Below are 57,671 nucleotides of genomic sequence, written 5' to 3'. Positions count from 1 at the left end.
TCCATTGCGAATCGACTGGCAGGCGACGCGCCAGCAGAATATTACGGTACAGGATATACGTGGTGTCGATTATTTCATCAGTGATTTTTATGCTGAAAACGTTTCATCCCGCTTCGTTCTTGATGCACTGGAACGCGCCACCGTTGAAAATGAACAAACTGTGGAATTGATGTGCCACCCTGGTTTCGTCGATAAGATTGTTATGCAAAGTCGCTATTGTCATCCGCGACTGGATGAACTGGAGGTGTTAACGTCACCCACACTTAAGCAGCACATACTTGAACAGGGTTTCCTGCTGGGCAATTATACCGATCTGTGATGTTATGCCCGGCATGCTCATGCTGCCGGGCAATTGATTTTAATCAGGCCGGAATAAACCGGTATTCCGTCACGCTGGCGTACTCTTCGCCCGGGCGCAGGAAGCAGTCCGGTTGCGGCCATTCCGGATGGTTCGGGCTGTCTGGCAAAAACTCGCTTTCCAGCGCCAGACCTTGCCAGTCGGCGTAAACCTCTGGGCCACGGGATGGCGTACCGCCGAGGAAATTCCCGGAGTAGAACTGCAATGCCGGGGCCGAGGTGTAAACCTCCATCTGCAGTTTTTCATCCTGCGACCACAGCAGCGCGACCGGTTTACGGGCATCGCCTTGCGCCTGTAGCAGGAAGGCGTGATCGTAACCTTTTACGTGGCGCTGATCGTCATCGGCCAGAAATTCGCTGGCGATAACTTTTGGCGTACGGAAGTCAAAAGAAGTGCCCGCCACCGGCTTTAAGCCCTCGTGTGGGATACCCATCGCATCAACCGGCAGATACGTATCGGCGAGGATCTGCAGCTTATGCTGGCGGATATCGGTTTTATCACCGTCGAGGTTGAAATAAACGTGATTGGTCAGATTCACCGGGCAGGGTTTATCCACCGTCGCGCGATAGGTGATTGAAATACGATTGTCATCGGTCAGGCGATACTGCGCCGTGGCGCAAAGGTTGCCAGGGAAACCCTGGTCGCCATCGTCAGAGGTCAGTGCGAACAGCACCTGACGATCATTCTGATTCACTATCTGCCAGCGACGTTTATCAAAACCATCCGGCCCGCCGTGCAGCTGGTTTTCACCCTGGCTTGGCAGTAATTCAATGGTTTCACCGGCGAAGGTATAACGGCTGTTGGCGATACGGTTCGCGTAACGGCCAATCGATGCCCCCAGAAACGCCGCCTGGTCAGGATATTGTTCCGGGCTGGCGCAGCCAAGCAATGCTTCGCGCACGCTACCATCGCTCAGAGGAATGCGGGCCGACAGTAGCGTCGCCCCCCAGTCCATCAGTGAGACCACCATCCCTGCGTCATTGCGCAGGGTCAGCAGACGAAACGGCTGGCCATCGGGGGCCATGACGGGAATTTCGTTTAGCACTGTCCGGCTCCTTGTGAAGGTTTACACACATAGAAGGTTTCTTTGATACCGGTTTTCGCTTCGTACTGCGCAGCGACAGCCTGCTGTACTGCAGGAACCAACGCTTCAGGGATCAGCGCCACAATGCAGCCGCCGAAGCCGCCGCCGGTCATGCGCACGCCGCCCTGGGAGCCGATGGTCGCTTTGACGATCTCCACCAGGGTATCAATTTGCGGCACGGTAATTTCAAAGTCATCGCGCATGGAGGCGTGAGATTCCGCCATCAACTGGCCCATGCGCAGCAGGTCACCTTTTGCCAGGGCATCAGCGGCTTCCACCGTGCGGGCATTTTCGGTGATCACGTGGCGGGCGCGTTTGGCGACGATCGGATCCAACTCATGGGCGACGGCGTTGAATGCCTCAAGGCTGACATCACGCAGCGCGGGCTGCTGGAAGAAGCGCGCGCCGGTTTCGCACTGCTCGCGACGGGTGTTGTACTCACTGCCGACCAGCGTACGCTTAAAGTTACTGTTAATGATCACCACGGCGACGCCCTCAGGCATGGAGACCGCTTTGGTACCCAGCGTACGGCAGTCGATCAGCAGCGCATGATCTTTCTTGCCCAGTGAGGAAATCAGCTGATCCATGATACCGCAGTTGCAGCCTACGAACTGGTTTTCGGCTTCCTGACCGTTGAGGGCAATCTGTGCGCCGTCGAGCGGCAGGTGATAAAGCTGCTGGAATACGGTGCCGACCGCCACTTCCAGCGAAGCTGAGGAGCTTAAGCCAGCGCCCTGCGGTACGTTGCCGCTGATCACCAGATCGGCACCGCCAAAGGCGTTATTACGCTTTTGCAGGTGTTTCACCACGCCGCGGACATAGTTCGACCACTGCTGGCTGTCATGGGCAATAATTGGCGCATCGAGAGAGAACTCATCAACCTGATTCTCGTAGTCAGCGGCAATCACGCGCACGATGCGATCGTCACGCGTCGCGCAGCTGATCACGGTTTGATAGTCGATGGCGCAGGGCAGAACGAAGCCGTCGTTATAATCGGTATGTTCGCCAATCAGGTTAACGCGACCGGGCGCCTGAATTGTGTGGGTGGCAGGGTAGCCAAATGTTTCAGCAAACAGAGATTGTGTTTTTTCTTTCAGACTCATTATTTAAACTCCGGATTCGCGAAAATGGATGTCACTGACCGCACGCAGACGTTCAGCGGCTTGTTCTGCCGTCAGGTCGCGCTGAGTTTCTGCCAGCATTTCATAACCGACCATAAATTTACGCACGGTCGCAGAACGCAGCAGAGGCGGATAAAAATGTGCGTGCAGTTGCCAGTGTTGATTCTCTTCACCATTAAACGGTGCGCCGTGCCAGCCCATGGAATAAGGGAAAGAGCACTGGAACAGATTGTCATAACGACTGGTCAGTTTCTTCAGCGCCAGCGCCAGGTCGGCACGCTGAGCATCGGTCAAATCGGTGATACGCAGAACATGTGCTTTAGGCAGTAGCAGCGTTTCGAACGGCCATGCCGCCCAGTAAGGCACGACCGCCAGCCAGTGCTCGGTTTCAACGACCGTACGGCTGCCGTCTGCTTGTTCACGCTGGGCGTAATCAACCAGCATCGGTGCGCCCTGTTCGGCGAAATATGTTTTCTGCAGGCGATCTTCACGCTCGGCTTCGTTGGGTAGGAAGCTGTTGGCCCAAATCTGACCGTGCGGATGCGGGTTCGAGCACCCCATCGCTGCACCTTTATTTTCAAATACTTGCACCCAGGGATAGGTTTTCCCCAGATCGGCCGTTTGCGTCTGCCACGTTTTCACAATCTCCGTCAGCGCAGGCACGCTGAGTTCCGGCAGCGTTTTGCTGTGATCGGGTGAGAAACAAATGACGCGGCTGGTCCCACGAGCGCTCTGACAACGCATCAACGGATCGTGACCGTCCGGCGCGTCCGGGGTGTCGGACATCAGCGCGGCAAAATCATTGGTAAAGACGTAGGTGCCGGTGTAATCCGGGTTTTTATCGCCGGTTACGCGCGTGTTACCTGCACACAGGAAGCAGTCCGGGTCATGCGTGGGCAGAACCTGCTTAGACGGTGTCTCCTGCGCCCCTTGCCAGGGGCGTTTGGCACGATGCGGTGATACGAGGATCCACTGCCCGGTAAGCGGGTTAAAGCGGCGGTGTGGATGATCGACTGGATTGAATTGCGTCATGACGTGTCCTTAATCCGAATATCCCTGTGGATGGCGTGACTGCCAGTGCCAGGTGTCTTGTGCCATTTCGTCCAACGTGCGGGTTACGCGCCAGTTTAATTCGCGGTCAGCCTTGCTGGCATCAGCCCAATAAGCGGGAAGATCGCCGTCACGGCGCGGTGCAAAATGGTAGTTGATCGGTTTGCCGCAGGCTTTGCTGAAAGCGTTGACTACGTCCAGCACGCTGCTGCCGACGCCCGCACCAAGGTTATAAATATGCACACCTTGTTTTCCCGCCAGTTTTTCCATGGCGACAACGTGCCCGTCGGCAAGATCCATCACGTGGATGTAATCGCGAACGCCGGTGCCATCTTCGGTAGGGTAGTCGTTGCCAAATACAGCAAGCGACTCGCGGCGCCCAACGGCAACCTGAGCAATGTAAGGCATCAGATTGTTAGGAATGCCTTGCGGATCTTCACCCATATCACCTGACGGATGTGCGCCGACCGGGTTGAAGTAGCGCAGCAGCGCGATGCTCCATTCTGGCTGGGCTTTTTGCAGATCGGTCAGGATCTGCTCAACCATCAGTTTGCTTTTGCCATACGGGCTTTGTGGGGTTCCGGTGGGGAAACTTTCAACGTAAGGAATTTGCGGCTGATCGCCATAGACCGTGGCTGAGGAGCTGAAGATGAAGTTCTTGACGTTGGCGGCGCGCATCGCGTTTACCAGACGCAGGGTACCGTTGACGTTGTTGTCGTAGTATTCCAGCGGTTTGGCAACAGACTCACCCACGGCCTTCAGACCGGCAAAGTGAATGACCGTATCAATGGCGTGATCGTGGAGAATTTCGGTGATCAGCGCTTCGTTGCGGATATCCCCTTCAATAAAGGTCGGATGCTTCGTGCCTAAACGCTCGATAACGGGCAGTACGCTGCGCTTACTGTTGCAGAGGTTATCAAGGATCACTACGTCATGACCATTTTTCAGTAACTGCACGCACGTGTGGCTTCCTATGTAACCGCTACCACCTGTAACCAATACTCTCATAATTCGCTCCGTTAAGCCTATGGTATGGAATAATCCTAGCATAACAAAGATGCGAAAAGTGTGACATGGAATAAATTAGTGGAATCGTTTACACTTCAGTGTTTTCACCGCTTACCACCATTTTTTTAATTGTAAATCATAGGCTTTGTTTGTGGCTGCGCCATTTATCCGAAAAAGCAGGTAAAAAATGGGCGTCCAATGCGTACAGCACGTCAGTTAACAGCATATGTCGCGACGAATGAGTACGCGCTGGTATGGAACAATAAACATGTAATCTCGGGGAAATCGTTCCGTTCACTTCATGTTCATTGCTTCTCTGATGCCACAATCCCCTGTGAACGGGTAAAGGGCGTTCTCCGCCACGCCCTTTACAATCCCGGCTCCCGGCAAGGAAAATTGCCACTTTGTGGTTCCCTCCGTTTATTCCTTCAGGCTACCGGGCCGGGCGCGAGGAAACGTCCCTGTAAAGCGCGCCCTGAACCCGCATCCCTGCGGGTTCTCCCGGCCTTACGGAAAAACGTCAGCAATTTTCAGCCGGACCAGTCCGCAGCTGACCACCTGAGTTTTTATTTGAACATGTTTAAACAGCGAAATGGATTTGGCTGAAAGTCAGTGTGTTGAAGCGACACCTTGGTCCGGCTGAAAATCGATGAGGTGTTGACGGCTGACAGGGACCGCCCGCAGGGAAGCGGGCGGAGGGGACGGCCTGCAGGGATGTAGGCTCGGCACCGACCCGACAGGCAGACGGCAAAAGCCGAATGAATCGCGTAGCGACGATTTTCCGTGCCGGGAGCCTGGGTTGCAAGGGAGGTGGCGGTGAGCCTCCCTTGCGCGTTCACAGGTATATCAGTATCAGGGGCGAGATGAACATGAAGTGAACGGAATCCTGCTCCAGACTAATACGTTCTCCGTACTTATTTAGCTGACTTTCATGACGTGCAAACGCACTCGTCAGCGAGAATTATTCCAGGGACGTTTGTCGATAGCCATAGATCTCGCCGTCAGGCACAAACTCCAGTCGATGCGTAATACAGGCTGGCGCATCCTCGGCGTGGTGAGAAACGAACAGCAACTGGGTGTCACCTTCGCCGATCAGCACATCAACAAAACGGCGGATCAGCTGGCGATTCAGCGGATCCAGCCCCTGCAAGGGTTCATCGAGGATTAACAGAGTAGGGTGCTTAACCAGCGCGCGAACAATCAGTGCCAGTCGCTGCTGGCCCCAGGAAAGGCTGTGAAACGGCGCGTCGGCAGTACGCTTATCGATGCCCAGAATGTCTAACCACTGCTGTACCAGCTTACGCTGTCGGTCAGAAACCGCCTGGTAGATACCGATCGAATCAAAATAACCGGAGAGGATCACGTTGCGTACCGTGGTACTGACGCGGTACTCCAGGTGCAGGCTGCTGCTGACATAACCAATGTGTTTTTTAATATCCCAGATGGTTTCACCGCTGCCGCGACGACGACCAAACAGCGTCAGTGCGTTGCTGTAACCCTGCGGATGATCGCCGGTGATTAAGCTGAGCAGGGTGGATTTCCCCGCACCATTTGGGCCGACAATTTGCCAGTGTTCGCCCGGATTCACCTGCCAGCTCAGATGATGCAGAATAGGGCGATCGTTATACGAGACCACGCCATCGTTGAGCACAATACGCGGCTCGTGATCGGCCAACGTACGGCGAACAGAGGGTTCATCGGGTTCGGGTAACGTGATCCCGGTCAGCTGTTCGCTATGCGCAAGCTGGGCTATCAATGCCTGTTGCAGTAAACCGGCTTTCTCGCCGGTTTCAGTCAGGGTGCAATCCGCGAGAACGCCGGCAAATTGTACGAACTCAGGAATTTCATCAAAGCGGTTGAGGACCAGCACCAGCGTAATACCTGCCTGATGCAATGTAGCGAGCAAATCCGCTAACTGATGACGTGATGCAACGTCCAGCCCGTCAAACGGTTCATCCAGGATCAATAATTCCGGTTCCGACATCAGCGCCTGACAAAGCAGGGTTTTACGTGTTTCACCGGTAGAGAGGTATTTGAAACGCCTGTCGAGCAGATGCGCAATGCCAAACTGCTGCGCCAGTTCTGTGCAGCGAGCTGGGTTTTTGATTTCATCCAGAATGATTTCTGCCGTCGTGCGTCCGGTGTCGTCTTCGCCAGGGCTGAGGAGATCGGTGTTATTACGCTGCCATTCGTCGCTGACCAGCTGCTGCAACTGCTCAAAGGAGAGTCGGGTGATGCGCGTGAACTGACAACGGCGCTCGCCTTTTAACGGCAGCAATTCCCCCGCCAGCGCACGCGCTAACGCGGATTTCCCACTGCCGTTAGAACCGACAAACGCCCAGCTATCCCCCGCGTTCAACGTCAACGTATTCAACTGGAGCGTTTTTGTGTCGCTCAGACGAAACGTGCCTTGCGAAATTTGCAACGATGACATTTTATATCCCATGTTTTGCAGCAATGAATAACAGGGATACGTGTTCTGCGAGCCGATGTCAATCGACTCAACACAACGTGGCGATAATCACTCTGTCGGCGTTGAAATACGCGGTGACGTTAGCGCCTTCTTGCAGCGTCGCGGCGTCTTCAGACGGAACTGTAGCGCACAGCGTCTGGCCATCGGGCAGCGCCATTAACACTTCGCACTGTTCAGCGCCGCGCTCAATATGGCTGATGGTCCCCTGTAGTTGGTTATCAGCCGCTTGGGCGATAGCGTCGTCCTGGGTGATCCCCACCCACGGCGCCTTCAGCAGGACCAGCACTTCTTTACCTTCATCCAGCCCTAAACGTTCGCCACTTTGCGCCGTCAGGGCGACTTTCAGCCGCGTTTCGCCATCGGCCAGCAGGACATCGACATGTTGCTGAACTTGAGAGTGGTCGCGTGCGGTAATGGTGCCAAACCACTGGTTACGGGCGCTGGTTTGCAGTGAAAAACGGGAGATGGCCGCCAGCAAACTGTTCAGCGGCAGGGCGTCGTCATCGCTCAGGACATCAAACGCTTTCTGCTGAATTTGTGCCAGCAAATCATAAAGTTGGATTAGGCGCTGGCCATAGCGGGTTAATACCGCGCCGCCGCCGCCCTTGCCGCCGGTGGCGCGCTCTACCAGCGTTTGCTCACTGAGTTGATTCATCTCATTGATGGCATCCCAGGCGCTTTTATAACTGATGCCCGCATCCTTCGCGCCCTGACTAATAGAGCCGGAAAGCGCAATGTGCTTAAGCAGCGAAATGCGGCGGGGATCGGCAAACAGCTTTTGCTGAAGTTTCAGGGTAAGAAGGATTTCGGCCTGCATATCAAGCTCCTGGCAAAAAGGATATTGTGACGGAAAACCGAGCGCGCGCAAAGTCGACCGCACAAAAGGGGAGTGCATTTCTGCGTTATGGGGTTAAAATACAGCTAAGGACTATATCTGGAGTTGATCATGTTAGAGTTATTGAAAAGTCTGGTATTCGCCGTAATCATGGTTCCTGTGGTGATGGCCATCATTCTGGGGCTGATTTACGGACTGGGTGAAGTGTTCAACATTTTCTCCGGTATCGGTCAGAAAGATCAGTCCAAACAGAACCATTGATTCCTCAAACGCCCGCTCAGTCGGGCGTTTATCTTTTTCGCCTTCCAGCTTGTTTTCGGTGCCTGTAGTTTCTCAAGATCCTGCTTTTCCTGCCGATAATTTCTTTATATAACCTTTGATGGGTACGAATAACCACTGGGAAAATCCTGAATTAATCGTTATATTGCTGTGTACATAACGAAGCTCAAAGGAGTTACAGATGGCACGTACATGGTTACGCTTGTTTGCAGGGGCAACACTCTCTCTTTCTGTTGCCGGGCATGCATTGGCGGATGAAGGCAAAATTACGGTGTTCGCCGCGGCGTCGCTGACGAATGCGATGCAGGACATTGCAACCCAGTATAAAAAAGAGAAGAACGTGGACGTCGTCTCCTCTTTTGCCTCGTCTTCTACGCTGGCGCGCCAGATTGAAGCCGGTGCGCCCGCCGATCTGTTTATTTCTGCCGACCAGAAATGGATGGATTATGCGGTAGATAAAAAGTCTATCGACACTGCATCGCGTAAAACGCTGCTCGGTAACAGCCTGGTAGTCGTGGCGCCAAAAGCGAGCGAGCAGAAAGCGTTTGCCATCGACAGTAAAACCAACTGGACCAGCCTGTTGAACGGCGGGCGTCTGGCGGTCGGTGACCCGGAACATGTTCCGGCGGGCATTTATGCCAAAGAAGCGCTGCAAAAACTGGGCGCATGGGATACTCTGGCGCCAAAACTGGCCCCTGCTGAAGACGTACGCGGTGCACTGGCGCTGGTCGAGCGTAACGAAGCACCGCTGGGAATTGTTTACGGCTCCGATGCCGTTGCAAGCAAAGGCGTCAAAGTGGTAGCCACGTTCCCGGAAGATTCACACAAAAAAGTCGAATACCCTATCGCGATTGTTGATGGGCATTCTAACGCCACGGTCAGCGCGTTCTATGATTACCTGAAAGGACCGCAGGCTGCTGAAATCTTTAAACGTTATGGATTTACGACCAAGTAATGATACTTAGCGATCCTGAATGGCAGGCCGTTATACTGAGCCTGAAAGTTTCTTCCCTGGCCGTGCTGTTCAGCCTGCCGTTTGGGATCTTCTTTGCCTGGCTGCTGGTGCGCTGCACGTTTCCAGGTAAAGCTCTGCTCGACAGTGTGCTGCACTTGCCATTGGTACTGCCACCGGTGGTGGTCGGTTATTTGCTGTTAGTGGCCATGGGGCGACGCGGATTTATCGGCGAGCGTCTGTACGACTGGTTTGGTATTACATTTGCCTTTAGCTGGCGCGGTGCGGTGCTGGCGGCGGCAGTGATGTCTTTCCCGCTGATGGTGCGGGCCATCCGTCTGGCGCTGGAAGGCGTGGACGTCAAGCTGGAACAGGCTGCCCGTACGCTGGGGGCCGGTCGCTGGCGCGTATTCCTGACCATTACCTTGCCGCTGATGCTACCGGGTATTATCGTCGGCACGGTGCTGGCATTTGCCCGCTCGCTCGGCGAGTTTGGCGCGACAATCACCTTTGTTTCCAATATTCCTGGCGAAACCCGCACTATCCCTTCGGCGATGTACACCCTGATCCAGACTCCGGGCGGTGAAAGCGCGGCGGCGAGACTTTGCATGATTTCTATTGTGCTGGCGTTAATTTCGCTACTGATTTCTGAGTGGCTGGCGCGCATCAGCCGCGAGCGGACGGGGCGATAAATATGCTGGAACTGAATTTCACCCAGACGTTAGGCACGCACTGCCTGACACTCAATGAAACGCTACCTGCCAATGGCATTACCGCGATTTTTGGTGTTTCCGGGGCGGGTAAAACCTCGCTGATTAACGCCATTAGCGGCCTGACGAAGCCGCAGTCCGGGCGCATTGTGCTCAATGGTCGGGTGCTGAACGATGTAGAAAATGGCATCTGCTTAACCCCTGAAAAACGCCGGGTAGGCTACGTTTTTCAGGATGCGCGCCTGTTCCCGCATTATAAAGTGCGCGGTAACCTGCGCTACGGCATGGCGAAAAGCATGGCGGGGCAGTTTGATAAGCTGGTGGCGTTGTTGGGGATCGAACCGCTACTTGAGCGCTTGCCTGGTAGCCTTTCCGGCGGTGAAAAACAGCGCGTGGCTATTGGTCGGGCGCTGCTGACCGCGCCAGAACTGCTGCTGCTTGACGAGCCGCTGGCGTCGCTGGACATTCCGCGTAAGCGTGAACTGTTGCCCTACCTGCAACGCCTGGCGCGCGAAATCAACATCCCGATGCTGTATGTCAGCCATTCGCTGGATGAGATTTTGCATCTGGCCGATAAAGTAATGGTGCTGGAGAACGGCCAGGTAAAAGCGTTTGGCTCGCTGGAGGATGTCTGGGGTAGCAGCGTGATGCATCCCTGGCTGCCGAAAGAGCAGCAAAGTAGCATCCTCAAAGTTAGCGTGCTGGAACACCATCCGCATTATGCGATGACCGCGCTGGCGCTGGGCGATCAGCATCTGTGGGTCAATAAACTGGAGCAACCGCTGCAAACCTCGCTGCGTATTCGTATTCAGGCCTCGGATGTGTCACTGGTATTACAACCGCCGCAGCAGACCAGTATTCGCAACGTGTTGCGCGCCAAAGTCGCGCAGTGTTATGACGACAATGGGCAGGTGGAAGTTCAGCTTGAGGTGGGCGGTAAAACCCTGTGGGCGAGGATCAGCCCGTGGGCCAGGGATGAACTTGGCATCAAACCTGGCCTGTGGCTGTACGCGCAAATTAAGAGCGTGTCGATTACCGCCTGATTACAGCAGGTGAGAATAAATAAATTTGGCGATACTGTCGGTGGTGTTGTCACCAATCACGATATTGGCGCGAGCCTTGACCGCGTCATCTGCGTTACCCATTGCCACGCCGGTGCCTGCGGCTTCCAGCATGCTGATGTCATTAAAGTTGTCGCCAAAGGCGATGACATTCTCCATTGACCCGCCCTGCGCTTCAATCCACTGGGTCAGGCGTTTCCCTTTGCTGTTGCCTTTGCGGGCCACGTCGACCTGATCGTGCCATGACCATTCGCACTCCAGCCCCAGTTGTTGCTCAACGTGCTTGCCAAACTGCTGCAGTTTAGGAATATCTTCGTCGGTAAGGGCAAATTTCCAGACGGCGTTAACGTTATGTGCGGCCTGCGCCAGTGAAGAGACCTGGGTAAAGATTGGGCGCTGCTCTGGCGGCAGGGTTTGCGCCCAGTTTGCGGTACGCACCACATGCCCGGTCGGGCGCTCATACAGCATGGCGTCGTCTACATACATTAGGCCATGGATCTGATGCGCCTCCAGCAGATCGATCAGCTGCAACGCCTGATCCACGGGAAGGGGATCGGATTGCAGAACCTTTTTTGCCTGATAATCATACAAGTAAGTGCCATTACAGCAAATTGCAGGTGTATCCAGCGCCAGTGCCTGATAAAAAGGATGAATAGCAACGTGATGGCGACCCGTGACAATGATAAGTTGGTAGCCGGCTTCTCTGGCGCGTGATAGCGCTTCGAGAGAGGAGGGTAGCAAGGTTTTTTTCGGGGTCAGCAACGTACCGTCTAAATCCAGGGCAATCACGCGAGTGGTCATCAGTTATTCCAGATTAAGGTTGAGAATTGTGTCTTTTGGCATGGTACACCGAGTCGGCAGCCGGACAAAATTCTGAGTCTTAATTAAGCATTCACCGTTAAAAACGTCTACCTTAGGCGTGTGTCAGGCAATTGCAGTCACTTGCCAAAAAGTAAAAGGAGCATTCATGAAGCAAACCGTTTATACCGCCAGCCCTGAGAGTCAGCAAATCCACGTCTGGAGCCTGAATCACGACGGTTCACTGACGCTGACGCAGGTGGTTGATGTACCGGGTCAGGTGCAACCGATGGTCGTCAGCCCGGATAAGCGCTATCTGTACGTTGGCGTGCGTCCCGAGTTTCGCGTGCTGGCCTACCGGATTGCACCGGATGACGGTGCGCTGACTTTTGCTGCAGAATCTGCGCTGCCGGGCAGCCCGACGCATATTTCGACCGATCATCAGGGGCGTTTTGTGTTTGTCGGATCGTACAACGCAGGCAGCGTGAGCGTGACGCGTCTGGAGGATGGCCTGCCGGTTGGGCTGGTGGACGTAGTGGAAGGCATGGACGGATGCCACTCGGCCAATATTTCGCCGGATAACCGCACGCTGTGGGTTCCCGCACTGAAGCAGGATCGTATTTGCCTGTTTGACGTCTGCGATGATGGCAAGCTGGTCGTGCAGGATCCGGCGGAAGTGACGACCGTAGAAGGCGCGGGGCCACGTCATATGGCGTTCCATCCGAATCATCAGTATGCCTACTGCGTCAATGAGCTGAACAGCTCGGTTGATGTCTGGGAACTGAAAGATCCGTACGGTAAAATTGAGTGCGTACAGACGCTGGATATGATGCCAGCTGATTTCGCCGACACTCGCTGGGCAGCAGATATTCACATCACGCCTGATGGTCGTCACTTGTATGCCTGTGACCGTACCGCCAGCCTGATTACGGTGTTTAGCGTGTCAGAAGACGGCAGCGTGCTGACCAAAGAGGGCTTCCAGCCTACCGAAACCCAGCCGCGTGGCTTTAATATCGACAGCAGCGGTAAATACCTGATTGCCGCCGGGCAGAAATCGCACCATATCGCGGTGTATGACATTGCCGGTGAACAGGGGCTGCTGACCGAGAAAGGTCGTTATGCAGTCGGACAAGGCCCAATGTGGGTTGTGATTAACGCCTACTAAGGTTTTATGCCAAATGGCCTACGATAAGCACACGCGTCGTAGGCCTGATAAGGCATTAGCCGCCATCAGACACTCGGTTTCCCTGGAGATCGGAAATCGGTCGCCACAAATTATCCTTTTCATCTGCCCACAGATTTAGCAGCAACGAGAAAAAGCGTTCAGCGACAGGGGACAGCACGGCATCCTTACGCCGGATAATTCCCAACGTGCGTCTAATCACCGGCTCAACCAGCGGAATGCCAATCAGCGTTGGGTGCGCCGTTTGTGGCATTGCCGATCCTGGTAGTGCCGAAATGCCGAGCCCAGCCTCAACCAGGCCAAGGGATGTTGATAAATGGCGAACCTCATAAAACCAATCCAGCTTCCACGGCTTGTCGGCTAAATGTTGCTCAATCAGCAATCGGTTACCGCTCGATGACCGCACGCCTATCAATTTGTAAGCCAGTAATTCTTGCCATTCAACCAACTGTTTATGGGCGAGCGGGTGATCGCGCCGACATGCCAGGACAAAGGGTTCGTTAACCAGCGGGGTGAATTCAATGGAAGAATTTGTGATGCTGTTCATATTTATGCCAAAATCGGCCTCGTTGCAAAGTACGGACTCCATACAATTATTCGTGCCTTGTTCAATAATTCGCACCTTAATATTGGGATATAACTCATTAAATTTTCCGATCGCCAACGGTAAAAAATAGAAAACGGCGGTAGGGATACAGGACAATGTCACCATCCCGTGATAGTGAGTATTCATTTGGCTGATATTAAAAATCGTTTCATCCAATGTCCTAATTAGTTCTCTTGCTTCGGGTAATAACAACTTCCCTGCTTTTGTTAACGTAACTTTGCGGGTTGTTCTCTCGAAGAGTTGAGCGTGTAAATACTCTTCCATTTTTTTAATTCTGCGCGTTAAAGCAGGTTGTGTGATGTTAAGTGATTTCGCTGCATTGTTAAAAGAATTGGACTCTGCCAATGTGACAAATGCCTTCATGCTCGATAATTCATGTTTCATTCTGACCCCATAAAACGTTAACAGACATTCTGTTCTGATAGAGCGACCAGTTTACCTGTCATTGTTAACCTTAAATTAATAAAAAAAGTCACTAATCACGGCAATAAAGTCATTAGCCACCGTATTTTTCGCATGTAACCATGTCTTTAGTATGAATAATATATTTGAGGGCATTGTCGTGAAGAAAATACCTTGCGTTATGATGCGCGGAGGAACCTCCAGAGGCGCATTTTTATTAGCAGAACATCTACCCGAAGAGAAACAGCTGCGTGATGATGTATTGATGAAAATTATGGGATCCGGGAATGCGCTGGAAATCGATGGTATTGGCGGGGGGAATCCGTTAACCAGTAAAGTGGCGATTATTAGTCGTTCAAATGATGCTCAAGCCGATATCGATTATTTATTTGCTCAGGTTTTGGTTCATGAACAACGTGTCGATACGACGCCAAACTGTGGCAATATGCTTTCCGCCGTCGGAGCATTCGCCATCGAAAATGGGCTGATTGCTGCCACAACGCCGACGACGCGGGTACGTATTCGCAATGTGAACACCAATACCTATATTGAAGCCGATATCCAGACACCGCAATGTGTTGTTGAGTATGAAGGCACGGTAAAAATAGACGGTGTTCCGGGAACATCGGCGCCTGTCGCACTCACATTCCTGAATGCCGCTGGCTCCAAAACAGGGCGCATTTTCCCGACGGGAAATCATCGTGATTGTTTTGATGCTATTCCGGTAACCTGCATGGATATGGCGACGCCGGTGGTGATTATTCCTGCTGAATATCTGGGAAAAACTGGGTATGAGTTGCCGGAGGAACTGGATGCCGATACAGAATTATTAGCACGCATGGAATCTATTCGCCGCCAGGCGGGGCTGGCTATGGGGCTAGGGGATGTTACCAATATGGTCATTCCTAAACCTATCCTTATTTCAGCGCCCCAGCAGAGTGGTGCAATTACTGTACGCTATTTTATGCCTCACGCTTGCCATAAAGCACTGGCGATCACTGGCGCTATTGCCATTGCCAGCAGTTGCGTTATTGCAGGGACGGTGACTCAACAGGTGGCACCGGGTATAGCGTATGGAAATATCAGCATTGAACACCCCGGTGGCTCACTGGATATTCATTTGAGTAATGACAGTGATGACGCTACGGCTATTCGCGCCTCGGTGATTCGCACCGCCCGGAAAATATTTTCTGGTGAGGTTTACCTTTCCGCACAACGTTAATTGACACGGTTGTGTATCGCGAATACTGGATTTATTTCGCGAGATTGCCTGTACGCATAAATCAGGAATACCACATGAATGTGAAATCATTATGGAAGCTAATCTTAATATTGGCGATCCCCTGTATTATTGGCATTATTCCTGCACCAGCAGGATTAACTGAACTGGCCTGGGTTCTTTTCGGTATTTATCTTGCCGCCATTGTCGGGTTGGTCATTAAACCGTTTCCTGAGCCGGTGGTGTTGTTGATTGCAGTCGCGGCATCAATGGTGGTGGTAGGTAATTTAGGTCATGGCGTGTTGAAAACTAGCAGCGTTCTCAGCGGTTATGCTTCAGGAACAACGTGGCTGGTTTTCTCTGCATTTACGCTAAGTGCTGCGTTTGTGACTACCGGTCTGGGCAAGCGCATTGCCTATATTCTGATCGGCAAAATCGGTAATACCACGCTGGGTCTGGGTTACGTCACCGTTTTTCTGGATTTGATTCTGGCTCCTGCAACGCCATCTAATACCGCGCGAGCGGGAGGGATTGTGCTGCCAATCATCAATAGTGTGGCGGTGGCATTAGGTTCTGAACCAGACAGGAGTCCACGCCGTGTTGGTCACTACCTGATGATGACCGTTTATATGGTCACTAAAACCACCAGTTATATGTTCTTTACCGCCATGGCAGGGAACATTCTGGCGTTGAAAATGATTAACGATATCTGCCACCTGCAGTTAAGTTGGGGCGGATGGGCGCTGGCAGCAAGTTTACCTGGTATTGTGATGCTGCTCCTGACCCCGTTAGTTATTTATTTTATGTACCCACCTGAAATTACCAGAGTAGATAACAAAACCATCGCTAAAGCCGGACTCCAGGATCTGGGGCCGATGAAGGGACGCGAAAAAATGCTGCTGGGTATTTTTGTTCTCGCGCTATTAGGGTGGATTTTCAGTAAAAGCCTCGGCGTTGATGAATCAACGGTGGCTATTGTGGTGATGGGTGCGATGCTCCTGCTGGGCGTAGTGACCTGGGATGATGTGGTAAAAAATAAAGGTGGCTGGAATACCTTAATCTGGTACGGCGGTATTATTGGTCTGAGTTCTTTATTATCGAAGGTGAAATTTTTTGACTGGTTAGCCGAACTATTCAAAAACAATCTCTCTTTTGACAACCATGGTAATGTGGCCTTCTTCGTCATTCTGTTCCTGAGTATTATTGTCCGTTATTTTTTTGCTTCCGGCAGCGCTTATATTGTGGCAATGATGCCCGTATTTGCCATGTTAGCGAATGTCTCTGGTGCGCCACTGATGCTGACCGCCCTGGCGTTACTGTTCTCTAACTCGTATGGCGGAATGGTAACCCATTATGGTGGTGCGGCGGGTCCGGTTATTTTTGGTGTGGGCTATAGCGATATTAAATCGTGGTGGTTGGTTGGCGGCATGCTCACATTTTTAACGTTTATTGTGCATATCACCCTGGGCGTATGGTGGTGGAGCATGTTGATTGACTGGAATATGTTGTAAACAACACGTCAATCGTCAGTCTATTAAATTTATTGATTAACAATGCCTGTATATACGGTATTTTTACAGGCATCGTACCATGGAGTATGTGATGATTAAATTATATGAGAAAGGCGTCTTTCTCTGCGAGAATAATAATTTGTTAGCCGAGGATCAGGGGGCCGGGCGTATCGAAAAAGATCACGCGAAAAAAGGGACTATCGCCTGGTCGATTCTCTCAGCACACAATACGTCAGGAAATATGAACAAGCTTAAAATTAAGTTTGATTCATTAGCGTCGCACGATATTACTTTTGTCGGCATTATTCAGACAGCTAAAGCTTCTGGCATGGAGCGTTTCCCGTTACCTTATGTTTTGACTAACTGCCATAACTCATTGTGTGCGGTAGGCGGAACTATTAACGGCGACGATCATCAGTTCGGGCTGTCTGCAGCGCAACGCTATGGAGGCATTTTTGTGCCTCCACATATTGCGGTTATCCATCAATATATGCGTGAGACGATGGCCGGTGGCGGAAAAATGATCCTCGGCTCTGACAGTCATACTCGTTATGGCGCATTGGGAACTATGGCGGTAGGCGAAGGCGGCGGTGAGCTGGTTAAGCAGTTATTAAACGATACCTGGGATATCGATTACCCTGACGTTGTTGCGGTATACATGACTGGGAAACCCGCACCTGGCGTAGGGCCACAGGATGTTGCGTTAGCCATTATTGGCGCGGTGTTTAAAAACGGTTACGTCAAAAATAAAGTGATGGAATTTGTCGGTCCGGGTATTAAGTCTCTCTCCACGGATTTTCGCAACAGCGTTGATGTGATGACAACGGAAACCACCTGTCTGAGCTCCGTCTGGCAAACGGATGATGAGACGCACAGTTGGCTGGCGCTACACGGTCGCGAGCAGGACTATCGCCCGCTGAACCCGCAGCCGATGGCGTATTACGATGGCTGTATTTATGTTGATCTGAGCGCCATCAAGCCGATGATCGCGCTGCCTTTCCACCCCAGCAACGTCTATGAAATTGACACTCTCAATGAGAATCTCACCGATATTCTTCGCGGGATCGAAATTGAATCCGCGCGTATCGCGCAAGGGAAAGCCAGCCTCTCACTGCTCGACAAAGTGGAGAATGGTCGCTTAAAAGTACAGCAGGGGATCATTGCCGGATGCTCGGGCGGTAACTATGAGAACGTGATTGCCGCCGCCAGTGCGCTACGCGGTCAATCCTGCGGTAGCGACACCTTTTCGCTGGCGGTCTACCCCTCATCACAACCGGTATTTATGGACTTAGCCAAGAAAGGTGTGGTCGCAGATTTGATGGGCGCGGGCGCTATTATCAGAACCGCTTTCTGCGGTCCCTGCTTCGGTGCGGGTGACACGCCCATCAATAACGGGCTGAGCATTCGCCATACCACGCGTAACTTCCCTAACCGTGAAGGTTCGAAACCGGGCAGCGGGCAAATGTCGGCCGTGGCGCTGATGGATGCGCGCTCCATCGCCGCGACGGCGGCAAACGGCGGATTCCTGACTCCGGCGACTGAGCTGGACTGTTGGGATGAAATGCCTGCCTATACGTTTGACCCTGCGCCTTATAAAAGCCGCATCTACCAGGGCTTTGTGAAAGGTGCCACGCAGCAGTCGCTTATTTATGGTCCCAATATTAAAGACTGGCCGGAGCTTGGCGCACTGACGGAAAATATTCTGTTGAAGGTCGCCTCAAAAATTCTCGATGAGGTGACGACGACTGATGAGCTGATCCCATCCGGGGAAACGTCTTCCTATCGCTCAAATCCTTTAGGGCTGGCGGAATTTACGCTTTCACGCCGGGATCCCGGCTACGTGGGAAGGAGTAAAGCCACCGCTGAGCTGGAAAAACAGCGGCGGGCTGGCGGGATGAACAACGCACTGGTACCCATCTTCGAACGCATTCACCAGATTGCCGGCCAGGAAAATGTTGCGCCACTGGAGACCGGAATTGGCAGTATGATTTATGCCGTCAAACCCGGTGATGGTTCCGCGCGTGAGCAGGCGGCAAGTTGTCAGCGTGTGATTGGCGGGTTGGCGAATATCGTCGAGGAATATGCCACCAAGCGTTACCGTTCCAACGTTATTAACTGGGGGATGTTACCGCTGCAAATGGCTGAGAGTCCGTCTTTTGAGGTGGGGGACTATCTCTATATTCCTGGTATTCGCCGTGCACTAGACGAATGCAGACGCGAGATAGCTGCATACGTACTTTATGAGAATGGGTCGGTCAGCGAAATTAGCCTGTATATGGCAAGCCTGACTGCGGAAGAGCGTGAAATCATAAAGGCGGGAAGTTTGATTAACTTTAATAAAGCGCGTTTGGTGTAAGGCTATCAGTAGGCCGGATAAGGCGGTTTTCGCCGCCATCCGGCACATTGCCCGGAGGCGCATACGCTTACCGGGCCTACATAAGTGAATGACGTTTACTGCTTCGGCTCGGCAACCACTTTGCTACCCACACCGCGGTTGTTGTATTCCCACATGCGGTTAAAGTTGGTGTCGTTCAGATTACGCTGGATTTCGCCTTTGTCATCCTCTGCACCGGTATTGCCGGTAAACGGATGCTTACCGATCACGCTGTCACCCCATGGCTTCGCCATGTTAAAGCCTTCGTTGATCACGCTGTCGCGGATCACCACCTGACCGTTGGTGTTAGCATCGACATCCAGTGAGCGGCCTAACTGCGCCACGCCATCACCCGCAGCGGTAAAGCGGCTGTTGACGGCAAGGAAACCGTAATAAATGTTCGACAGCGTGGCGGGAGCGAACACGTAGGCTTCCTGCTGGGTGCGAGAATTGACGACGCGGAAATCGGTGTTTTCGAACACGACTGCGCCGCGACCGGAAACGATATCCACATCGCCTTCAATGTAGCTGTTCGTCACCAGCGTACGCGGCTGACGATCGTTTTCCAGACGGTTTTGAACGCCACTGTTGGTCACGAAGAAGGTATTCTGACGACCCAGAATGTTGACGTTGTTGATCTGTACTTTATCGCCATCGGTACGCAGAGCTACGGCCGGATGGTTACCTGCATCCACGCTGTCACCGAGGTTGTTTTCGATGGTCAGATTCTGCAATTGCAGGCCGTTGTTTTGCGACCAGAAGACAGCAGAACACAGGACACCAATGTTCGCGCCACGTTTGTTCTGGCAATTATCAAACATGTACCAAGCAGGTTTGCCCGGCATATATTTGCCGCTCGGGTTGACCGTACGACGCCAGTCAGCGGTGCTCATTTCCCCGTCAATGGCCTGGCCAATTTTCACATCAAGCGGTTTTTCGCCCATGCCGTACAGCGTCAGGCTGCCCGTTGCCGCCGGGACATAGACCGTGCCCTGATAGTCACCTGGCATGATCGCAATATATTGACGTTTGTTGGTGCGTTTAATGATTGCCGCATCCACCGCCGCCTGAATGGTGGTGTGGGTGACGCCCTGAGTCCCTGCCGGGCCGACAACAAAATCAGGCTGTGCGGGCAGAGAAATCGCAGAAGGGGACCACGGCGCGGTGTTTGGCGTTAGTGCAGAAAAATAATGTGCAGCCACAAAATTGCTGGCTTCATTTGCCGACAGAATCGGGCGCGAGGAAGTGCCTGGCGCGGTCTGGTCGGAAGGAATTTGATCGGGCGAGGTCGCGCTACAGGCGGTCAGAGTCACGCCAAAAGCCATTGCCAGCGCCAGACGGGAAACTGATGAAATGTTCACAGGTTGCTCCGGGCTTTGAAATTTATCCATTGAAGCCTGCTTTTTTATACTAAGTTGAGCGAAACGGAAAGGTGAAAAGGTAAAAAGTTGTTTTTTATAGCAGCAATGTCTGATGTGGAACCTCCTGAACTCACAATTAAGTAACATTTATTGCCCTTCAGGTTGACAACATCCGCAGGATCTCAATAAATGTCTATACAACCTATGACAAGTGGTGAGTGGAATGCAGCAATTTTTCCCTGATGATGCCATCTGGCGTAATGTTCGCCTGGCGACCATGGATCCTGAACGTAACACCCCGTATGGGCTGGTGGACGGTCACGCGCTGATTATTCGACAGGGCAAGATCCGCGCCATCGTGCCTGAATCCTCGTTATACCGCACACATGACAATACCTTTGATATGCAGGGCCGACTGGTTACGCCAGGTTTGATTGATTGCCACACACATCTGGTATTTGGCGGAAATCGTGCAGGCGAGTGGGAGCAGCGGCTGAATGGTGTGTCTTACCAGCAAATCAGCGCCCAGGGCGGGGGCATAAATGCCACCGTGTCGGCGACCCGCCGCGCATCTGACGATCAGCTCCTTGCCGTGGCGCGTGCGCGCATGGAACGGCTGATAAAAGAAGGCGTCACGCTGCTGGAAGTGAAATCAGGCTATGGTCTGGATTTGGCGACAGAAGAGAAAATTTTGCGCGTGGTCTCTGCGCTGGCGGCGGAAAATACCCTTGAAATCAGCCCGACGCTGCTGGCCGCGCACGCGACACCGGCGGAATACCGTGACGATCCTGACGGCTATATAACGCTGGTGTGCGAGACCATTTTGCCTCAGCTGTGGGAACAGGGCCTGTTTGAGACCGTCGACCTGTTTTGTGAAAGCGTTGGGTTTAGCCTGGCGCAAAGTGAACGGGTATTTAAGGCAGCTCAGGCGTTGGGCATTCCGGTTAAGGGCCACGTGGAACAGCTGTCGTTGCTCGGTGGCGCGCAGCTGGTTAGCCGCTATCACGGATTATCGGCCGATCATATTGAATACCTCGATGAGGCAGGTGTGGCGGCGATGAGTCGCAGCGGCACGGTGGGTGTTCTGCTGCCCGGTGCCTTTTATTTTCTTAAAGAGAAACAGCGCCCACCGGTGGAGTGGCTACGTCAATATAACGTGCCTATGGCGGTGGCGACGGATTTCAACCCTGGTACCAGTCCGTTTATCAGTCTGCACTGGGCGATGAACATGGCCTGCGTGCAGTTTGGCTTAACGCCGGAAGAAGCGTGGGCGGGCGTCACGCGTCATGCGGCGCAAGCCCTTGGTCGTCAGGCGACCCATGGGCAATTGAAGGCAGGATTCATGGCGGACTTTGTGGTGTGGGATGCCCACCTTCCGGTTGAGATCCTGTATGAACCTGGCCGCAACCCGCTGTATCAACGCGTATTTCGAGGACAACCATCATGAGTCACTGGCATCCAGTATCTCCCGCACTTTGGCAAGGTCGCGACGATCGCGCTGAATCACCCAACGCGCTGCGCCTGTTTCAGACCATCACGCTTAGTGCGGCGTTTAGCCCGGAAAACTATCGTGAGCAGATAGCGCTGCTGGGATTCGCCTGCGATGAAGGCGTCAAGCGTAATCAGGGACGCACGGGGGCGGCTGGCGCACCTGATGCACTGCGCAAAGCGCTGGCAAATTTAGCCAGCCACCAGGGCCATGACCGGCTGGTGGATCTGGGCAACATTGTGGCGCAGGCCCCCGATCTCGAAGGGGCGCAGCAGGCGTTACGCCATGCGGTGCAGCGCTGTCAGCAGGCTGAGATGCGCACCTTCGTGCTGGGGGGCGGGCACGAAACCGCCTTTGCTCACGGGGCGGGCGTGCTGGATGCGTTCCCGCGCTCAACTGTGGGTATCGTTAACCTCGATGCCCATCTGGACTTACGCCATGCCGACCAGGCCACCTCCGGCACGCCGTTTCGCCAGTTAGCACAGCTTTGTGACGCGCAGCAGCGTGAATTTCATTACGCCTGCTTTGGTGTTAACCGGGCGGCTAACACCCAGGCACTGTGGGATGAAGCGCAGCGGCTTGGCGTTACCGTGGTGGAGGATCTGCACTGTCATAACGCGCAGTCGCAGATGGCGCAGTTTATCTCCAGCGTTGATGTTATTTATCTGACGATCGACCTCGACGTTCTGCCGGTCTGGGAAATGCCCGCCGTGTCCGCACCCGCCGCGCTGGGCGTGCCGTTGTCCACGTTACTGAGGCTGATTGAGCCCCTGTGCCGCAGCGGTAAATTGCAGGCGGTAGACATGGTTGAATTTAATCCCCGTTTTGACGATGATGGCAACGCGGCGCGCGTTGCGGCGCGTCTTGGCTGGCAAATCGCACACTGGTGGCACTGACGTGCCTGATAGCGTGATGCCGCCATTTTGCCACTCTCATTTTCAGCGTAAGGAAGGCTAACGCATGCTCCCATCCCATTCCCGTTCTGCCCCGGCACCTTTTTACGAAAAGGTAAAGCAGGAGATCAGTGAAAAGATTGCCAGCGGCATCTGGCAGCCTCACGATCGCATCCCGTCGGAAGCGGAGTTGGTTGCGCAGTATGGTTTTAGCCGTATGACTATTAATCGGGCGCTGCGTGAGCTCACCGACGAGGGACTGCTGGTGCGTTTGCAGGGCGTCGGTACGTTTGTCGCCGAGCCGAAAGGTCAGTCCGCGTTGTTTGAAATTCGCAGCATTGCCGATGAAATTATCGCCCGCGAGCATCAGCATCGGTGCGAGGTGCTGAAGCTGGAAAGTACGTGTGCGAACGCGCAGCAGGCCACGGAATTGAACGTTAAAGAAGGCACCTATATTTATCACTCGATCATGGTGCACTTTGAAAACTCCCTGCCGGTACAAATTGAAGATCGCTGCGTCAATGCGGAGATTGTGCCGGAGTATCTGACACAGGACTACAGTCAGACCACGCCGCATGCCTATCTGTCGCTGATTGCCCCATTGACCGAAGGTGAGCATATTGTCGAAGCGGTGCGCGCCAGCGCGGAAGAGTGCGCGCTACTGAACATTAAAGAACACGATCCCTGCCTGCTGATTCGCCGCAAGACCTGGTCTGCGTCATCCATTGTCTCTCATGCTCGTTTGCTTTTCCCGGGTTCCCGCTATCGTCTGCAAGGGCGCTTCATGTCCTGAAAATCGTGATTGCTGCCGCAGTATGACGAAAATGTAGATTAGTTGTTAACTATAACCTTGTATTTGATTGTATAGACAAGTATATACTTTTAACCAATGTGACCGTTCATCGTAGGCCTGATTAGACGCGTTAGCGTCGCCATCAGGCGCTGTGCCGGATGGCGGCGTATACGCCTGATCCGGCCTACATTCAGCCTGAGGAGTTTCCGTCATGTCTCACAGCAAGTATCGTCAGCAGGATATTCGTGCCCCACGCGGCACCACCTTAACGGCCAAAAGCTGGCTGACCGAAGCGCCGCTGCGCATGTTAATGAACAATCTCGATCCTGATGTGGCGGAAAATCCCCATGAACTGGTGGTGTACGGCGGGATCGGTCGCGCCGCGCGTGACTGGGAATGCTATGACGCCATCGTCAAGGCGCTGACCAAACTGGAGGCCGATGAAACGCTGCTGGTCCAGTCGGGTAAGCCGGTCGGCGTCTTCAAAACCCACGACAATGCGCCGCGCGTGCTGATTGCCAACTCCAACCTGGTCCCGCACTGGGCGACCTGGGAACACTTCAACGAACTGGATGCGAAAGGACTGGCGATGTATGGCCAGATGACCGCTGGCAGCTGGATTTATATCGGCAGTCAGGGCATCGTGCAGGGGACGTATGAAACCTTCGTCGAAGCCGGACGTCAGCATTATCAGGGTAGCCTGAGCGGACGCTGGGTACTGACCGCTGGTCTTGGCGGAATGGGCGGGGCGCAGCCGCTAGCCGCGACGCTGGCGGGCGCCTGCTCGCTGAACATTGAATGTCAGCAAAGCCGTATCGATTTCCGTCTGCGTACCCGCTATGTGGATGAGCAGGCCACAACGTTGGATGATGCGCTGGCGCGTATCGACAAATACACCCGTGAGGGTAAAGCCGTTTCTATTGCGCTGTGCGCGAACGCGGCCGACATTGTTCCGGAACTGGTGAAGCGCGGCGTGCGTCCGGATATGGTCACTGATCAGACCAGCGCCCATGACCCGCTACACGGTTATCTGCCGTCCGGCTGGAGCTGGGAAGAGTACCAGGCGAAAGCGGTGTCCGATCCGCAGGGCACGGTGCAGGCGGCGAAACGTTCCATGGCTACACACGTACAGGCAATGCTGGACTTCAGCAAAATGGGTGTGCCGACGTTTGATTACGGCAATAACATTCGCCAGATGGCCAAAGAGATGGGCGTGGAAAATGCCTTTGATTTCCCAGGCTTTGTTCCCGCCTATATTCGACCACTGTTCTGTCGCGGCATTGGCCCCTTCCGCTGGGTGGCGCTTTCCGGCGATCCGCAGGATATTTATAAGACCGATGCCAAAGTAAAAGAGATTGTCGCTAACGATAAGCACCTGCATCACTGGCTGGATATGGCGCGCGAGCGGATTAACTTCCAGGGTTTGCCGGCGCGTATTTGCTGGGTTGGACTGGAATGGCGGCAAAAACTGGGGTTAGCGTTTAACGAAATGGTACGCAGTGGTGAAGTCTCCGCGCCGATTGTCATTGGCCGTGACCATCTGGACTCCGGCTCCGTTGCCAGCCCGAACCGTGAAACCGAAGCCATGCGCGACGGTTCTGACGCCGTATCCGACTGGCCGCTGCTTAACGCGCTGCTCAATACCGCCAGTGGGGCGACCTGGGTGTCACTGCACCACGGTGGCGGGGTCGGTATGGGCTTCTCGCAACATGCGGGGATGGTGATTGTGTGCGACGGGACCGACGAAGCCGCCGCGCGTATCGCCCGGGTATTGCATAACGATCCGGCCACGGGCGTCATGCGTCACGCAGACGCCGGGTATGACATCGCGGTGGAATGTGCCGTTGAGCAAGGGTTGAATTTGCCGATGATTGCCGGAACGCAGGAGAATAACTGAAATGACTAAGCTTACGTTAACACCGGGTCATCTGAGTTTTACGCAGCTACGCGACATCTGGCAGCAGCCGGTACAACTGAGTCTGGACGCCAGCGCGATTGATGCCATCAACGCCAGCGTGGCCTGCGTGAATAATATTGTTGCCGAAGGGCGAACGGCCTACGGCATCAATACGGGATTTGGCCTGCTGGCCCAGACTCGTATTGCCACGGAAGATCTGCAAAATCTTCAGCGCTCGCTGGTGCTTTCACATGCTGCTGGCGTTGGCAACGCGCTGGATGATGCCATGGTGCGTCTGATCATGGTGCTGAAAATCAACAGCCTGGCGCGCGGTTTCTCCGGTATTCGCTTGAGCGTGATTGAAGCGCTGATTGCGCTGGTGAACGCCGAAGTTTACCCGCTGATCCCAGCGAAAGGATCTGTCGGCGCATCGGGCGATCTGGCCCCGCTGGCGCACATGTCGCTGACCTTGTTAGGTGAGGGGAAAGCCCGCTGGCAGGGGGAATGGCTCCCGGCGACGCAGGCGCTGAAAAAAGCCGGGCTGGAGCCGATTACGCTGGAGGCGAAAGAGGGGCTGGCGCTGCTGAACGGTACTCAGGCGTCCACCGCCTTTGCTCTGCGTGGATTGATTGAAGCCCAGGAGCTGTTTGCTTCAGCGACGGTGTGCGGCGCGCTGACCACCGAAGCGGTGCTGGGCTCACGTCGTCCATTTGACCCTCGCATTCATGCTGCGCGCGGACAGCGTGGGCAGATTGACGCCGCTACGTTGTATCGTCACGTGCTGACCGACTCCAGCGCGCTGTCGCAATCTCATCATAACTGTGAAAAAGTGCAGGATCCGTATTCTTTGCGCTGTCAGCCACAGGTGATGGGTGCGTGCCTGACGCAAATGCGCCAGGTGATGGATGTACTGCTGGTTGAAGCTAACGCCGTGTCGGACAACCCGCTGGTGTTTGCCGAAGAAGGGGATGTGATTTCCGGCGGTAACTTCCATGCGGAGCCGGTGGCGATGGCGGCGGACAATCTGGCGCTGGCGATTGCGGAAATGGGGGCGCTATCAGAGCGGCGTATCGCGCTGATGATGGATAAACACATGTCGCAGTTGCCGCCATTCCTGGTCAAAAATGGCGGGGTTAACTCTGGTTTTATGATTGCGCAGGTTACCGCCGCCGCACTGGCCAGCGAAAACAAAGCCCTGGCTCACCCGCACAGCGTAGACAGCCTGCCCACGTCAGCCAATCAGGAAGATCATGTCTCCATGGCACCTGCGGCCGGTCGCCGACTGTGGGAGATGGCGGCAAATACGCGCGGTGTGATTGCCGTAGAGTGGCTGGCGGCCTGTCAGGGGATCGATTTACGTGAAGGACTGACCTCAAGTCCGCTGCTGGAGCAGGCGCGTCAGGCCTTGCGTGAACAGGTTTCACATTATACCCAGGACCGTTTTTTCGCTCCGGATATCGAGTGTGCGACCGAGCTGTTAGCGCAGGGAACGTTGTTGAAATTGTTGCCTGAGTTTCTGTAGCAAATTGCCTGATAGCGACGCTGATGCGTCTTATCAGGCCTACGGTCTGCCTGGTAGGCCGGATGAGGCGAAGCCGACATCCGGCACAACACAAGTTTAACTGAACATCGCGGTTATTGATGCGCTGGCGAGCGAATGGAAATGGACATTAAATCCGACCATCGCGCCGCTGGCGCCCTCATCGACATCAAGACGCTCCACATCCAGCGCATGAACCGTAAAGATATAGCGATGTGTCTCCCCTTTTGGCGGTGCCGCGCCGCCGTAGCCTGCTTTACCGAAGTCCGTGCGCGTTTGCAGTACGCCTTCCGGTAGCGCAACCAGCCCGGAGCCGTACCCTTGCGGTAGAACTCGGGTATCCGCAGGCAGGTTAACCACCACCCAGTGCCACCAGCCGGAGCCGGTTGGCGCATCGGGATCGTAACAGGTCACGACAAAACTTTTAGTCCCGGCGGGGACATCGTCCCACGCCAGATGCGGGGAAATATTGTCCCCGTCATACCCCATACCGTTAAAGACGTGGCGATGCGGAAGCTTATCCCCGTCGCGCAGATCGTTGCTGATTAGTTTCATGCTGACTCCTCTCGTTAGCCCAAAAGTGTAGCCAGAAACCATAAAGCTTACCGCTGATTAATCGCTAAAAAATGTTGCACTGCGCACAGCCTCGTTCACCGCCTGCGTCAGACGACGCAACTGATCGGGCTGGATGATGTACGGCGGCATCAGATAGATGAGCTTGCCAAATGGTCTGACCCACACGCCCTGTTCGACAAAGAACTTCTGCAGCGCGGCCATATTTACCGGATGCGTGGTTTCGATTACGCCAATGGCACCGAGAACGCGCACGTCGGCGACATACGCGGAATCCGCTGCCGGTGCCAGTTCGCGACGCAACTGCGCTTCGATTGCCGCCACCTGTGAGCGCCATTCGCCCGATTCCAGCAGTGACAAACTGGCAGAGGCGACAGCACAAGCCAGCGGATTGCCCATAAACGTCGGGCCGTGCATAAAACAGCCCGCCTCACCGTTACTGATGGTTTCCGCCACCTGGCGAGTGGTCAGGGTGGCAGAAAGGGTCATTGTCCCGCCGGTTAACGCTTTGCCGAGACATAAAATATCCGGTGTAATGTCGGCGTGTTCACAGGCAAACAGCTTACCGGTGCGGCCAAAGCCGGTGGCGATTTCGTCGGCAATCAGCAGAATACCTTCGCGATCGCACATCTTACGGATGCGCTTCAACCATTCGGGATGGTACATGCGCATGCCGCCGGCGCCCTGCACAATTGGCTCCAGGATCACCGCCGCAATCTCGTGGCGATGGGCCGCCATCAGACGGGCAAAGGGCACCATATCCAGCTCATCCCATTCGCCGCCCATCCGGCTTTGCGGAGCTGGGGCGAACAGGTTTTCTGGCAGATACCCTTTCCACAGACTGTGCATGGAGTTGTCGGGATCGCAGACCGACATTGCCCCGAAGGTATCGCCGTGATACCCATTACGAAACGTCAGGAAACGCTGGCGAGATTCCCCTTTTGCCTGCCAGTACTGCAGCGCCATTTTCATTGACACTTCCACGGCAACGGAACCTGAGTCCGCGAGAAAAACGCATTCCAGCGCGTCCGGCGTCATGGCGACCAGTTGGCGGCACAGTGCAATGGCCGGGGCATGGGTAATGCCGCCAAACATCACGTGCGACATGGCGTCGATTTGCGTTTTCATCGCGGCGTTCAGCTGTGGGTGATTGTAGCCGTGGATCGCCGCCCACCAGGACGACATCCCGTCAATCAGTCTTTCACCGCTGGCTAAAATCAGTTCACATCCTTCAGCGCGCGCTACCGGATACACCGGCAGCGGGGAGGTCATCGAGGTGTAAGGGTGCCAGATATGGCGTTGGTCAAAGGCAAGATCGTCCGTTGTCATAATCGACTTGTAAACCAAATTAAAAAGATTTAGGTTTACGAGTCTACACGAAACTCAAAATGAAACGAACACCAATATGGCTCATTCTTCTCGCTGGACAATGTCGCAAGTTACCGAATTATTTGAAAAACCACTGCTGGATCTGCTGTTTGAAGCGCAACAGATCCACCGTCAGCACTTTGACCCGCAGCAGGTACAGGTCAGTACGTTGTTGTCGATTAAAACTGGCGCCTGTCCGGAAGACTGCAAATACTGCCCACAAAGTTCCCGCTATAAAACCGGTCTGGAAACCGAGCGTTTAATGGAAGTTGAGCAGGTACTGGACTCTGCGCGTAAGGCCAAACAAGCTGGTTCAACACGTTTCTGCATGGGCGCGGCGTGGAAGAATCCACACGAGCGCGATATGCCTTACCTGGAACAAATGGTGCAGGGCGTGAAAGATCTGGGGCTGGAAGCCTGTATGACGTTGGGCACGCTGGATGAAACGCAGGCGCAGCGTCTGGCCCGCGCGGGTCTCGATTACTACAACCACAATCTCGACACCTCGCCGGAGTTTTACGGCAATATCATCACTACCCGTTCGTATCAGGAACGCCTGGATACGCTGGATAAAGTGCGTGAAGCCGGGATTAAAGTTTGCTCTGGCGGCATCGTCGGCTTAGGCGAAACGGTCACTGACCGCGCCGGGTTGCTGCTGCAACTGGCAAACCTGCCCACTCCGCCGGAAAGCGTCCCCATCAATATGCTGGTGAAGGTGAAGGGCACGCCGCTGGCCGATAACGATGATGTGGACGCGTTTGATTTTATCCGCACCATCGCCGTGGCGCGTATCATGATGCCGACCTCGTACGTGCGTCTGTCCGCAGGACGCGAACAAATGAACGAACAGACCCAGGCCATGTGCTTTATGGCCGGGGCCAACTCGATTTTCTACGGCTGTAAACTGCTGACCACGCCGAACCCGAACGAAGATAAGGACCTGCTGCTGTTCCGTAAGCTAGGTCTGAATCCTCAGCAAACGGCGGTGCTGGCGGGCGATAACGAACAGCAGCAGCGTCTGGAACAGGCCTTGCGCACCCCGGACACTGACGATTATTACAATGCGGCAACTGTATGACCTGGCAGCAAAAAATTGACGATGCGCTGGCAGCGCGTCGTGTTGCCGATGCCCTGCGCCGTCGTCATGCGGTGACGCAGGGCGCCGGGCGTTGGCTGCAAGCTGATGGTCGTCAGTATCTGAATTTTTCCAGTAACGATTACCTTGGGCTAAGCCACCATCCGCAGATCGTCTGTGCGTGGCAGCAAGGGGCCGAACGGTTTGGCGTCGGCAGCGGCGGCTCTGGGCATGTCAGCGGCTATTCCATTGCGCATCAGGCGCTGGAAGACGAACTGGCGCAATGGTTGGGCTATTCACGCGCGCTGCTGTTTATCTCCGGGTTTGCAGCCAATCAGGCGGTGATTACCGCGCTGATGGGTAAACAGGACCGCATTGTTGCAGACCGACTCAGTCACGCCTCGCTGCTGGAGGCCGCCAGTCTGAGTCCGGCCACGCTACGCCGCTTTACCCATAATGATCCTCAGCATTTAGCTCGTCTGCTGGCGGCTCCCTGTTCGGGGCAACAGCTGGTGGTAACCGAAGGCGTATTCAGCATGGACGGCGACAGCGCGCCGCTGGCGCAAACCCACACCGAGGCGCAACGCCAGGAGGCGTGGCTGCTGGTGGATGATGCCCACGGTATTGGCGTCACCGGTGAAGAAGGACGCGGCTCGTGCTGGCAGCAGCAGGTCAAACCCGAGCTGCTGGTGGTGACCTTTGGCAAAGGCTTTGGCGTCAGCGGGGCGGCCATTCTCTGTTCTGACAGCGTGGCCGATTATCTGCTGCAGTTTGCTCGCCATCTGATCTACAGCACCAGTATGCCCCCGGCGCAGGCTCAGGCGTTGCGCGCCGCGCTGGCGGTGATCCGTAGCCGCGAAGGCGACGAGCGGCGGGCAAAACTGGCGATGCTTATCCAGCGTTTTCGCGCCGGTATGACGAACCCAGATTTGCTGCTGGCAAAGTCAGACAGCGCCATTCAGCCACTGATCGTCGGCGATAACCAGAAGGCGTTGCAGCTGGCGCAGACGCTACGCGAGCGGGGCTGCTGGGTGACGGCAATCCGTCCACCTACCGTGCCGGTTGGTACTGCCAGACTGCGCCTGACGCTGACTCAGGCGCATGACGTTCAGGATATCGACCGCTTGCTGGAGGTGCTGCATGATGCAGGTTGATAAGCAGGCCATTGCCGCCGCGTTCGGACGCGCTGCCTCCCACTACGAACAACACGCTGAATTACAGCGTCAAAGCGCCGATGCGTTACTGGCGCGGCTGGCGGGGCGGCAGTACGCCCGCGTGCTGGATGCCGGTTGCGGACCAGGGCGCATGAGTCGCTACTGGCGGGAGCAGGGGAGCGAGGTCAGCGCCCTGGATTTGTCTGCGCCCATGCTGGCGCAAGCCCAGCGGCACGAGGCGGCGCACCATTATCTGCTGGCCGATATTGAGGCTATTCCGCAGGATACCGCGACGTTTGACCTGGCCTGGAGCAATCTGGCCGTGCAATGGTGCGGCGGTTTACGCGACGCGTTAGACGAACTCTACCGCGTCGTGCGTCCCGGCGGGACGGTGGCTTTCAGCACCCTGGCGCACGGCTCGATGCCGGAACTGCGTCAGGCGTGGCAGGCGGTGGATAACCGGGCGCACGCCAACCGTTTTTTACCCGTAGAACAGCTGGAAAACGCGCTGCACGGCTGGGACGTTGAGTATCAGATGCAGGCCGTCACGCTGTGGTTTGACGATGCGCTGAGCGCCATGCGTTCGCTCAAAGGCATTGGCGCGACGCATTTGCATGAGGGTCGTGAACAGCGCGTGCTGACCCGCTCACAGCTGCAACAGCTACAGTTAGCCTGGCCTCAGCAGCAGGGGAAATATCCGCTAACGTATCATCTTTTTTTGGGAGTGATTCAACGTGACTAAAGCGTATTTTGTCACCGGGACGGACACCGAAGTCGGTAAAACCATCGCCAGCTGTGCGCTGTTACAGGCGGCAGGACAGTTGGGCTACCGGACCGTGGGCTACAAGCCGGTCGCCTCGGGTAGCGAAATGACGGCAGACGGCCTGCGTAACAGCGATGCCCTGGCGTTGCAGCGTAACAGCACGCTGGCAGTGGACTACGCGGCTATCAACCCGTATACCTTCGCTGAACCCACGTCACCGCATATTATCAGCGCCGATGAAGGGCGACCGATTCTGGCCCCGGTGATGTCTGCTGGTTTACGCGCCCTGGAGAAACAGGCCGACTGGGTGCTGGTGGAAGGGGCCGGGGGATGGTTGACCCCACTTTCGCCGACACTGAGCTTTGCCGACTGGGTGCAAACGGAACAGCTGCCGGTGATTCTGGTGGTGGGTGTGAAGCTCGGCTGTATCAACCATGCCCTCCTGACCGCACAGGCGATACGCCAGGCAGGGCTGGCACTGGTCGGCTGGGTTGCCAATGACGTCACCCCGCCTGGAAAGCGTCATGCTGAATACATGGCGACGCTGACGCGTGCGCTTTCGGCGCCATTGCTGGGCGAGATCCCGTGGCTATCAGACGCGCCGGAGCTGGCAGCGACCGGGCACTATGTTGATCTGAGCGCGCTGTCTTAGGCGTCATCCTGTTGTGGATATGCTGCTGTGGCCTGTTCTTATTAACTGGTTGGAGCAGGCAAAAAAATGATGAAAATGCGAGCAGGATCTCGACGGCTCCAGACCGCTTCGTTAGCTGATAAATATCAAATTTTAGCGATAATTTTTTTTTATTCGACTAAAAAGGGACATCGATACGTTTCTGCCAGGCGGCATTCAGCACGGGCTGGAGACAGTTATCCACTATTCCTGTGGATAACCTTGTGCATTAGAGTTAGAAAACACTATGTAAGCGAGAGAAGACGCGGCCTGCGACTAAATTGCTGCGAAAGACGGCTTGAGCAAATAGTTATTCAAATACAGGTTGTTAGATAAAAGCAATGGCTGTCGTGGAAGTGTCATCTGTTGCCATAAAACTTTCATCCCCTGTCTTGACAAATGTTAAAAAAGTCATAGGTCTGGGGATAACACATTTTTGCTGGTGTTTTATCTTGCCAGCGGTGAAATTTTAGCCCGCCGCGACGGGGTTTCAGAGGGCGTAACAGAAATATTGTGGTGTGTTACTGTTTTTTCATCCAGTATATTTTACTGGCAAAATCTACTGCTGCGAGTAAAATTAGACACCTGCCCGCCCATTGCTTCAGGTAGCTGCTCATGAGTAAACCGTTCAAACTGAATTCCGCTTTTAAACCCTCCGGCGATCAGCCTGAGGCGATTCGCCGCCTGGAAACAGGGCTGGAGGATGGTCTGGCGCATCAGACGTTACTGGGCGTAACGGGTTCAGGGAAAACGTTCACCATCGCTAATGTCATTGCGGATCTCCAGCGCCCGACCATGGTGTTGGCACCCAACAAGACGCTGGCGGCCCAGCTGTATGGCGAGATGAAAGAGTTCTTCCCGGATAACGCGGTAGAATATTTTGTCTCCTACTACGACTATTACCAGCCGGAAGCGTACGTGCCGAGCTCTGATACGTTCATCGAGAAAGATGCGTCGGTTAACGAACACATCGAGCAGATGCGACTGTCGGCGACCAAGGCGCTGCTGGAGCGTCGGGATGTCATTGTGGTGGCGTCGGTTTCCGCGATCTATGGTCTGGGCGACCCGGACCTGTATTTGAAAATGATGCTGCACCTGACTGTCGGGATGATCATCGATCAACGCGCCATTCTGCGTCGCCTGGCAGAGCTACAATATACCCGCAACGATCAGGCATTTCAGCGCGGTACATTCCGCGTGCGCGGTGAAGTGATCGACATCTTCCCGGCAGAATCTGACGACATTGCACTGCGTGTGGAGCTGTTTGATGAAGAAGTGGAGCGTTTGTCACTGTTTGACCCGCTGACCGGGCAGGTTGAATCCAGCATTCCACGCTTTACCATCTACCCTAAAACGCACTACGTTACGCCACGCGAACGCATTGTGCAGGCGATGGAAGAAATTAAGGTTGAACTGGCAGAACGGCGTAAAAACCTGCTGGTGAACAACAAGTTGCTGGAAGAGCAGCGCTTAAGCCAGCGTACACAGTTTGATCTGGAAATGATGAACGAACTGGGCTACTGCTCGGGCATTGAAAACTATTCCCGCTATCTCTCCGGGCGCGGGCCTGGTGAGCCACCGCCAACGCTGTTTGACTACCTGCCAGCCGATGGCCTGCTGGTGGTCGATGAATCCCACGTTACTATTCCGCAAATCGGCGGCATGTATCGCGGCGACCGGGCGCGAAAAGAGACGCTGGTCGAGTACGGTTTCCGTCTGCCGTCGGCGCTGGATAACCGCCCGCTGAAGTTTGAAGAGTTTGAGGCGCTGGCCCCGCAAACCATCTATGTTTCCGCCACGCCGGGCAACTATGAGCTGGAGAAATCCGGCGATGACGTCGTTGATCAGGTGGTACGACCGACCGGCCTGCTGGATCCAGTGATTGAAGTGCGTCCGGTGGCGACACAGGTTGATGACCTGCTTTCTGAAATTCGTATCCGCGCGGCGATTAACGAACGTGTGCTGGTGACGACGCTAACCAAGCGGATGGCGGAAGATCTTACGGAATACCTCGAAGAGCACGGCGAGCGGGTACGCTATCTGCACTCGGACATCGACACCGTGGAGCGTATGGAAATCATTCGTGACCTGCGTCTGGGCGAGTTTGACGTGCTGGTGGGTATCAACCTGTTACGAGAAGGTCTGGACATGCCTGAGGTCTCGCTGGTGGCGATTCTGGACGCCGACAAAGAAGGGTTCCTGCGCTCTGAGCGATCGCTCATCCAGACCATTGGCCGTGCGGCACGTAACATTAACGGTAAAGCGATCCTCTACGGCGATAAAATTACCGCATCAATGGCAAAGGCGATCGGCGAAACTGAACGTCGCCGCGAGAAGCAGCATCAGTACAACGAAGAGCATGGTATTACGCCGCAGGGGTTGAACAAGAAGGTGGTCGATATTCTGGCGCTGGGTCAGAACATTGCCAAGACTAAAGCTAAGGGCCGAGGCAAGTCGCGTGCGGGTGCGAAGTCCGAGGTAGTTGAGCTGGATATGACACCGAAGGCGCTGCAGCAGAAAATCCATGAACTGGAAGGGCAGATGATGAAGCACGCGCAGAACCTGGAGTTTGAAGAAGCCGCTCAAATCCGCGATCAGCTGCACCAGCTGCGCGAGCTGTTTATCGCGGCATCGTAAGTGGGTGCCGGATGCGGGATAAATCCCTTATCCGGCCTACGGGATAGAGCGCGTTGGTAGGCCTGATAAGCGCAGCACATCAGGCAGTGTTTAGTGCCGGATGGCGGAACAGAACGCTTCGGTAGGCCTGATAAGCGTAGCGCCATCAGGCAATTCCACCTAGCCTAACGCCTGCACTGCTTTTTCCAGCGCGTCGTGTAACAGCTGGCGGTCGTGGCGATACGGAATATCGCTGGCTTCCAGCACGTCCTGAATCACAATGCGGCCACTCACGGCTGAAGCATCGACTTTTGGCCCGACAACTACCGCATCAATCACTTTTTTCCCGACGTATTGTTCGATGATAGCCAACTTATCGTTAAGCGTCAGACTGGCGGCTGGCAGGCTTAATTCACGCCCCAGATTGCCGATGTATACCATTGGAGCTGGTGTGCGACGTAAGGCCTGCGCCAGTTCGTCGAGCAGCAGGATCGGCATCAGGCTAGTGTAAAAACTGCCCGGTCCAATCAGAATCAAATCCGCTTCCGCGATAGCCTCTACTGCTTCACGCGTGGTCGGCACCTTTGGCGACAGCATCAGCTCCTGAGGTGGGATAGTGAGCTGATCGATATTCACCTCGCCGTAAACCTCATGTCCCTGATCGTCGATAGCCATTAAATCGACCGGCAGCTCAGACATCGGAATTAAATGCGCGTCTACTTTCAACAGGCTGCGAATTAAATTGATCGCTTCCAGAGGCCGTACGCTGAGGTGATCCAACGCCTTTAACATCAGATTTCCGAGGTTATGTCCGGAAAGCTCGCCATTACCGCCAAAACGATACTCAAACATCGCGGATGCGACGCTGGGCTGGGTAATTAACTGGTTCAGACAGTTTCGCATATCTCCCCAGGCGATGCCCCCCTCGGAGCGGCGAATTCGACCGGTAGAGCCGCCGTTATCGGTAGTGGTGACAATGCCCGTCAGGCGTGAACCTAAAGGAGAAAGTGAAGAGAGAACGCGTCCTAATCCATGCCCTCCGCCGAGAGCGACAACGCGGTCCAGATCCGCCAGCGTGCGAGTGCGCATAATTATTCCTGATATCAATTGATCGCCGTTACAGTAGCGTAAATTGCCGGTTTTCAGCAATTATCTGGCGGTGTTGTGTGAAAATAAATTTAGGCGATCTACCTCTTTTTGACGACATTCACTTGATAGCAAGATGATGTATATCAATGCAAAACTGTGATTTTTGCTTATTCTGTAGCGAAATTGCACGATCATGCCGCTATGTATAAGGTTATATAGCGAAAGTGTACATGGCAAAACCGTCATTTACACGCTAGTATCGGCATAACCACAATGTACTCGACGTATGACGAGTATAAACACTCTAGCCTCTGCACCTGGGTCAAATGATACGGTGCTTTGGCCGTGACAAGGCTTACATCAGATTGTCACCAGGGCGCAGGAAGAAATGACTCCGCCTCCCGTATTTGGAAAGGTGTACATGGGCTCTCAACTTACCGATGCTTTCGCACGTAAGTTTTACTACTTACGTTTGTCGATTACCGATGTGTGTAACTTTCGTTGCACCTACTGCCTGCCGGATGGCTATAAGCCCGGTGGGGTCACCAATAACGGCTTTCTGACCGTTGATGAAATTCGTCGCGTCACGCGTGCGTTCGCCAGTCTGGGAACGGAAAAAGTGCGTCTGACCGGAGGCGAACCGTCATTGCGTCGCGACTTTACCGACATCATCGCCGCCGTGCGAGAAAATGACGCCATCCGCCAGATAGCGGTGACCACCAACGGCTATCGTCTGGCGCGGGATGCCGCCACCTGGCGCGAGGCGGGACTCACGGCGCTGAACGTCAGTGTTGACAGCCTTGACGCCCGTCAGTTTCATGCCATTACCGGGCAGGATAAATTTCAACAGGTGATGGCGGGTATTGATGCCGCCTTTGATGCCGGTTTTGAGAAAGTCAAAGTGAACACCGTGCTGATGCGCGATGTAAACCACCATCAACTGGACACCTTTCTCGCCTGGATCCAGCCACGTCCGATTCAATTACGCTTTATTGAGCTGATGGAAACCGGCGAGGGCAGCTCTCTCTTCCGTAAACACCATATCTCCGGCCAGGTACTGCGCGATGAACTGCTGCGTCGCGGCTGGATCCACCAGCTACGCCAGCGCAGCGACGGTCCGGCGCAGGTTTTCTGTCATCCCGACTACGCGGGTGAAATCGGTCTGATCATGCCGTATGAGAAAGACTTCTGCGCCACCTGCAACCGCCTGCGCGTCTCTTCTGTCGGCAAACTGCATTTGTGCTTATTCGGCGAAGGCGGGGTCAGCCTGCGTGATTTGCTGGAAGATGACGCGCAGCAGTCTGCGCTGGAAGAACGTATCTCAAGCGCGCTGCTGGAGAAAAAACAGACCCACTTCCTGCATCAGAACAATACCGGTATTACGCAAAACTTATCTTACATTGGCGGCTGATCGCTAAAAGGAGTTTTTCATGAGTCAGGTAAGCGCTGAATTTATCCCGACACGCATTGCTATTCTTACTGTTTCCAGCCGTCGTGGCGAAGAGGACGATACCTCCGGCCATTATCTGCGCGACAGTGCGCTGGAGGCGGGTCATCAGATTGTAGACAAGGCGATTGTTAAAGAGAACCGCTATGCCATCCGCGCCCAGGTTTCCGCCTGGATTGCCAGTGACGATGTGCAGGTGGTGCTGATTACCGGCGGTACCGGTTTGACCGAAGGCGACCAGGCACCAGAAGCGCTGCTGCCGCTGTTCGACCGTGAAGTCGAAGGGTTTGGCGAAGTGTTCCGCATGCTCTCCTTTGAAGAGATTGGCACCGCGACGCTGCAATCACGCGCGATTGCGGGTGTGGCCAATAAAACGCTGATTTTCGCCATGCCGGGGTCGACCAAAGCGTGTCGTACCGCCTGGGAAAACATCATTGCGCCGCAGCTTGATGCCCGTACGCGTCCGTGTAACTTCCACCCACATTTGAAGAAATAAGTATGTCGCAACTGACTCACATAAACGCCGCTGGCGAAGCGCACATGGTGGATGTCTCTGCCAAAGCCGAAACCGTACGTGAAGCGCGCGCCGAAGCCTTCGTTACTATGCGTAGCGAAACCCTGGCGATGATTATCGACGGCAGTCACCATAAAGGCGACGTGTTCGCGACCGCGCGTATTGCTGGTATCCAGGCCGCCAAGCGTACCTGGGATCTTATCCCGCTGTGTCACCCACTGATGCTCAGCAAGGTTGAAGTTAATCTGCGTGCCGAGCCGGAACACAACCGTGTGCGCATTGAATCGCTGTGCCGACTAACCGGGAAAACCGGCGTCGAAATGGAAGCGTTAACCGCGGCATCGGTGGCGGCGCTGACCATCTACGACATGTGCAAAGCGGTGCAAAAGGATATGGTGATTGGTCCGGTACGCCTGCTGGCGAAAAGCGGCGGCAAGTCGGGTGATTTTAAGGTGAATGCAGATGATTAAGGTGCTTTTCTTTGCCCAGGTGCGAGAACTGGTGAACACCGATGCGTTAGAAGTCACAGCAGATTTCACCACGGTAGAAGCCTTGCGCCAGCATCTGGCTGCGCAAAGCGATCGTTGGGCGCTGGCTTTAGAAGATGGCAAGCTGCTGGCGGCCGTCAACCAAACGCTGGTGAGCTTCGACCATCCCCTCAACGCAGGTGATGAAGTGGCCTTCTTCCCACCGGTAACCGGAGGCTGAGATGGCTGAAACACGAATTGTTGTTGGGCTTGCGCCGTTTAGCGTTGGGGAGGAATATCCCTGGCTCGCAGAGCGCGATGAAGACGGCGCGGTGGTCACGTTTACGGGTAAAGTCCGTAATCATAATCTCGGGGACAGCGTGCAGGCATTGACGCTGGAACATTACCCGGGCATGACCGAAAAAGCGCTGGCGGAAATCGTCGATGAGGCGCGTGAACGCTGGCCGCTGGGCCGCGTGACGGTTATCCACCGTATTGGTGAGCTGTGGCCGGGAGATGAGATAGTCTTCGTTGGCGTGACCAGCGCGCATCGCAGCAGTGCCTTTGACGCCGGACAGTTCATTATGGACTATCTGAAGACCCGCGCGCCGTTCTGGAAACGCGAGGCCACGCCGGAAGGCGACCGTTGGGTTGACGCCCGCGACAGCGATAAGCAAGCAGCAAAACGCTGGTAGAGTACAATTGGTTTAGATACTACTGACTCAGGAGATTGTCATGGACCGATTCCCACGAACCGATTCTATTGTGCAGGCCCGTTCTGGTCTGCAAACCTATATGGCTCAGGTCTACGGCTGGATGACCTGCGGGCTGTTACTGACGGCGTTTATTGCCTGGTATGCGGCGAACACCCCTGCGGTGATGATGTTTGTCTTTTCCAGCAAAATCACCTTTTTTGGTCTGATCATTGCCCAACTGGCGCTGGTGTTTGTCCTTTCCGGCATGGTGCAAAGACTCAGCGCTGGCATGGCCACCACGCTGTTTATGCTCTATTCGGCATTAACCGGGCTGACGCTGTCGAGCATCTTTATCGTCTATACCTACTCGTCTATCGCCAGCACCTTTGTGGTTACCGGCGGGATGTTCGGTATCATGAGCTTGTACGGCTACACCACCAAACGCGATCTCAGCGGCTTCGGCAACATGCTGTTTATGGCGCTGATTGGTATCGTGCTGGCTTCGCTGGTTAACTTCTGGCTGAAGAGCGAAGCGCTGATGTGGGCGGTGACCTACATTGGGGTGATTGTGTTTGTCGGCCTGACCGCCTATGACACGCAGAAGTTGAAAAACATCGGCGAGCAAATCGCTCTGCGCGACAGTTCCAACCTGCGTAAATACGCGATCCTTGGGGCGTTAACGCTGTATCTGGACTTTATCAACCTGTTCCTGATGCTGCTGCGTATCTTCGGCAATCGTCGTTAATTTCTGCTGCCGGATGGCGTTGCGCTCATCCGGCCTACCGTGTTGCGTCGAAAGTAGGCCGGATAAGGCATTACGCCGCATCCGGCACTAACCCTCACGGTTATTTCGCCATCGCCTTTTCGTTTTTTGCCCGCAGCTTTTTCGCCCGACTCTCCAGTAGCAAATAACACATCAGCGCCAGCAGCAGCGGGATAAAATAATACAGTACGCGATACGCCAGCAGAGCGGCGATGATCGTCCCCTGAGACGTATTCTCTCCCGCCAGCAATGCCATAAATACCGCTTCCAGCACGCCGATACCCGCCGGAATATGCACGATAACCCCGGCGATACTGCTCACCAGCAGCACCCCCAGCACGAAGAAATAGTTAATATTCTGACCTAATAACAGCCAGATAATCGCCCCCATCACCATCCAGTTTGCCCCGGAGATAGCCATCTGCGCTAGCGCGAATTTCCACGACGGCAGCACCAGTTTTTGCCCTTTAATCGTGATATGCCGATGTTTAGCGAAGGCGCAACACCACAGATAAACGACAATAATCAGCAGCAGTACGATACCCAGAATGCGTAGTGTGGCCTCGTCGATATACCAGTGTGCGGGTAATTGAACGACGCCGAAGGTAAAAATAAACCCGCCGAGCAGAATATAGCCCAGCCAGTTGGTGGTAATGCTGAGTGAGAAAATGCGCGTGATCGTGCTGCCCGGTAATCCGAGGCGGGAATAGAGTCGATAGCGCATGCCAATGCCGCCCACCCAGGTGCTTAACGTCAGGTTGAAGGCGTAGCAGATAAACGACACCAGCATCACCTGGCGTTTTGCCAGTTTGTGTCCGCAGTAAAAGCGTCCGAGCAGGTCATAACAGCCCTACAGCAGATAGCTGACGATGACCAGACCAATGGCGCTGAGCAGGGCGAGGCGGTTGTAATCCCGGATAACCGACCAGACCTCTTCCCAGTTGACCTTGCTGGCATACACCACCAGCAGTACGATCACCGCGATAAAAAACAGCCAGGTGAGGATCTTCTTTGCTAACCGCCAGCGGGGAGATGCTTTCGCCATCAGGTTTTCCCTCCTGCATCTTCAGCCTGAATGCGGTCCTGCGTTTCCAGAGTCGGCTGCGCGGGGGGAGCGACTTCGGTCAGGTGCGGCGTGTGCGCGGGTAGCCAGCCGACCAGCGCAGGAAAGTGGCGTAAAAAGTGGAACGCCAGCACGCTCTTAGTCAGGTTCCACCAGGTGCGTCTGGGCAGCATCGATTCATCCACCTGCTGGCAATCCTCGGCAATAATGGGATGCAGATTGTCCCGCAGGACCTGGTTAAATGCGCGGTCATGGATAATGATGTTGGCCTCCAGATTCAGCGACAGGCTGAGCGGGTCGAGGTTGCTGGAGCCCACCGTCGCCCAGTGATCGTCCATTAGCGCGACTTTGCCGTGCAGGGGTCTGCGACGGTATTCATACACCTGGACGCCGCCATTCACCAGATAGTTGTACAGCAGGCGAGCGCCCACTTTCACAATCGGCATATCCGGTTCACCCTGCACAATCAGTTTGACCCGCACGCCGCGTCGCGCCGCTTTGCGCAGCGCATGCAGCAGGCGATAGCCGGGAAAGAAATAGGCGTTGGCAATGATCACTTCACGTCTGGCCTGGGTGAGCATTTTCAAATAATGGCGTTCAATATCATCACGATGTTCTTCATTATCGCGCCAGACAAATAGCGCCTGCGCCTCACCAGGCTGGCGATTTTCGATTGCCCGATGATGACGTCGCCACCAGCGGCGCACGGCGCTTTGCCCCGGCAGGTTTTCCAGCACAAAGGTCAGGATATCTGCCACGATGGGACCTTCAATACGCACTGCGTAGTCCTGCTTGGCCTCCGGGCCGTAATCGGACATATGCTCGGCGGAATAGTTAATCCCGCCGACGAAAGCGACACGGTCGTCAATCACCACAATTTTGCGGTGCATGCGGCGAAAAAGGTTGGTCCGCATGCCGAACAGTCTCGGGCGTGGGTCGTAATAGCGAAAAACCACGCCAGCGCTGGTGAGTTCGCTGACAAACTCCTCGCTGAGATCCGGTGAACCGTAGCCGTCGAGCAGTACTTCGGCTTTGACGCCACGCTGTGCTGCACTGAGCAGCGCCGCATGCAGTTGTTTGCCGACCGCGTCTTCAAACCAGATAAAGGTCTCGAGGATGATTTTTTGCTGCGCCTGCTCAATGGCCTCAAATACGGCGGGGTAGTACTGGTCGCCGTTTTCCAACAGCTGTATTTGATTGCCTTCACGCCAGCCATATTTCATAAATGAATCTCCGCGCTCAGGGGGGCATGGTCGGACAAATGTCGCCAGTGACGTAGCGCCAGCGCCGTCGGAATACTGGCATTGGCGTTTTTCACATAGATCCTGTCGAGGCGCAGCAGTGGCAAACGTACCGGAAAGGTACGCGCCGGGCGTCCGTGGGCGCGGGTAAAAATCTCGTCAAGACCGGCATGAACCTTCAACGGATAATTGGCCTTTTGCCGCCAGTCGTTAAAATCTCCGGCCACTACTACGGGCTCCGCATCGGGCAGGGCATTAACCCAATCCGCCAGCATGGTCAACTGCGCCTGGCGGTGGGCTTCACGCAAACCAAGATGTACGCACATTACATGGATGGGGTGAGGGAGCATTGGCGGCACGATGCGGCAGTAAAGCACGCCGCGCTTTTCACTGCTGCCGACGGATACATCGCGATTTTCATAATGTTCAATGGGATAGCGCGACAGCACCGCGTTACCGTGATGCCCCTGCGGATACACGGCATTGCGTCCGTAGGCGAAATCACTCCACATAGTATCTGCGAGAAATTCATAGTGTGTGGTATCCGGCCAGTTCTCTACGTGCAGGGGATGAACCTCGTGCGCGCCCATCACTTCCTGCAGGCATACAATATCCGCACCGACCGTTCTGACGGCATCGCGTAGCTCAGGCAAAATAAATCGCTTATTAAAGGCGGTAAAACCTTTGTGGGTATTAATTGTGAGCACATTGAATGAAAAACGATCTGCTGTTTCGGTCATGGGTCTCCTTTCGGCGTCATTTTTCCTTTAAATAGTGTAGTCGGCGTCACAAAAGGATGCGGTGTTACGGAATTTTCCGTAAAGTCCGGTACTCTGAATAATTAGTTAAAGATCCTTCAGGAGAAAAGCCATGAGGTGGCAACAACGTGTTCGTGTCGCAACGGGTCTTAGTTGCTGGCAGATTATGTTGCATTTACTGGTAGTGGCATTGCTGGTAATGGGCTGGATGAGTGGCACGCTGGTGCGCGTCGGCCTGGGATTATGCGTCGTTTATGGCGTCACGGTTTTATTAATGCTGGCGCTGCAGCGTCATCATGAACAGCGCTGGCGTGATGTCGCCGACGTACTGGAAGAGCTAACGACCACGTGGTATTTCGGTGCGGCGATGATCGTACTGTGGCTGCTGTCCCGCGTGCTGCAAAACAACGTCTTATTGGCGCTGGCGGGACTGGCGATCCTTGCCGGACCCGCGGTGATTTCGCTGCTGGCGAAAGACAAAAAACTACATCACTTTGCGTCTAAACATCGCATACGCCGCTGACCCGGTCGTGGCCGCTATCACCAACAGTGGCCACAAACTTCCCCAGACAATCTTCAGGCTCGCATCCTTCAGGTAAATCTGTTTCGTAATGTCCGTAAAGTGACGGATTGGGTTTATCCACGTCAGATTCTGTAGCCAGACCGGCATGTTTTCGACCGGAGAAACGTACCCTGACAGTAAAATTGCCGGCATCATAAAGACGAACACGCCGATAAACGCCTGCTGCTGGGTTGAACACAGCGATGAAATCAGCAGACCAAAGCCTACCAACGACAACCCGTAAATCACCATCGTGAAGTAAAACAAGCCCAGAGAACCGGCAAACGGAATGTGATAGGCCCAGATGCCAATAGCCAGCACGATAGTGGCCTGAAAGGTAGCCACGATTAACGCAGGCACCGCTTTGCCAATGAAAATTTGCCAGGTGGTGAGCGGAGAGACCAGCAGCTGATCCAGCGTGCCCTGCTCACGTTCGCGGGCTACCGACAGTGAGGTGACGATCATCACGCCGATGGTAGTGATCATGGCGATCAGCGACGGAACGACGAACCATTTGTAATCCAGATTCGGGTTATACCAGTTACGCACCACCAGTTCGCTGTTGTTCGGCTTCGCTTTGCCGTCCATCAACTCCTGCTGGTATTCCTTAACGATCTGCTGCAGATAATTCGCGGCGATCTGCGCGCTGTTAGAGTTGCGCCCGTCAAGGATCAGCTGCATAGGTGCTTGTTGGAAGGTATCCAGATTACGCGAAAAGTCGGCCGGGAAGCGCACCAGCAACAGGGCTTTTTGCGTGTCGATGGTCGGCTGGATCTCCTGTGGGCTTTTCAGCAGCAGGATATGGGTAAAGGCGCTGGCGCGGGCAAAGCGCTGTGTTAATTCCACTGAATGCTTGCCGTTGTCTTCGTTATAGATGGCGATAGTGGCGTTGGTCACTTCTAACGTGGCTGCAAATGGAAACAGGATCACCTGAATCAGTACGGGTAAAATCAGGATCGCCCGCGTCTGCGGCTCGCGTAACAGCGACTGCAGCTCTTTGCGAATTAATGTCCATAAACGATGAAACATGGCCGTCCCCTCAATCCAGCCGACGTTTGGTTTTAAGCCACGTCAGACCAATAAACATCACCGCCGAAGCGATTAAAAACAGCACGTTGATGATCAACACTACCGGAATATTTCCCGCCAGAAACAGGCTTTGCAGGGTGCTGACGAAATAGCGTGCGGGAATGATATACGTCACCGCGCGAATAATGGCGGGCATACTGTCTATCTGGAAGATAAAGCCTGACAGCATAATGGATGGCAGAAAAGCGGCGTTGAGCGCCACCTGCGCGGCGTTAAACTGGTTGCGGGTGATGGTGGAGATCAGCAATCCCATACCAAGCGTACTGAGCAGAAACAGGCTGGTGATAAAAAACAGGATCAGCAGCGAGCCGCGATAGGGCACGCCAAGAATAAACACCGATACCAGCATACACAGCAGCATCGCCAGCATGCCGAGAAAATAATAGGGGATCAGTTTACACAGCAGTAATTCAACGCGGGTGACTTCGGTCGACAGCAGCGCTTCCATGGTACCGCGCTCCCATTCACGGGCGACCACTAATGAGGTCAGGATCGCGCCGATGACCGTCATAATAATGGTCACTGCTCCTGGAATAATAAAATGCTGGCTGATCGCCGCCGGGTTGAACCAGTAGCGGGTTTGTACGTCGATCAGCGGTTCGAACGATTCGCCGCGGTCTTCGGCCCGCTGCTTTTGCCAAATCTGCCAGATGCCTTCCACATAGCCTTGCACAAAGTTGGCGGTGTTTGGTTCGCTGCCATCGGTGATCACCTGAATGGGCGCAATATCGTTTGGCCGCGCCATCTGCTGGGCAAAATCCACCGGGATCACCACCAGCCCACGAATACGCCCGGCCTGCATTTTCTCAATTAATTCCTGGCGGTTGTCGCTGATGGTGGCGTCAATATACGGCGAGCCGGTCATGGTATGGGTAAAATCCAGCGCCTCTTCGCTCTGCTGTTCGAGCAAAATCCCTACCCGCAGTTTGCTGGAGTCGAGGTTAATCCCGTAGCCGAAGATAAACAGCAACAGTAACGGGATCACCACGGCAATCAGCCAGCTACTGGGATCGCGTACGATCTGCCGCGTTTCTTTAATGCACAGTGCGCGCACGCGTCGCCATGAAAGCGCGTGATTACTCATGTGCGTGCTCCTTATCCCAGTCATTGATAAGCGTGATAAACGCCTGCTCCATGGTCGGGTCCGGCGTGTCGTTATCGGCCGCCTGCGCTTTCAGGTCGTCCGGCGTGCCGCTGGCGATTAGCTTACCGCGGTACACCAGCCCGATACGGTCGCAATATTCCGCCTCGTCCATAAAGTGGGTAGTGACCATCACCGTCACGCCTTTCTCTACCATACTGTTGATATGCAGCCAGAACTCGCGACGGGTGAGGGGGTCAACCCCGGAGGTCGGTTCATCGAGGAACAGGATGTCGGGTTCATGCATCAGCGAACAGGCCAGCGCCAGACGCTGCTTAAAGCCCAGTGGCAGTTCATCGGTGGCATGGGAGGCGATGCTCTTCAGGCCGAACGCCTCGCTCATACGATCGATTTTTTCTTTCTGTGCGCGTCCGCGCAGGCCGTAGACGCCGGAGAAAAAGCGCAGATTCTGCTCCACCGTCAGGTTACCGTACAGGGAGAATTTCTGCGCCATATAGCCCAGATGCTGGCGTGCTTTTCCGGAACTGACCTTCAGGTCCATATCCAGCACCAGCGCTTTACCTGTGGTGGGGACCAGCAGGCCGCACATCATTTTAAACGTGGTTGATTTACCCGCCCCGTTGGGGCCTAACAGGCCAAAAATCTCACCGCGCTGGACGGCAAAGTCCACATGGTCGGTGGCGGCAAAATCACCGAATTTTTTGGTCAGTGCTTTGGCTTCAATCACCGTCTCACCGGCGGTACCTTCCACAGTGTGCAGGATAGCGCCCAGCGGCGATTCAGAGGTTCCCGCGCCGCCGAGTAAATCGATAAACGCATCTTCAAAGCGCGGGGCTGTGCTGGCGATGGTGATTTCCGGCATGCCGTCAGCCTTGCGAATATCGTCCGCCGTGGCCGCTTTTTTCAGGATCAGGCGCACGGATTTCCCCTGAATCATGCCGTCGCTGACCTGCGGTAACTTGAGCGCGCGTTGTAGCAGTTTGCGGTTATTTTCCTGCGGGCTGCTCATTAAAAAACTGCGCCCCGCCATGGTTTGCGTCAGCTGAGTCGGATCGCCTTGATAGAGCAATTCACCTTCGTTCATCAGCAGCACATCGCGGCACTGCTCGGCCTCGTCCAGATACGAGGTGCTCCAGAGGATCAACATGCCATCCCCGGCCAGTTCATGCACCATTTGCCACAATTCGCGGCGGGATATTGGGTCCACGCCCACGCCGGGCTCATCCAGCAGCAGCACTTTGGGTTCGCCGACCAGCGTACAGGCAAGACCCAGTTTCTGCTTCATGCCGCCGGAAAGCTTGCCAGCCAGACGTCCGGTAAACGGCCCCAGCGAGGTAAACTCCAGCAGGCGGGCAAAGGTTTTCTCCCGCGCTTCACCGGTAACGCTGCGTAAATCGGCATACAGATTGAGGTTCTCCATGACGGTCAAATCTTCATACAGGCCGAATTTCTGTGGCATATAGCCCAGCACCGCATGCAGGGCGCTGTCGTTGATGATGGGGTCAAAGCCAATCACCGTCGCGCTGCCGCCGTCCGGCTTTAACAGGCCCGCCAGCATCCGCATCAGCGTGGTTTTCCCTGCGCCGTCGGGACCGACCAGACCGGTGACATAACCTGCGTGAATCGTGCAGTCGAGCGGGGCTACCGCCGGTTTTTCCATCCCGGCAAAGCGCTTAACCAGCCCGTTGAGGGTAATGACTGCGTCATTCATGCCGCGCCTCGTCACCGAACTTCACCGTCACCGGCATTCCCTGACGCAGCGCGTCGTCGGCATCGGTCACGACAATTCGCAGGCGGTAGACCAGGTCGGTACGCAGGTCCGGGGTCTCTACCGTTTTCGGCGTAAACTCTGCCGTTGGCGACACAAAGCCGATTTTGCCGTGGTACGGTTTGTCCGGGCGGCCATCGGTATAAAGCAGAATTTCACGTCCTGGCTGCGCCTGGCTCAGATTGCGTTCGTCCACATAGGCGCGGACCCAGACCGGGCGGGTAAGCGATAGCGTCAGCACCGTGCCGCCCGCGTTCAGCATACTGCCGGGCTCGACCGCACGGGTAAGCAGCGTGCCGTCAGACGGGGAGGTCAGCGTGGTGTCATGCAGATCGAGTTCAGCCTGCGCCAGCTGCGCCTGAGCCTGTTCGAGCGTCGCTTTCGCCTGGGCGATATCCTGCGGACGATTACCGCTGCGGTATTGACTGAGTTTATCCTGTGCGGATTTCAGCGTTGCCAGCGCCTGGTCGCGTGAAGAACGGGCGTTTTCCAGATCGTTGGCCGAAATAGTGCGGCTTTTCCATAATCCGAGCTGGCGATTATAAAAGTTCTGCGCGTAGTCATACGCTGCCTGGGCCTGCTTCACGGTCGCCGCGGTTTGTGCGATTTCTTCTTCACGATACCCGGCCAGCATCAGGTCGTACTGCGCCTGCGCGGCAGCAACGTTAGCCTTCGCCTGCATCAGCGCGTTTTCGTAGGGGGCGTGGTCCAGTTCGCCCAGTACCTGACCGGCAGTAATCGCATCACCTTCGTCAACCGCCAGCGAGGCCAGCCTACCGCCTACGCGAAAACTTAAATTAACGCTGCGGATATCGACGTTGCCGTACAGGGTCAGGCCGTTATCTTGTTGGCTTTGATACCACCACGTTCCACCGGCAATCACGGCAACGAGGGCCGCGATAACCAGCCCGAGAACGACAGGTTTTTTCATGACTCCAGACTCCTTTGCGTTAAACCTTGCAGAATAAGATCGATGTGACAGGTGATCGTGTGTTCAATAAGCGCGGTTTTATCCGCATCGAATTGTGACCAACCCGTGCGCAACAGAATGGTTTCTTTACCCAAACGGAAGGCCAGCACTTCACCCAATATGGCGTGGGTATGCAGGATCATTTGGGTGTCATTGGCATCGCGACCCGTATAAGCGGCAATCAGGCGAGTCAGGTGGCTATGCAGCGGGTTGATCACCTGGTCATGCACCAGCTGATAGGCTGTGGTGGGGGAGAGCTGTTCGCGCGAAATAAATTTGCTCAGGTTAACCGTGTCATCCTGGGTTAACAGCATGATCATGTTTTTGCAGGCACGCAGGATCAGTTCGCGCATGGCGGCCCGGTCTGGCTCGGGTTGGGCAAACAGGCGCTCGGCTTCTTCAGCATGGGGGCGAAACTGTGAACCGATAAAATCCGCAATCCACTGGGCGCAGGCGAGATATAAATCCTCTTTTGAACCAAAATAGTAGGTAATTGCGGCGATGTTCTGTCCGGCCTGGGCGGCAATATCACGCGTTGTTGCGTGCAGACCATACTCACCAAACTGCGCCAGCGCGGCGGCAATAAGCTGGTTCTTTGCCTGTTCACCTTTGGTTGTCATGGTGGAAGTATTCATGGCACGACCAAATAATTAATCAATCGATTGATTAAGATTATGACTGATATCTGCACTTGTCCAGTCTGGTGGTTTATTTTGTTTTTCGCGGCTGGCGGGATAATTTATGCGGTACATCACAAAAACTGCTACACTCCGCCCCTTCATGACATTGTGGTTTTTGTCATCTCTTTTGCGAGTATCGTCCTGAAAACGACACCGGTAACGGTCAGGGCGGTTCGGAGTAGTTATGTCTTTTGATTCCCTTGGTTTAGACCCTGAAATTTTGCGCGCCGTTGCCGAGCAGGGCTACCGTGAACCTACCCCTATTCAGCAGCAGGCAATCCCCGCCGTGCTGGAAGGCCGCGATCTGATGGCCAGCGCCCAGACCGGTACGGGTAAAACGGCAGGTTTTACCCTGCCGCTGTTACAACACCTCATTACCCATCAGCCGCATGGTAAAAGCCGTCGTCCGGTGCGTGCGCTGATCCTGACGCCAACCCGCGAGCTGGCGGCACAAATTGGCGAAAACGTCCGCGATTACAGTAAGTATCTGAACGTTCGCTCGCTGGTCGTTTTCGGCGGCGTAAGCATTAACCCGCAGATGATGAAACTGCGCAGTGGCGTGGATGTGCTGGTGGCAACGCCGGGTCGTTTACTCGATCTGGAACATCAAAACGCGGTGAAACTGGATCAGGTTGAGATCCTGGTACTGGATGAAGCGGACCGTATGTTGGATATGGGCTTTATCCATGATATTCGTCGCGTCCTGGCTAAACTGCCGGCTAAACGTCAAAACCTGCTGTTCTCTGCAACGTTTTCTGACGACATTAAGTCGCTGGCAGAAAAACTGCTGCATAACCCGCTGGAAATTGAAGTTGCGCGTCGTAATACCGCGTCTGAGCAGGTCAGCCAGCTCGTTCACTTTGTGGATAAAAAACGTAAACGTGAATTGCTGTCACAGATGATTGGCCAGGGTAACTGGCAGCAGGTGCTGGTCTTTACCCGTACCAAACATGGCGCCAACCACCTGGCAGAACAGCTGAATAAAGACGGCATTCGTAGCGCGGCAATCCACGGTAACAAATCGCAGGGTGCGCGTACGCGTGCGCTGGCCGATTTTAAATCCGGCGATATTCGCGTGCTGGTGGCGACCGACATCGCGGCTCGCGGGCTGGACATTGAAGAGCTGCCGCACGTGGTGAACTACGAGCTGCCAAACGTCCCGGAAGACTACGTTCACCGCATTGGACGTACCGGTCGTGCTGCGGCAACCGGTGAAGCGCTGTCTCTGGTGTGTGTTGATGAGCATAAGCTGCTGCATGACATCGAGAAGCTGCTGAAAAAAGAGATCCCACGTATTGCCGTTGATGGCTATGCGCCGGACCCGTCGATCAAAGCCGAGCCAATCCAGAACGGACGCCAGCAGCGTGGCGGCGGCGGTGGTCGTGGGCAAGGCGGAGCAGGCCGTGGTCAGCAGCCGCGTCGCCAGGACGGCGGTGCGCCAAAAGCGAAACCGCGTAATAGCGAAGGCAAACCGGCAGGCGATAAGCCGCGTCCGCCGCGCCGTCCGCGCAGACCGTCTTCAGCGCAGTAATTGCGAGCCCGGCCGAATAGCCGGGCTTTTTTTTTGCGACGCGAATCAGAAAGTGCCACAATAGTGGCTGTTTATACAGTACTTCAGGTTTTCTCATGGCATTAACAGCGGCGCTGAAAGCGCAAATTGCCGCCTGGTATAAGGCGCTTCAGGAACAGATCCCCGACTTTATCCCCCGTGCGCCGCAGCGGCAGATGATTGCTGATGTCGCGAAAACGCTGGCTGGGGAAGACGGGCGACATCTGGCTATCGAAGCGCCGACCGGCGTCGGGAAAACGCTCTCCTATTTAATTCCGGGGATTGCCATTGCCCGTGAAGAACAAAAGACGCTGGTGGTCAGTACCGCCAACGTTGCGTTGCAGGATCAGATCTACAGTAAAGACCTGCCGCTGCTGCGCAAAATTATCCCCGATCTGCGATTTACCGCCGCGTTTGGACGCGGGCGCTATGTCTGCCCGCGTAATTTAGCGGCGTTGGCCAGTACCGAACCTAATCAGCAGGATCTGCTGGCGTTTCTCGATGATGATCTGACGCCCAACAACCAGGAAGAACAAAAACGCTGCGCCAGGCTCAAAGGCGACCTCGATACCTACAAATGGGACGGGTTGCGCGATCACACCGATATCGCCATTGATGATGGACTCTGGCAGCGTCTGAGCACTGATAAAGCCAGCTGTCTGAACCGTAACTGTCACTATTACCGTGAATGCCCGTTTTTTGTTGCCCGGCGTGAAATCCAGGAAGCCGAAGTGGTAGTGGCAAACCATGCGTTAGTGATGGCGGCCATGGAGAGCGAGGCCGTCCTGCCAGAGCCAAAAAACCTGCTGCTGGTGCTCGATGAAGGCCATCACCTGCCGGACGTTGCGCGCGATGCGCTGGAAATGAGCGCCGAGATCACCGCCCCCTGGTATCGGCTGCAGCTGGATTTATTCAGCAAACTAGTGGCGACCTGCCTGGAGCAGTTTCGCCCGAAAACCACGCCGCCGTTGGCCAATCCAGAACGCCTGAACGCCCACTGTGAAGAGCTGTATGAGCTGATAGCCTCACTAAACAACATCCTCAATCTGTACCTGCCCGCCACGCAGGAAGCCGAACACCGCTTTGCAATGGGCGAGTTGCCTGCGGAAGTGATGGAGATTTGTCAGCGTCTGGCGAAGCTCACCGAGATGCTACGCGGTCTGGCGGAACTGTTCCTCAACGATCTCAGCGAAAAAACCGGCAGCCACGATATCGTGCGTCTGCATCGGGTTATTTTGCAGATGAACCGGGCGCTGGGTATGTTTGAAGCGCAAAGTAAACTGTGGCGCCTGGCTTCACTGGCGCAGTCATCAGGCGCGCCGGTGACCAAATGGGTGACGCGTGACGTGCGTGACGGACAGCCCCATGTCTGGTTCCACTGCGTGGGGATCCGCGTCAGCGATCAGCTCGAGCGTCTGCTGTGGCGCAGCGTGCCGCATATTATCGTCACTTCAGCCACCTTACGCTCGCTCAACAGTTTTTCGCGCCTGCAGGAGATGAGCGGCCTGAAAGAAAAAGCGGGGGACCGTTTTGTGGCGCTGGACTCGCCGTTTAATCATGTCGAGCAAGGCAAAATTGTCATTCCGCAGATGCGTTACGAACCGTTGATGGAGAACGAAGAACAGCATATTGCCGAAATGGCGGCCTATTTCCGCGAACAGGTGGAAAGTAAAAAACATCAGGGCATGCTGGTGCTCTTTGCCAGTGGTCGGGCGATGCAGCGTTTTCTTGAACACGTGACCGATCTGCGTCTTCTGTTGCTGGTGCAGGGCGATCAGCCGCGTTACCGACTGGTGGAACTGCACCGCAAGCGGGTGCAAAACGGCGAGCGTAGCGTGCTGGTTGGGCTGCAGTCTTTTGCCGAGGGCCTCGATTTGAAAGGCGACCTGTTGACGCAGGTACATATTCACAAAATTGCGTTTCCTCCTATCGACAGCCCGGTGGTGGTGACCGAGGGCGAGTGGCTGAAAAGCCTGAACCGCTATCCCTTTGAGGTGCAGAGTTTACCTGCGGCATCGTTCAATTTGATTCAGCAGGTTGGGCGACTCATTCGTAGTCACGGTTGCTGGGGCGAAGTAGTGATTTACGACAAGCGTTTATTGACCAAAAACTATGGTCAGCGTTTACTGAATGCGTTACCCATATTTCCGATAGAGCAACCTGGTGTGCCAGACGTTATAGTAAAACCAAAAGAAAAAGCGAAACCTACACGCCGCCGTCGGCGTTAACGATGTGAGCAACAGGCAAGGAGTTATCGATGGATTACCGCAAAATCATCAAAGAGATTGGACGAGGTAAAAATCACGCGCGTGACCTGGACCAGGATACTGCTCGCGGACTGTATACCCACATGTTGAACGGCGACGTGCCAGACCTTGAGATGGGCGGCGTACTAATTGCGCTGCGTATTAAAGGGGAAGGTGAGGCAGAAATGCTGGGCTTTTATGAGGCAATGCAAAACCATACCCTTCGCCTGACGCCGCCCGTTGCCAAACCGATGCCTATCGTCATTCCCAGCTACAACGGTGCGCGCAAGCAGGCTAACCTGACACCGCTGCTGGCTATTTTGCTGCATAAGCTGGGGTTCCCGGTCGTGGTGCACGGGGTGAGCGAAGATCCAACTCGTGTGCTGACGGAAACTATTTTTGAGCTGATGGGGATTGCGCCTACCCTGCATGCCGGGCAAGCGCAGGCTAAACTTGAGGGGCATGAACCGGTGTTTATCCCGGTGAGCGCGCTGTGCCCGCCGCTGGAGAAACAGCTGGCGATGCGCTGGCGGATGGGCGTACGCAACAGTGCGCATACGCTGGCGAAATTAGCCACGCCGTTTGCTGAAGATGCCGCACTGCGCCTTGCCAGCGTTTCGCACCCGGAGTACGTGTCGCGGGTAGCGAAATTCTTTGGTGATATCGGCGGGCGCGGCCTGCTGATGCACGGCACGGAAGGGGAGGTGTACGCCAACCCCCAGCGTTGCCCGCAGATCAGCCTGATAGACCATTCTGGTGTACGGGTGCTGCAGGACCGCCAGAGCGAGATGCCTGACGAGCCAGTGCCGCTGCCGGTGGCAAAAGATCCAGAAACCACCGCGCGCTGGATAGAGCGTTGTCTGGCCGGAAGTGAGCCGGTACCGGCCTCGTTGAAGATTCAGATGGCCTGCTGCCTGGTGGCAACCGGCGAAGTTGAAACCCTGTCTGATGGATTTACCCGCGTCGACCAGTGCTTCTAATGCCCTTGCTCTCCCTGGTGGGCCTGTCAGACCCGGCGTTGCTGACGGGATGTCATCAGCTCAAGCCGTAAGCAAAAAAAAAGCCCGTCCAGTGGACGGGCAAACAAAGGGTAACAAACAGGGTCAATGAGGGTTGGAGCATTGGGTCGTGCAGGTAATTCGTCGGTTATTTGTAGATAACCGCAGTGCCGCTCATTTTGTCTTTGCCGACAGCGGAGGTAATGCTGTAGCCACTTGCACCTGCAGCGGCAGCTTTTTCAGCCAGTTTGGCTTCCAGGCCATCCAGCGTGCTGGCGCCATCAGCGGATACCACACCCACTTTATTCATGCTTTGTGCCTGAGTGGAGGTAACGGGCTCGGCAGCGAAAGCGCCAAATGACAGGGTAGACAGGGCGATGGCAGCAACAGCATATTTGATATTTTTCATGATTAATCTCTCGCAGGTTATTCTGTTAGTCAGTTGTTTTGTTAGGTAGACGTTGTTCTGTCGATGTGAGAAGTATCACGTTTTTTTATGTGAGAGAAAATCGAATAGAATTGACGGCATCAATCAAAAAAACTGAATGACAAATAACTTATTGAATATTAATAAATTCGCGAGGCGGATTTACAGTTCTTGTCATTGCGCTTTACGGAGCCCGCGACAACGGCACATTTTGCTACACCCGTTGCGAAAAACCGTGCTCGTAAAGGAAACTGTATGCGCTGAAACTTTAGGTAAAGAAGGGTCAGCGTAGCTGGCTGTCTTTCGAACCTCTGCGATTATATCCTGGATATGCGTTGTTATTTGAATCTTTATCCTGCTGGCAGGTGATACATAAACGCACCCCGGGTACCGCCTCTCGCCGTGCCTGAGGGATAGAAATGCCACATTCTTCGCATTCATACAGACTTTCACCCGTAGGTAATTAGCCACGGGCGCGGGCGACAGCATCTTCAATAGTATTGTTGATCTGTTCGTTCACTGCGTCGTCATTTGCCCATCCGGATGCCATAGCCCCCTCCGTACATTCAGTTTTTATAATAATTATAGTGAATGATATGGGCGAAAAACGAACGCACAAGCGCACCGTCAGATTTCAGACCATTCGCGCAGCAGATTATGGTAGAGATTGAGCAGTGACAGGATCTCAGCACTTTCTCCGTGATTAGTTTTCAGGGACTGGATGTTCTTATCCAATTCAAAGAGCATGGCGCGTTTTTTATCGTCACGGATCATCGACTGGATCCACATAAACGACGCCACGCGAACGCCGCGCGTCACCGGTGAAACGCAATGCAGGCTGCTGGAAGGGTAGAGCACCAGATCACCCGCCGGGAGTTTGACCGCATGCTGACCGTAAGTATCATTGACTCGTAACTCCCCGCCCTCATAGCTGTCGGGGTCGCTTAAGAATAATGTGGCGGAAAGGTCGGTACGCATCCAGCCGCTTTCCGGGTGGCTTCGTACCGCGCCATCGACGTGAAAACCGTAGGTCTCATGGTTCTGATAACGATTGAACAACGGCTCGGAAAGCATTTTTGGTAATGCTGCGGCAAAGAACAGCGCGCTGCTGTTCACGGCGGCTAGCACCTCTTTCTGTAAAACTGCATAGCGTTCGCTATGCGCATCAATCTGCTGGTTATGTTTGACCTGGGCGCCCTGAGCGCCGGTGGTGGCGCGGCCATCTATCCACTCGGCGGCGTCCAACTGTTCGCGAAACCAGGCAACGTCGTGCGGCGATAAGACGCCAGGAATGTGGTACATCATCAGTGTTTCTCCTTAAAGTGGGGCTTGCGCCCCACCCAATGAATCAGAAATGCATATTGGCGGTGAGCAGGAAGGTTCTCGGCTCACCCGGATGGTAACGGTATCCGCTCTTGTTGATCGAGGAGACATAATCGGTGTCAAACAGGTTGTAGACGTTAAGCTGGAAATCGAGGTTGCGGTTTACGCGATATCCCAGTTTGGCATCCGCGACCCAGTAGCTTTCAGTAAAGGATGGCGTGCCCACCGCGCCGTCCGCGCCGCGATGCATACTGCCCACGTAGCGTGCGCCTGCGCCAACGGAGATATCATCCGTGGCCTGATACTGACTCCACAGGGTGAACGCGTGTTCCGGGGTATACGGCAGAGAGGATGAACCATCCTGGGCGACATCTTTGCCGTTATGGACCGTGGCGCGCTGTTGGGTATAGCCGCCAATCACCTGCCATGCCGGGGTAATGTTGCCGGCAACCGACAGTTCGTACCCTTCAACGCGTTTCTCCCCATACTGAGAATAGGTACCGTCGTCGTTCTGCTCGACCTCGTTCTCAATGTCGGTGCGGAAAATCGCGGCGGTTAACAGCAGGCGCTTATCCAGTACTTCCCATTTGGTGCCAATTTCGCTGGTCTTTGCTTTTTGCGGTTTAAAATCGGTACGGTTGGCGCTGTTGCCGGTACCGCTCTGGGCGAGGGCAAAATTGTTGCCACCCGGCGGTTGTTGCGAGACGGCATAGTTAATGTAAACGTTGCCGTTATCCGTCAGATGATAAAGTGCACCCGCTTTCCAGTTCACCAGATTACCGGATTTAGCGGTATCAACGGTGGTGACCGGTGATCCTTTGGCTACGCCTGCCGGGCACGCAACGGCGCCACGACCGGATGCACCGCATGCGGTGGCGCTGTCATACTCGGTGCGGTAGTTATCGAGGCGAATGCCGCCGTTCAGTTCAAATTCACGGGTAATTTGCAACGTATCAAACGCATAAATGCCGAAGGTATCGGTCTGGCCGTTGGCGTTAGCTCCGTTACGGTTTAATCCACCCACGCTGACGTTGCTGTTGGGATGGTAAATATTCACCGGCGGCGGCGTGATCGGTACTACGCCGTAGTTGGTCTGCGTTTCGCGGGTAAACTCTACGCCGGTGCTGATGTCATGGCCGATGGCGCCGGTATAAAATTTTGAGGTCAGGTTGGTCTGGTTGGTGAGGATTTTGTTGCTGACATCTTTGGTATTGGCCAGACGCGACCAGGTCCAGGTGTCCACGCTGCTGGTTGGCTGCGTGATATTTGACGCCCCGCCCATCACCGCTGTCATCAGATAATCTTGTTTGACACGTGACCAGCGCGTGGTGTTGCGAATAGTGGTGCTGTCGTTCAGATCATGCTCAAAGCGCATCGTCGCGGTGTCGGTCGTCGAGTCGTCGTAATCTGAGTCAGTGCCGTAGAAATTATGCGTATCCACTTTCCCTGAATGGTTCAGGGCGGAAGTCCCCGCAGAAGGTGCGGAGTACCCCGGCAGGCCGATGGTGGGAATGCCCCCGTCCGGCGTGTTGTGCTGGGTGACGTGCAAATAGTTCAGATACAGCCGGTTTTCGGTGCCTAAACCAAAGGCGATGGACGGGGCCACGCCGTAACGTTCATTTTTAACGTTATCGCGCCCGGCATCGTGCGTTTTCTCACCCATCAGGTTTAACCGTGCGGCGGTGGTATCGCCAATCGCCTGA

Annotated in this window: 51 protein-coding genes, 2 pseudogenes and 1 riboswitch (1 of these 54 running past the window's edge); of the genes and pseudogenes, 29 read left to right on the top strand and 24 right to left on the bottom strand. The window is 54.7% G+C overall.

The features are described from left to right. Window positions 1-319 carry the 3' portion of a chitin disaccharide deacetylase gene (gene chbG, locus IMQ48_RS20655; protein ID WP_096757806.1) on the top strand. 440 nt of this gene lie to the left of the window's left edge, so 319 of the gene's 759 nt are visible here — the last part of the coding sequence; its start codon lies beyond the left edge, outside the window; its stop codon occupies window positions 317-319. A gap of 43 nt (window positions 320-362) precedes the next feature. On the opposite strand, the gene galM is transcribed toward chbG, so the two are convergent. From galM to modE, 6 genes are all read right to left on the bottom strand, one after another. Further along, window positions 363-1,403, bottom strand: a complete 1,041-nt coding sequence (galM, locus tag IMQ48_RS20650; RefSeq protein ID WP_196210471.1) for a galactose-1-epimerase — start codon at window positions 1,401-1,403, stop codon at window positions 363-365. Further along, a complete protein-coding gene (gene galK / locus IMQ48_RS20645) occupies window positions 1,397-2,545 on the bottom strand; it encodes a galactokinase (RefSeq protein ID WP_196210470.1) in 1,149 nt (382 codons plus the stop codon). The genes galM and galK overlap by 7 nt, the downstream gene beginning before the upstream one ends. Before the next feature lie 3 nt (window positions 2,546-2,548). Further along, window positions 2,549-3,595, bottom strand: coding sequence for a galactose-1-phosphate uridylyltransferase (gene galT, locus IMQ48_RS20640; RefSeq protein ID WP_196210469.1), 1,047 nt, complete (start codon window positions 3,593-3,595; stop codon window positions 2,549-2,551). Between the two features lie 9 nt (window positions 3,596-3,604). Further along, window positions 3,605-4,621, bottom strand: a complete 1,017-nt coding sequence (gene galE, locus IMQ48_RS20635) for a UDP-glucose 4-epimerase GalE (RefSeq protein ID WP_096757802.1) — start codon at window positions 4,619-4,621, stop codon at window positions 3,605-3,607. A gap of 961 nt (window positions 4,622-5,582) precedes the next feature. Continuing rightward, window positions 5,583-7,055: a molybdate ABC transporter ATP-binding protein ModF gene (gene modF, locus IMQ48_RS20630; protein WP_196210468.1), complete on the bottom strand. Its 1,473-nt coding sequence runs from the start codon at window positions 7,053-7,055 to the stop codon at window positions 5,583-5,585. Between the two features lie 67 nt (window positions 7,056-7,122). After that, a complete protein-coding gene (modE, locus tag IMQ48_RS20625) occupies window positions 7,123-7,911 on the bottom strand; it encodes a molybdenum-dependent transcriptional regulator (RefSeq protein ID WP_096757798.1) in 789 nt (262 codons plus the stop codon). A 129-nt stretch (window positions 7,912-8,040) separates the two neighbouring features. Here modE and IMQ48_RS20620 point away from each other — a divergent pair, with 129 nt between their 5' ends. The 4 genes from IMQ48_RS20620 (at window position 8,041) to modC (ending at window position 10,913) form a co-directional block, all read left to right on the top strand. After that, window positions 8,041-8,190, top strand: coding sequence for an AcrZ family multidrug efflux pump-associated protein (locus tag IMQ48_RS20620; RefSeq protein WP_085047482.1), 150 nt, complete (start codon window positions 8,041-8,043; stop codon window positions 8,188-8,190). Window positions 8,191-8,389: 199 nt separating this feature from the next. After that, window positions 8,390-9,163 carry a molybdate ABC transporter substrate-binding protein gene (gene modA / locus IMQ48_RS20615; RefSeq protein ID WP_181499135.1) on the top strand — a complete coding sequence of 258 codons (774 nt, stop codon included), beginning with the start codon at window positions 8,390-8,392 and terminating at the stop codon, window positions 9,161-9,163. Then, window positions 9,163-9,852, top strand: coding sequence for a molybdate ABC transporter permease subunit (modB, locus tag IMQ48_RS20610; protein ID WP_117341655.1), 690 nt, complete (start codon window positions 9,163-9,165; stop codon window positions 9,850-9,852). The genes modA and modB overlap by 1 nt, the downstream gene beginning before the upstream one ends. A gap of 2 nt (window positions 9,853-9,854) precedes the next feature. Next, window positions 9,855-10,913 carry a molybdenum ABC transporter ATP-binding protein ModC gene (gene modC / locus IMQ48_RS20605; RefSeq protein WP_181549090.1) on the top strand — a complete coding sequence of 353 codons (1,059 nt, stop codon included), beginning with the start codon at window positions 9,855-9,857 and terminating at the stop codon, window positions 10,911-10,913. Here the strand turns inward: modC and IMQ48_RS20600 are convergent, their stop codons facing one another. Then, complete coding sequence (locus tag IMQ48_RS20600; protein ID WP_182320491.1) at window positions 10,914-11,732, bottom strand: pyridoxal phosphatase; 819 nt, start codon at window positions 11,730-11,732, stop codon at window positions 10,914-10,916. Window positions 11,733-11,898: 166 nt separating this feature from the next. On the opposite strand from IMQ48_RS20600, the gene pgl reads away from it, so the two are divergent. Next, window positions 11,899-12,894, top strand: coding sequence for a 6-phosphogluconolactonase (pgl, locus tag IMQ48_RS20595; RefSeq protein WP_196210467.1), 996 nt, complete (start codon window positions 11,899-11,901; stop codon window positions 12,892-12,894). 55 nt (window positions 12,895-12,949) lie between these two features. On the opposite strand, the gene IMQ48_RS20590 is transcribed toward pgl, so the two are convergent. Beyond that, window positions 12,950-13,903 carry a LysR family transcriptional regulator gene (locus tag IMQ48_RS20590; RefSeq protein WP_196210466.1) on the bottom strand — a complete coding sequence of 318 codons (954 nt, stop codon included), beginning with the start codon at window positions 13,901-13,903 and terminating at the stop codon, window positions 12,950-12,952. Window positions 13,904-14,081: 178 nt separating this feature from the next. Here IMQ48_RS20590 and IMQ48_RS20585 point away from each other — a divergent pair, with 178 nt between their 5' ends. The 3 genes from IMQ48_RS20585 (at window position 14,082) to IMQ48_RS20575 (ending at window position 19,007) form a co-directional block, all read left to right on the top strand. Further along, entirely contained in the window at window positions 14,082-15,143 is a 1,062-nt protein-coding gene (locus IMQ48_RS20585) for a 4-oxalomesaconate tautomerase (protein WP_196210483.1), read from the top strand. A 74-nt stretch (window positions 15,144-15,217) separates the two neighbouring features. Next, entirely contained in the window at window positions 15,218-16,651 is a 1,434-nt protein-coding gene (locus tag IMQ48_RS20580) for an anion permease (RefSeq protein ID WP_196210465.1), read from the top strand. A 91-nt stretch (window positions 16,652-16,742) separates the two neighbouring features. Then, the gene (locus IMQ48_RS20575; protein ID WP_196210464.1) at window positions 16,743-19,007 is read left to right on the top strand and encodes a hydratase; all 2,265 of its coding nucleotides are present in this window, start codon (window positions 16,743-16,745) and stop codon (window positions 19,005-19,007) included. Window positions 19,008-19,102: 95 nt separating this feature from the next. Here the strand turns inward: IMQ48_RS20575 and IMQ48_RS20570 are convergent, their stop codons facing one another. Then, window positions 19,103-20,386 (bottom strand): putative acyl-CoA thioester hydrolase, encoded by a 1,284-nt coding sequence (locus tag IMQ48_RS20570; protein WP_196210463.1) that lies wholly within the window; start codon window positions 20,384-20,386, stop codon window positions 19,103-19,105. A gap of 223 nt (window positions 20,387-20,609) precedes the next feature. Here IMQ48_RS20570 and hutI point away from each other — a divergent pair, with 223 nt between their 5' ends. The 5 genes from hutI to hutH all read left to right on the top strand — a co-directional run bounded on the left by hutI (window position 20,610) and on the right by hutH (window position 26,980). Then, window positions 20,610-21,833, top strand: coding sequence for an imidazolonepropionase (hutI, locus tag IMQ48_RS20565; protein WP_196210462.1), 1,224 nt, complete (start codon window positions 20,610-20,612; stop codon window positions 21,831-21,833). Further along, window positions 21,830-22,771 carry a formimidoylglutamase gene (hutG, locus tag IMQ48_RS20560; protein ID WP_196210461.1) on the top strand — a complete coding sequence of 314 codons (942 nt, stop codon included), beginning with the start codon at window positions 21,830-21,832 and terminating at the stop codon, window positions 22,769-22,771. Before hutI ends, hutG begins: the two co-directional genes overlap by 4 nt. Before the next feature lie 64 nt (window positions 22,772-22,835). After that, window positions 22,836-23,561, top strand: coding sequence for a histidine utilization repressor (locus tag IMQ48_RS20555; protein ID WP_196210460.1), 726 nt, complete (start codon window positions 22,836-22,838; stop codon window positions 23,559-23,561). A gap of 211 nt (window positions 23,562-23,772) precedes the next feature. Then, on the top strand, window positions 23,773-25,458 hold the full coding sequence (gene hutU / locus IMQ48_RS20550; protein WP_196210459.1) for a urocanate hydratase: 1,686 nt from the start codon (window positions 23,773-23,775) through the stop codon (window positions 25,456-25,458). A 1-nt stretch (window position 25,459) separates the two neighbouring features. Further along, window positions 25,460-26,980, top strand: a complete 1,521-nt coding sequence (gene hutH / locus IMQ48_RS20545; protein WP_196210458.1) for a histidine ammonia-lyase — start codon at window positions 25,460-25,462, stop codon at window positions 26,978-26,980. A 96-nt stretch (window positions 26,981-27,076) separates the two neighbouring features. Here hutH and IMQ48_RS20540 read toward each other — a convergent pair whose 3' ends face one another. Further along, complete coding sequence (locus IMQ48_RS20540; protein ID WP_135321103.1) at window positions 27,077-27,553, bottom strand: kinase inhibitor; 477 nt, start codon at window positions 27,551-27,553, stop codon at window positions 27,077-27,079. Window positions 27,554-27,610: 57 nt separating this feature from the next. Next, window positions 27,611-28,900, bottom strand: coding sequence for an adenosylmethionine--8-amino-7-oxononanoate transaminase (bioA, locus tag IMQ48_RS20535; RefSeq protein WP_196210457.1), 1,290 nt, complete (start codon window positions 28,898-28,900; stop codon window positions 27,611-27,613). Window positions 28,901-28,976: 76 nt separating this feature from the next. On the opposite strand from bioA, the gene bioB reads away from it, so the two are divergent. The 5 genes from bioB (at window position 28,977) to uvrB (ending at window position 35,238) form a co-directional block, all read left to right on the top strand. Then, window positions 28,977-30,017, top strand: coding sequence for a biotin synthase BioB (bioB, locus tag IMQ48_RS20530; protein ID WP_196210456.1), 1,041 nt, complete (start codon window positions 28,977-28,979; stop codon window positions 30,015-30,017). Then, window positions 30,014-31,168, top strand: coding sequence for an 8-amino-7-oxononanoate synthase (bioF, locus tag IMQ48_RS20525; protein WP_196210455.1), 1,155 nt, complete (start codon window positions 30,014-30,016; stop codon window positions 31,166-31,168). Before bioB ends, bioF begins: the two co-directional genes overlap by 4 nt. After that, window positions 31,155-31,910, top strand: coding sequence for a malonyl-ACP O-methyltransferase BioC (gene bioC, locus IMQ48_RS20520; protein ID WP_196210454.1), 756 nt, complete (start codon window positions 31,155-31,157; stop codon window positions 31,908-31,910). Before bioF ends, bioC begins: the two co-directional genes overlap by 14 nt. Next, a complete protein-coding gene (gene bioD / locus IMQ48_RS20515; protein ID WP_196210453.1) occupies window positions 31,903-32,583 on the top strand; it encodes a dethiobiotin synthase in 681 nt (226 codons plus the stop codon). The genes bioC and bioD overlap by 8 nt, the downstream gene beginning before the upstream one ends. A 633-nt stretch (window positions 32,584-33,216) precedes the next feature. Next, a complete protein-coding gene (uvrB, locus tag IMQ48_RS20510) occupies window positions 33,217-35,238 on the top strand; it encodes an excinuclease ABC subunit UvrB (protein WP_196210452.1) in 2,022 nt (673 codons plus the stop codon). A 159-nt stretch (window positions 35,239-35,397) separates the two neighbouring features. On the opposite strand, the gene yvcK is transcribed toward uvrB, so the two are convergent. After that, window positions 35,398-36,306: a uridine diphosphate-N-acetylglucosamine-binding protein YvcK gene (yvcK, locus tag IMQ48_RS20505; protein ID WP_196210451.1), complete on the bottom strand. Its 909-nt coding sequence runs from the start codon at window positions 36,304-36,306 to the stop codon at window positions 35,398-35,400. Window positions 36,307-36,594: 288 nt separating this feature from the next. Beyond that, window positions 36,595-36,740: riboswitch (molybdenum cofactor riboswitch) on the top strand. On the opposite strand from yvcK, the gene moaA reads away from it, so the two are divergent. From moaA to IMQ48_RS20475, 6 genes are all read left to right on the top strand, one after another. Beyond that, complete coding sequence (gene moaA / locus IMQ48_RS20500; protein ID WP_196210450.1) at window positions 36,728-37,717, top strand: GTP 3',8-cyclase MoaA; 990 nt, start codon at window positions 36,728-36,730, stop codon at window positions 37,715-37,717. It overlaps the preceding riboswitch by 13 nt. A gap of 19 nt (window positions 37,718-37,736) precedes the next feature. Then, window positions 37,737-38,249: a molybdenum cofactor biosynthesis protein B gene (gene moaB, locus IMQ48_RS20495; protein ID WP_096757778.1), complete on the top strand. Its 513-nt coding sequence runs from the start codon at window positions 37,737-37,739 to the stop codon at window positions 38,247-38,249. Between the two features lie 2 nt (window positions 38,250-38,251). After that, window positions 38,252-38,737, top strand: coding sequence for a cyclic pyranopterin monophosphate synthase MoaC (gene moaC, locus IMQ48_RS20490; protein ID WP_196210449.1), 486 nt, complete (start codon window positions 38,252-38,254; stop codon window positions 38,735-38,737). After that, on the top strand, window positions 38,730-38,975 hold the full coding sequence (gene moaD / locus IMQ48_RS20485; protein WP_196210448.1) for a molybdopterin synthase sulfur carrier subunit: 246 nt from the start codon (window positions 38,730-38,732) through the stop codon (window positions 38,973-38,975). The genes moaC and moaD overlap by 8 nt, the downstream gene beginning before the upstream one ends. Before the next feature lies 1 nt (window position 38,976). Continuing rightward, the gene (gene moaE, locus IMQ48_RS20480) at window positions 38,977-39,429 is read left to right on the top strand and encodes a molybdopterin synthase catalytic subunit MoaE (RefSeq protein WP_196210447.1); all 453 of its coding nucleotides are present in this window, start codon (window positions 38,977-38,979) and stop codon (window positions 39,427-39,429) included. 40 nt (window positions 39,430-39,469) lie between these two features. Next, window positions 39,470-40,174, top strand: a complete 705-nt coding sequence (locus IMQ48_RS20475) for a Bax inhibitor-1/YccA family protein (protein WP_196210446.1) — start codon at window positions 39,470-39,472, stop codon at window positions 40,172-40,174. 100 nt (window positions 40,175-40,274) lie between these two features. Here IMQ48_RS20475 and IMQ48_RS20470 read toward each other — a convergent pair. From IMQ48_RS20470 to IMQ48_RS20460, 3 genes and pseudogenes are all read right to left on the bottom strand, one after another. Then, window positions 40,275-41,237 (bottom strand): annotated as a pseudogene (locus tag IMQ48_RS20470) (lysylphosphatidylglycerol synthase domain-containing protein). Next, window positions 41,237-42,478, bottom strand: coding sequence for a cardiolipin synthase ClsB (gene clsB, locus IMQ48_RS20465; protein ID WP_196210445.1), 1,242 nt, complete (start codon window positions 42,476-42,478; stop codon window positions 41,237-41,239). The pseudogene IMQ48_RS20470 and the gene clsB overlap by 1 nt, the downstream one beginning before the upstream one ends. Then, window positions 42,475-43,236 carry an endonuclease/exonuclease/phosphatase family protein gene (locus IMQ48_RS20460; protein ID WP_196210444.1) on the bottom strand — a complete coding sequence of 254 codons (762 nt, stop codon included), beginning with the start codon at window positions 43,234-43,236 and terminating at the stop codon, window positions 42,475-42,477. Before IMQ48_RS20460 ends, clsB begins: the two co-directional genes overlap by 4 nt. A gap of 130 nt (window positions 43,237-43,366) precedes the next feature. Here IMQ48_RS20460 and IMQ48_RS20455 point away from each other — a divergent pair, with 130 nt between their 5' ends. Continuing rightward, the gene (locus IMQ48_RS20455) at window positions 43,367-43,777 is read left to right on the top strand and encodes a YbhQ family protein (protein ID WP_096757770.1); all 411 of its coding nucleotides are present in this window, start codon (window positions 43,367-43,369) and stop codon (window positions 43,775-43,777) included. Here IMQ48_RS20455 and IMQ48_RS20450 read toward each other — a convergent pair. The 5 genes from IMQ48_RS20450 to cecR are packed head-to-tail and all read right to left on the bottom strand — an operon-like array spanning window position 43,739 to window position 49,380. Next, window positions 43,739-44,845 carry an ABC transporter permease gene (locus IMQ48_RS20450; RefSeq protein WP_096757769.1) on the bottom strand — a complete coding sequence of 369 codons (1,107 nt, stop codon included), beginning with the start codon at window positions 44,843-44,845 and terminating at the stop codon, window positions 43,739-43,741. The genes IMQ48_RS20455 and IMQ48_RS20450 overlap by 39 nt on opposite strands. Window positions 44,846-44,855: 10 nt before the next feature. Then, window positions 44,856-45,989 (bottom strand): ABC transporter permease, encoded by a 1,134-nt coding sequence (locus IMQ48_RS20445; RefSeq protein ID WP_096757768.1) that lies wholly within the window; start codon window positions 45,987-45,989, stop codon window positions 44,856-44,858. Then, entirely contained in the window at window positions 45,982-47,718 is a 1,737-nt protein-coding gene (locus IMQ48_RS20440; protein ID WP_196210443.1) for an ATP-binding cassette domain-containing protein, read from the bottom strand. The genes IMQ48_RS20445 and IMQ48_RS20440 overlap by 8 nt, the downstream gene beginning before the upstream one ends. Beyond that, window positions 47,711-48,706 (bottom strand): secretion protein HlyD, encoded by a 996-nt coding sequence (hlyD, locus tag IMQ48_RS20435; RefSeq protein WP_196210442.1) that lies wholly within the window; start codon window positions 48,704-48,706, stop codon window positions 47,711-47,713. Before hlyD ends, IMQ48_RS20440 begins: the two co-directional genes overlap by 8 nt. Next, entirely contained in the window at window positions 48,703-49,380 is a 678-nt protein-coding gene (cecR, locus tag IMQ48_RS20430; protein ID WP_196210441.1) for a transcriptional regulator CecR, read from the bottom strand. The genes hlyD and cecR overlap by 4 nt, the downstream gene beginning before the upstream one ends. Before the next feature lie 229 nt (window positions 49,381-49,609). Here cecR and rhlE point away from each other — a divergent pair, with 229 nt between their 5' ends. The 3 genes from rhlE (at window position 49,610) to ybiB (ending at window position 54,200) form a co-directional block, all read left to right on the top strand. Then, window positions 49,610-50,956 (top strand): ATP-dependent RNA helicase RhlE, encoded by a 1,347-nt coding sequence (rhlE, locus tag IMQ48_RS20425; protein WP_096757764.1) that lies wholly within the window; start codon window positions 49,610-49,612, stop codon window positions 50,954-50,956. Window positions 50,957-51,051: 95 nt separating this feature from the next. Beyond that, a complete protein-coding gene (dinG, locus tag IMQ48_RS20420; RefSeq protein ID WP_196210440.1) occupies window positions 51,052-53,202 on the top strand; it encodes an ATP-dependent DNA helicase DinG in 2,151 nt (716 codons plus the stop codon). A gap of 29 nt (window positions 53,203-53,231) precedes the next feature. Then, complete coding sequence (ybiB, locus tag IMQ48_RS20415) at window positions 53,232-54,200, top strand: DNA-binding protein YbiB (RefSeq protein WP_196210439.1); 969 nt, start codon at window positions 53,232-53,234, stop codon at window positions 54,198-54,200. Between the two features lie 166 nt (window positions 54,201-54,366). Here ybiB and ybiJ read toward each other — a convergent pair whose 3' ends face one another. From ybiJ to IMQ48_RS20395, 4 genes and pseudogenes are all read right to left on the bottom strand, one after another. Continuing rightward, the gene (gene ybiJ / locus IMQ48_RS20410; RefSeq protein WP_096757760.1) at window positions 54,367-54,627 is read right to left on the bottom strand and encodes a DUF1471 family protein YbiJ; all 261 of its coding nucleotides are present in this window, start codon (window positions 54,625-54,627) and stop codon (window positions 54,367-54,369) included. Between the two features lie 301 nt (window positions 54,628-54,928). Beyond that, a pseudogene (locus tag IMQ48_RS20405) lies at window positions 54,929-55,195 on the bottom strand (DksA/TraR family C4-type zinc finger protein). 77 nt (window positions 55,196-55,272) lie between these two features. Then, window positions 55,273-55,950 (bottom strand): PKHD-type hydroxylase YbiX, encoded by a 678-nt coding sequence (gene ybiX / locus IMQ48_RS20400; RefSeq protein WP_196210438.1) that lies wholly within the window; start codon window positions 55,948-55,950, stop codon window positions 55,273-55,275. A gap of 43 nt (window positions 55,951-55,993) precedes the next feature. Beyond that, window positions 55,994-57,671: catecholate siderophore receptor Fiu (locus IMQ48_RS20395; RefSeq protein WP_196210437.1), on the bottom strand; the 1,678-nt coding region annotated here is incomplete at its 5' end.

Source organism: Citrobacter sp. Res13-Sevr-PEB04-36 (assembly GCF_015672735.1).
Taxonomy (GTDB): domain Bacteria; phylum Pseudomonadota; class Gammaproteobacteria; order Enterobacterales; family Enterobacteriaceae; genus Citrobacter.
The sequence above is the reverse complement of the archived record's forward strand: the minus strand, read 5'-3'. Positions and strand labels throughout refer to the sequence as shown.

What these genes read in the sequence shown, in the direction of transcription:
- IMQ48_RS20555 (WP_196210460.1), top strand. Translation starts at nt 22,836, where the DNA reads ATGCTCCCATCCCATTCCCGTTCTGCCCCGGCACCTTTTTACGAAAAG.
- cecR (WP_196210441.1), bottom strand. Translation starts at nt 49,380, where the DNA reads ATGAATACTTCCACCATGACAACCAAAGGTGAACAGGCAAAGAACCAG.
- hutH (WP_196210458.1), top strand. Translation starts at nt 25,460, where the DNA reads ATGACTAAGCTTACGTTAACACCGGGTCATCTGAGTTTTACGCAGCTA.
- modA (WP_181499135.1), top strand. Translation starts at nt 8,390, where the DNA reads ATGGCACGTACATGGTTACGCTTGTTTGCAGGGGCAACACTCTCTCTT.
- ybiX (WP_196210438.1), bottom strand. Translation starts at nt 55,950, where the DNA reads ATGATGTACCACATTCCTGGCGTCTTATCGCCGCACGACGTTGCCTGG.
- hutI (WP_196210462.1), top strand. Translation starts at nt 20,610, where the DNA reads ATGCAGCAATTTTTCCCTGATGATGCCATCTGGCGTAATGTTCGCCTG.
- moaA (WP_196210450.1), top strand. Translation starts at nt 36,728, where the DNA reads ATGGGCTCTCAACTTACCGATGCTTTCGCACGTAAGTTTTACTACTTA.
- rhlE (WP_096757764.1), top strand. Translation starts at nt 49,610, where the DNA reads ATGTCTTTTGATTCCCTTGGTTTAGACCCTGAAATTTTGCGCGCCGTT.
- yvcK (WP_196210451.1), bottom strand. Translation starts at nt 36,306, where the DNA reads ATGCGCACTCGCACGCTGGCGGATCTGGACCGCGTTGTCGCTCTCGGC.
- IMQ48_RS20450 (WP_096757769.1), bottom strand. Translation starts at nt 44,845, where the DNA reads ATGTTTCATCGTTTATGGACATTAATTCGCAAAGAGCTGCAGTCGCTG.
- moaD (WP_196210448.1), top strand. Translation starts at nt 38,730, where the DNA reads ATGATTAAGGTGCTTTTCTTTGCCCAGGTGCGAGAACTGGTGAACACC.
- bioB (WP_196210456.1), top strand. Translation starts at nt 28,977, where the DNA reads ATGGCTCATTCTTCTCGCTGGACAATGTCGCAAGTTACCGAATTATTT.
- IMQ48_RS20580 (WP_196210465.1), top strand. Translation starts at nt 15,218, where the DNA reads ATGAATGTGAAATCATTATGGAAGCTAATCTTAATATTGGCGATCCCC.
- uvrB (WP_196210452.1), top strand. Translation starts at nt 33,217, where the DNA reads ATGAGTAAACCGTTCAAACTGAATTCCGCTTTTAAACCCTCCGGCGAT.
- modB (WP_117341655.1), top strand. Translation starts at nt 9,163, where the DNA reads ATGATACTTAGCGATCCTGAATGGCAGGCCGTTATACTGAGCCTGAAA.
- galE (WP_096757802.1), bottom strand. Translation starts at nt 4,621, where the DNA reads ATGAGAGTATTGGTTACAGGTGGTAGCGGTTACATAGGAAGCCACACG.
- galK (WP_196210470.1), bottom strand. Translation starts at nt 2,545, where the DNA reads ATGAGTCTGAAAGAAAAAACACAATCTCTGTTTGCTGAAACATTTGGC.
- ybiJ (WP_096757760.1), bottom strand. Translation starts at nt 54,627, where the DNA reads ATGAAAAATATCAAATATGCTGTTGCTGCCATCGCCCTGTCTACCCTG.
- IMQ48_RS20445 (WP_096757768.1), bottom strand. Translation starts at nt 45,989, where the DNA reads ATGAGTAATCACGCGCTTTCATGGCGACGCGTGCGCGCACTGTGCATT.
- clsB (WP_196210445.1), bottom strand. Translation starts at nt 42,478, where the DNA reads ATGAAATATGGCTGGCGTGAAGGCAATCAAATACAGCTGTTGGAAAAC.
- IMQ48_RS20540 (WP_135321103.1), bottom strand. Translation starts at nt 27,553, where the DNA reads ATGAAACTAATCAGCAACGATCTGCGCGACGGGGATAAGCTTCCGCAT.
- bioA (WP_196210457.1), bottom strand. Translation starts at nt 28,900, where the DNA reads ATGACAACGGACGATCTTGCCTTTGACCAACGCCATATCTGGCACCCT.
- galT (WP_196210469.1), bottom strand. Translation starts at nt 3,595, where the DNA reads ATGACGCAATTCAATCCAGTCGATCATCCACACCGCCGCTTTAACCCG.
- IMQ48_RS20440 (WP_196210443.1), bottom strand. Translation starts at nt 47,718, where the DNA reads ATGAATGACGCAGTCATTACCCTCAACGGGCTGGTTAAGCGCTTTGCC.
- ybiB (WP_196210439.1), top strand. Translation starts at nt 53,232, where the DNA reads ATGGATTACCGCAAAATCATCAAAGAGATTGGACGAGGTAAAAATCAC.
- hutU (WP_196210459.1), top strand. Translation starts at nt 23,773, where the DNA reads ATGTCTCACAGCAAGTATCGTCAGCAGGATATTCGTGCCCCACGCGGC.
- moaB (WP_096757778.1), top strand. Translation starts at nt 37,737, where the DNA reads ATGAGTCAGGTAAGCGCTGAATTTATCCCGACACGCATTGCTATTCTT.
- IMQ48_RS20475 (WP_196210446.1), top strand. Translation starts at nt 39,470, where the DNA reads ATGGACCGATTCCCACGAACCGATTCTATTGTGCAGGCCCGTTCTGGT.
- bioF (WP_196210455.1), top strand. Translation starts at nt 30,014, where the DNA reads ATGACCTGGCAGCAAAAAATTGACGATGCGCTGGCAGCGCGTCGTGTT.
- modE (WP_096757798.1), bottom strand. Translation starts at nt 7,911, where the DNA reads ATGCAGGCCGAAATCCTTCTTACCCTGAAACTTCAGCAAAAGCTGTTT.
- moaC (WP_196210449.1), top strand. Translation starts at nt 38,252, where the DNA reads ATGTCGCAACTGACTCACATAAACGCCGCTGGCGAAGCGCACATGGTG.
- hutG (WP_196210461.1), top strand. Translation starts at nt 21,830, where the DNA reads ATGAGTCACTGGCATCCAGTATCTCCCGCACTTTGGCAAGGTCGCGAC.
- IMQ48_RS20575 (WP_196210464.1), top strand. Translation starts at nt 16,743, where the DNA reads ATGATTAAATTATATGAGAAAGGCGTCTTTCTCTGCGAGAATAATAAT.
- pgl (WP_196210467.1), top strand. Translation starts at nt 11,899, where the DNA reads ATGAAGCAAACCGTTTATACCGCCAGCCCTGAGAGTCAGCAAATCCAC.
- IMQ48_RS20600 (WP_182320491.1), bottom strand. Translation starts at nt 11,732, where the DNA reads ATGACCACTCGCGTGATTGCCCTGGATTTAGACGGTACGTTGCTGACC.
- dinG (WP_196210440.1), top strand. Translation starts at nt 51,052, where the DNA reads ATGGCATTAACAGCGGCGCTGAAAGCGCAAATTGCCGCCTGGTATAAG.
- IMQ48_RS20460 (WP_196210444.1), bottom strand. Translation starts at nt 43,236, where the DNA reads ATGACCGAAACAGCAGATCGTTTTTCATTCAATGTGCTCACAATTAAT.
- hlyD (WP_196210442.1), bottom strand. Translation starts at nt 48,706, where the DNA reads ATGAAAAAACCTGTCGTTCTCGGGCTGGTTATCGCGGCCCTCGTTGCC.
- bioC (WP_196210454.1), top strand. Translation starts at nt 31,155, where the DNA reads ATGATGCAGGTTGATAAGCAGGCCATTGCCGCCGCGTTCGGACGCGCT.
- IMQ48_RS20590 (WP_196210466.1), bottom strand. Translation starts at nt 13,903, where the DNA reads ATGAAACATGAATTATCGAGCATGAAGGCATTTGTCACATTGGCAGAG.
- modF (WP_196210468.1), bottom strand. Translation starts at nt 7,055, where the DNA reads ATGTCATCGTTGCAAATTTCGCAAGGCACGTTTCGTCTGAGCGACACA.
- moaE (WP_196210447.1), top strand. Translation starts at nt 38,977, where the DNA reads ATGGCTGAAACACGAATTGTTGTTGGGCTTGCGCCGTTTAGCGTTGGG.
- modC (WP_181549090.1), top strand. Translation starts at nt 9,855, where the DNA reads ATGCTGGAACTGAATTTCACCCAGACGTTAGGCACGCACTGCCTGACA.
- IMQ48_RS20620 (WP_085047482.1), top strand. Translation starts at nt 8,041, where the DNA reads ATGTTAGAGTTATTGAAAAGTCTGGTATTCGCCGTAATCATGGTTCCT.
- IMQ48_RS20455 (WP_096757770.1), top strand. Translation starts at nt 43,367, where the DNA reads ATGAGGTGGCAACAACGTGTTCGTGTCGCAACGGGTCTTAGTTGCTGG.